A 57,091-nucleotide genomic window follows, 5' to 3' on the forward strand; every position below is an offset into this window, starting at 1 on the left:
TACGACCAGTGGATCGAAGACTGCTGGAACTGGTTCGTCGACCTCGGCATCAACCCCGACAACATGCGCAAATTCGACGTACCCGAAGACGACCGCGCCCACTACTCCGCAGGCACCATGGACCTCGAATACCGCTTCGGCTTCCAGGGCTCCGAATGGGGCGAACTCATGGGCGTCGCCAACCGCACCAACTACGACCTCGGCGTGCACAACGAACACTCCAACGCCAAGCTCGAATACTTCGACCAGGGCACCGGCGAACGCTACGTCCCCTACGTCATCGAACCCTCCTTCGGCCTGACCCGCTCCATGATGGCCTTCCTCGTCGACTCCTACGTCGAAGACGAAGCCCCCAACACCAAGGGCGGCGTCGACAAGCGCACCGTGCTCAAGCTAGACCCGCGCCTGGCCCCCGTCAAGGCAGCCGTCTTGCCCCTATCTAAGAAGGAAGACCTCGTCCCCACCGCCAAGAACCTGGCCGACGAACTCCGCCGCAACTGGAACATCGACTACGACGACGCCGGCGCCATCGGCCGCCGCTACCGCCGCCAGGACGAAATCGGCACCCCCTTCTGCATCACCGTCGACTTCGACACCCTCGAAGACCAGGCCGTCACCATCCGCGAACGCGACACCATGACCCAGGAACGCGTCTCACTCGACCAGGTCACCGCCTACCTGGCAGCCAAGCTGACTAAGTAGGTGTATCTATAGGTACATAAAAGGACGGACGCGCGTTCGCCTGCTGACCCTCTTGGGGCTCGCGCTGGGGCGCTCACCCCAATTCACGCCAGCCCCGAGCCAGCAGGCTCTCCGCACGTCCGTCCTTTTCCTATACCTCCAGCACCTTCGGCGCTAGATTTCTACCCTCTTCAAGTCGAGGGTCAGGTGGCCTGCCATCGAGCGGGCGGCCTCCCAGTCACTGCGTAACACCGCTTTCAGTACCGCGTCATGGTACTCGCCGTCAATCAGAAAAGCCTCGCGGCGGCGTCCTTCCGCTACAAAACCGCAGGAGGTATAAACATGCTTGGCGCGTTCGTTGAAATCCAGCACCTCCAGCTCAATGCGGTGCAGGCCCAGCGTCTCAAAACCGTAATCCACCATCATCTTCGTGGCCTCAGTGCCGTAGCCCTTATTCTGGCCAGCCCGCCCAATCGCAATCCGGTAATTCACCGAATTATTATCAGGGTCGTACTCATTGAAAACAACCTCACCGACATACTTCTGCTGGTCCAGGGCAAAAACGGCCAGGTCCAGACGGTTCTTCTTCTCATTGCGACGGGAATACCACTCGCGGGTCATCGCCTCCTCAAAAGGGTGAGACTCGGTTGAACGAGAATGAACAGTGCCGGTCTTAATCAGAACCTCCGGCTCCTGCAGAATACCAATCATGGCATCAATGGCCTCGGCGTCGAAGGGACGCAGCTCAATGCGGGAACCTACGAGGGTGGGCTTGTGGGCAAGGGGAGAAGTCATAACACCACGCTAAACAATAGAGTCAAATAAACTTTAAGCCCTTAAAGTCTAGCCGGTAACGGGCTGGTGAAATCAAGGTGCGGCCCGGGCGGTTCACGCTCAGCGTGCGCGCCTTTTACCCCGCGGACGCCCGCAACTTAGGCAGGGGCGCTAAAGTAGATGGGTACACCCCACCGGCTACCCGAAAGGCACCACCGTGAGCACTGCCGAGAATACCTACACCCTACGCCTCTGGCGAGAGGGCGACACCCTAGCCCTGCTCGAATACTGGCACGATGCCGAAAACCGGCAGGTAGCCGCCTTCCGCTCGTCCTTCGGGCCCGACTCAGACACCCGCTTCTCCCGCACCCTCGTCGCCGAGCACCAGGGCGTTCCCGTGGCCGCAGGTACCGTTTACGAGACCGACCTGCACCCCAACCGGCTCTGGTCCTACATCGAAGTAGCCCCCGAGCATCGCCGGGCAGGCCTGGGTAGCTTGCTCCTAGAGGCCTTGAAGGACGCCGCCGCCTCATCTTCTCGTGGCGTTTCGGCTTTTCGCGCCACCGTGGAACCAGAATCCACAGGCCTTACCTTTGCCTTAGCCCGTGGTTTCAAGGCTGCCCAGCGCTCGCGCATGGTGCGTATTGAAGCCGGGGCGGTGCCGTCCGTACCCCTGTGCCAGGATGACTCCGAACGCATCACCCAGGCCATCGAAGACCTGGCCACCGGGTCAGTGGAACTGACCCAGCGCTTCTGGGACTTCTACCGGGCCGTGCACACCTGGGACGAACCTGCCGACCTCCCCATAGGCCGCATTAACCGTCTCTTCCTCTCCGATGAGGCTGAAGCCCTAGGCGCCGTCGTGCTGCGCGACGATGTGCTGCGTGCCCAGGCCAACGGGAAGAAGGGCGACATTATCGCCTTTGCTGTGAGCTACCGCCCCATCGAGGTAGATGCTGGTCAGATGCCCGTCTCTGAAGATGATGCCACCGAAATTACCATTGGCTACCGGGTGGGGCACCCCGGCGCCCGCGAAGCTATTATGCAGCTGCTTTCGGTGCTGACTGGCTCCTACGCCGTGCAGATCGAGGTCGATGACTCCATGGAAGATTTGGCTGTGCTGATCGACCAGCTGGTGAAGATGGGCGCCGCCACCGTGACCAGCGAGTCCCTGGTACTGGTTGACGGTTAAAGGCCCGTGGACGATGCACGGGTAGAGAGAATCTTACGGGTGGCTGAGTGCGTTCCCGCCGGGCAGGTCGCTACCTACGGTGACGTCGGTGCGGTCGCTGGCGAATCGCCCCGGCTGGTGGGGCGCACCCTCGCGCTCTGGGGGTCGAGTGTGCCCTGGTGGCGCATCTGCAACGCCCGCGGTGAGATACCGGGGCACCTGGAGCAGGCACGCCCCCACTGGCAGAGCGAGGGTACCCCGCTTACCGGCGCGGGGCGGGTCGCTCTGGGTGCTGCCCGTATGGACGCGGACGTCCTTGCTCGTCTCTCTGCCCCGCGGTTAGCTGAGCTGGGGGAGGACTAGGCAGGAGCTAGACGCCGATGTCGCGGGCCCTGCGTCTCTGGGCTGATGCCTCTCGTGCACTGTAACTTGTACTGAGGTACCCAATGAGTGGCCAAGCAATAGCGTGTTGGACTTCCATATCCCACACGGTATTGAGAATCGCCCAAAAAACCCAGGTGAACGTTAGGGTCCCGGCAAACAGTCCAGGTCGCCATACCATCGTGCGGCTCCCCTTGGGGCGCAGGAACCACTGAGTAAGCACTGTTCCAACAGCCACGAGACCAACTGCCCAGAGGGCCAGGGCTAGTTCATGGCTGAGATACCAGGTGATACAACCGTGGAGACCCCACAGTCCCACCATGATGAGGGGTGCGTAGATGCTGTTACCAGGGGAGGGGCGTCGAGTCGTCATTGAAGATCACCAATCCTGTTACTTTGCGGGCTGAGTTGAAAGAGAGTTGGCCGACCGGCTCTCCATGTTCGTGGCGCAGCCGGTAGGTGAGAGTAAAGCCGGAGCCTGTCTGCTCCACTACCGTTTTCTTGACTTCGACAAAGGGGCCATCTGCCTCAAGTACCTGCTGCCAGGTTTTCAGAATCTTGCGTTTAGACAGTAACCGGGCGGTTGTGTAGGTCATGTGGCTGTGTACATGCTCAATGTCTTCGTGGGCAAGTGCGGTGAAGAGGGCCTCGGTGACTTGTTCCAGTTCCACCTGAATCTGTGAGAGAGACCGGGCGTTGTAGACAGTCTCTGAAAAGCGCTGGGCAGCAGCCTGTTTAGTCACGCCGATAGCCGAGCCGATGAGCTGCCAGGTGGCGCCGCCTGCGCGAGCCGCCTGCACGGCGTCCTCAAGCGCACGGGTTGCCTGGCTAACCTGCTCGTTAGCGGCGCGGACGGCGGTAATGCGCGGGTCGTTGGACTGCACGGGGCCTCCTTTCTTAGGCGCTTTCTTAGGTGCGTCAAGCAATCTTGACGTATCACAAGTATGTGATTGTTCTTGGGTGCCTGTCAAGAGGTTTTGACGATTCACCGATTGGGTTGGGGGTGCTGCCTATGCTGAGGGCGCGTATGTGGAAAATATTTACTTTAAAACTAACCCCCTGTTACTTTCTTCCTCCATCTGTCAAAAATGACATGACTAGGCATGTTATTGGTTGGCATGCCTAGTCATGCTCTGTTGTTCACCTCAGGGTGAAATATTGTCTTTTTTCTTAAAAAGTTCGCTTAGTAGTTGCTCAGCCTGCTGAAAGTATGTAAGGTTATTACCAGTTGCTCAGCCTACTGATAGCACTCATCGGGAGAGCTCGGCTGGCGCAACACCTCGTACTGAGAGTCGCAAAGAAAGGCAATAGCTCATGGCTACCAACGAAACCATCGAAACCCTGCGCAACAGCACCGTATTCGGCACCGACGGCGAAAAGATTGGCAAGGTAGGCGAGCTCTACCTCGATGCCCAGACCGGCGAACCCACCTTCGTCACCGTCAACACCGGTTTCTTCGGCACCAACGAATCCTTCATCCCCGTGGATAAGGCCCGCTACGCAGGCGAAGAAATCCACGTTCCCTACACCAAGGAATTCGTCAAGGACGCCCCCAACATCGCAGAAGACGGCGAACTTTCACCCGCTGAAGAGCAGCGCCTCTACGAGTACTACTCACTCACCGCGGGCACCGCAGCCGCTGGCACCGCAACTGCCGGTGTAGCTAACACCGAGCGTCCTGCCGCCGACGCCCACGCAGCTCAGGCCACCGCATCTGCCGAGAACGGCGACGTCGTTGCCCACGAAGAGCGCCTGAACGTTGGTACCGCCACCAGCGCAACCCAGACCGGCCAGGTCCGCCTGCGCAAGGTCGTCCGCACCGAAACCGAAACCGTTGAGGTGCCCGTCCGCAAGGAAGAAATCGTTGTTGAGCGCACCAACCTCAAGGACGGCGAAGTAGTCGAGAACTACGACTTTGACTCAGCTGAAGCTCAGGCAGACGTCACCGTCACTGCCCACGAAGAGCGCCCCGTTGTCTCCACCGAAACCGTAGCCACCGAGCGCGTCTCAGTTGGCAAGGAAGTACGCACCGACACCGAGCGCGTCTCAGCAGACGTCCGCAAGGAAGAAATCGTTGTTGACGGCGATGACACCCGCAAGAAGTTCTAGTAATTTCTAAAGCTGTGACTACCTCATAGCTACTGTGAGCCCCGCACTTGATACTTCAGAGTGCGGGGCTCATTTATTTACCACTCCATCAGAAAGTAATTTCATGTCTCATCTTGAAGACCCCCGCTCCAAATATCCAGTGATTAGCCCATCCGAGCAGACTCAGCCCGAGCCTGGCCTGGATCAGAAAATGGAGCCTCTCGCTGATTTGGGCGAGAAAACCTATAAGGGCAATGGCCGCCTTGCTGGGCGCAATGCTCTGATTACCGGTGGTGACTCAGACCTTGGCGCGACGGTTGCTATTGCTTACGCCCGCGAGGGCGCCAACGTGGCGATTTCTTACCTGCCAGAAGAAGAGCCTGATGCTGAACTCATTATTAAGGCGATTGAGAACGCCGGGGTGAAGGCGCTGGCGCTACCGGGGGACCTGCGTGAGCTGGAGCAGTGCCAGGCCATCGTTGAAAAGACCGTAGAGGCTTTTGGAGGTCTCGATATCGTGGTCAATAATGCTAGCCGTCAGGTGTGGCATGAAAAGATTGAGGACCTCAGTGACGAGGACTTTGACCACACCATGAAGGCCAATATTTACTCGTCCTACCGTGTGACCAAGGCGGCTGTGCCTCACCTTAAGCCCGGCTCTTCGATTATCTTTACCTTATAGATCCAGGCCTATGATCCCTCAGAGACTCTGCTGGACTATGCTCTCACCAAGGCTGCGCAGAATAATTTCAGCAAGGGTCTGGCGCAGGCGCTGGCTCCTCGCGGTATTCGTGTGAACGCTTGTGGCACTGGGACCCTTCTGGACCCCGTTGCAGCCCAGCTATGGCCAGCCGATGGAGAAGCTGACTCAGTTCGGTCAGGATACTCCTCTGGGGCGTGCTGGTCAGCCGGCTGAAATTGCGGGTGCCTACGTCTTCCTGGTATCGGATGAGGCTTCCTATGTTGCGGGCGAGACCCTAGGTCTTACCGGCGGGCGTCCTACCCCGTAGGTTGCAAAACAACAGTGCGAAACCTGCCCCTGGCTCAGAGGTCTCTAAGGTCTCTGAACCAGGGGCGGGCTTTTGGTGAAGGCTTATGCGGAGGGTTTCTACCAGGGCAATTCAGCTGAGTCATTCAAATAGATGAGGAAACCGATGACCTTCCTACTGGAATTGAAAGCAATCTGACCGACGGGTTTACCGTCTGTATGCTCTAGTGTGAAGTCTGCGATTGCGAAGATTGAGCTGTTCGGGATTTTGACGGTTGCCGAGAAAACTTTGAATTCGTGGGGGCTCGGGGCGTGTAGGTTGATGGAACCAACGCGCTGGAACTCGCCGCAGCCGTTCAACACTTCTTGCCAAACCTCGGCAAGCTTTTTCTTACCGAGACCTCGTTTGGCGGTGAAAGAGAAGTAGCTGTGCACCTTCTCCCAGTCTTGTTCTGAAACGCGATAAAGAACAGATTTTGCGGTGTTATTGAGGTGGGCCTGGGTTGCTTCTGAGAATTGCATGGGCGCGATCTCCTGAACTATTTTTGAGTATTTCTGAGCTGCTGCCTGGCGGCTAATCCCTAACGCTGAGCCAATCTCACCCCAGGAGTAACCATCCTTTTTAGCGACGGCAACACAGTGGTTGAGATAGTGTTCAGAGTCCTGAGCGGCCTCCTGGGCTAGAGCTATGTTCTCGAGTTGGGTTGGCAGATTTTCCATGGAGTCTCCTAGATGTGAAATCGTCAAGGTTTTATTTCGGTTCCACGTTTTAATGATACTCAGATTTGTGTGGGTATGTAAAGGTTTTATTTCGTTAGCACATAATGGCGGCTAGATGGAAGCTGTGGACGACGGAGTACGCCCCGAACAACCTTCTAACTCCAGCTTGGTGGGGGCGCGTCCTTTTCCTCCTTGCATCAAAGCTGGTACTGTGAGGTGCCCCGCTGACCGCGTCAGTTCAAGTGTGCGAAAATAGCTCAGTGACTCTTTCAACTGACACCCCCGCAGAAACCAGCGCCGCGCCGCAGCTTAAACTGCCGCCCCTGCAACTGGGCAAGCTGACCGTTGATACCCCCGTGGTGCTGGCGCCCATGGCAGGCGTAACCAATAAAGCCTTCCGCCGGCTCTGCCGCGACTACGGTGGCGGACTGTACGTGACCGAGATGGTCACAGCGCGGTCCCTGGTGGAGCGCAACCCCGAGTCCCTGCGCATTATTGACCATGACGGCGACGAAAAGATCCGCTCCATTCAGATTTACGGGGTGGACGCCGTCAACGTGGGTAAGGCAATCCGTATGGTGGTCGAAGAAGACCGCGCCGACCATATTGACCTGAACTTCGGTTGCCCCGTGCCCAAGGTGACTAAGCTGGGTGGCGGCTCAGCCCTGCCCTGGAAGACCGACCTCTTTACCGCTATCGTCCAGACCGCCGTGCGCGAGGCATCCCGCGGGGACGTGCCCCTGACTATCAAGATGCGTAAGGGCATTGACGAGGACCACCTGACCTACCTGGAATCAGCCAAAATCGCCCGCGACGCCGGGGTTGCAGCTATCGCCCTGCACGGCCGCACCGCCGCCCAACACTACTCGGGTAAGGCTGACTGGGACTCCATTGCCCGCCTGCGCGAAGCTATCCCCGACGTGCCAATTCTGGGCAACGGCGATATTTTCTCAGCCGAGGACGCTATCGCCATGGTTGAACAGACAGGGGTGGACGGCATTGTGGTCGGCCGCGGCTGCCAGGGCCGCCCCTGGCTCTTTGGCGACCTTCAGAACGCCTTTGAGGGCTCGGAAGAGCGCCACCGCCCCTCTGTTTCTGAGGTGGCGGATATGATTTATCGCCACGCGGAACTGCTAGTTGAGACCTTTGGCGATGAGACCCGCGGCCTGCGCGAGATCCGCAAGCACGTGGCCTGGTACTTCCACGGCTATCCGGTGGGCGGCAAACTGCGCGCCAAGATGTCTACCGTGCCCACCCTGGAAGCCTTCCGCGAGTACCTAGCGGAGCTGGATCACTCTATCGGCTACCCCGGTGCCGCTGTTGAGGGACCCCGTGGCCGAGCTGGCAACCCCAAGAAGCCCCACCTGCCCGACGGCTGGCTGAACTCCCGCGTCCTGGGAGACGCCGAGCGTCTGGGCCTGGTGGATGCTGAACTGGATATCAGCGGCGGCTAGGGGAGCGGACGGCCGGGCCCGCCTAGTCCATATCGGGCGGCGGTGGGTCGGTGGGAGTTTTACCCTTCCACAGGTTCATGTCCCACATGATGGAGAAGGAACTCACCATGTGGAGGCTATGAAAGACTGCTCCACACTCTTCACCGTAGATGTCGCTGGCTGGGTCTGATGCGGCGATGGCCCGTACCGCCGTGATATTGAGGCAGATAACAAGGAGCAGTAGGAGAAGCCCGAGTATCCACTCGTAGACGAGCAGAGAAGCTGTTGCCATGGTGAGCAGGAGTGTTGCCCAACCTCTGAGGCTATTGCCCAGGAAGAAGTCGTGGGTGCCGAGGTAGCCCTGCCAGCAGGCCATCTGGTAGGCCCTGGACTTGGTGCGGATCAGCCTTTCATAACGAAAACGCTCCAGATCACCGTAGTTGGGTACGTACTTCTCGCTCATAGAAGACAACTGTACCTTCCAGTAGGGGGCACAAACCATAGGTTACATTGAGTGCTTACCAGAATCGCGCAGGGCCCACAAGCGACGTGGGCGCTGCGCGATTCTTGTGGGCGCTAAGTGCCTGGCGGAGGGAACGGTATAACGTACACTCGCGGATGAAGAGATAGCCCTGGAGCTAAGAACACACTGGATAGAATCATGGTATGCAGATTGAACTGACCCGATTTCGGGTAAAACCAGGCAAGCGACATAAGGTCGATGAATGGATGCTTTTCCTCAATCAGAACATGGAGGCTGTCAAAGAAACACTAGAGCCTGAGCACATGTATGTTGAGACAATCTTTGCCGAAACAATCGACGGAACCGATTACCTGTACTGGTATTCGGTGCGTGGGGAGGCTGGCTTGGAACAGAAGGTTACTGAGTCTGAGCACTGGTTGGACGAAAAACACGTCGAGTACTGGCGTGAATGTATCGATCCTACGTACCCGCCCCAAGATCTGTCACCGCGCGTGCACATGCTGCCTGACCGCGTCCTGGCCTCCATGAAGCCGCTGCCCCAGTAAACAGTGCTTATCAGAATCGCGCAGGGTCCACGAGCGGCGTGGGCTCTGCGCGATTCTTGTGGGCACCGGGTTTGTGAAGGGTAAAGGTGGGCGGACGCTGCACCCCGTTTCCCTGCCTCTGGGCAGGAAGAGCGGGGGCGGCGTCCGCCCCACTGAGCTGGGTGCACCCTCTAGACTTAAAAACATGCACACCCACACCCTGAGCCCTGAAACCCCGGCCGATAGCGCAGAAATTCGTGACCTGCTCCTGGCTGCCTTTGAGACCAGCTACGAGGCCGACCTGGTCGATGCCCTGCGCAGCAATCCCAACGCCTGGGAACCGGGAATTTCCCTCACAGCCCGCGACACCGTCACCGGTGCTCTTATCGGCTACATTCTCATTAGCCGCTGCTGGGTGGGCTCCTGGCCTGCCTATGCGCTTGCGCCCCTGGCCGTCCACCCCGATTACCAGGGCAGGGGAGTGGGCACCGCCCTAGCCGGTGAAGCTCTAGCCCGTGCGGCGGCGTCCGCCCAGGTCAGCAATGCACCCACCAGCCTGCTGGTGCTCGGAGAGCCCGCCTACTACAGCCGTTTTGGGTTCGAGCCAGCAGCCCGCCACGGGGTACGCGCAGTCATCGACGGTATTGAGCCGGCTGCTCTGGCAGAAGCCCTGCAGCTCGTTAACCTCACCCCCGACTACCCGCCTATCTCAGGCGAGGTCACCTGGCCCGCCGAATACGGCCTCGACCAGGGCGATGACCTCTAAACTGGAATCCCAGGCCTAGATTGAACCGGTAGAGAAAAGACGAGATTCATGAGCAGCACCTTCACCCCCGAACAGGCCCCCACCCCCGGCTATAGCGCAGCGGACGCCGAACGCTGGGTTCCCGAACACCACAAGTTTGTCTACCGCTCGCCCTTTGAACGCGACCGAGCCCGTGTGTTGCATTCTGCGGCCCTGCGCCGTCTCGGCGCCAAAACCCAGGTGGTTGATCCCGATACCGACGACTTCGTGCGTACCCGCCTGACCCACTCCCTCGAAGTTGCCCAGATTGGCCGCGAGCTGGGGCGCATGCTGGGCTGCGACCCCGACGTGGTCGATACCGCCTGCCTCTCCCATGACCTCGGCCACCCGCCCTTTGGGCACAACGGTGAAACCGCCCTCGACCGGCTAGCGGCGGACGCCGGTGGGTTTGAGGGTAACGCCCAGACCCTGCGCCTGCTCACCCGCCTTGAACCCAAGGTGATTAGGCACGACGGTGGTTCTGCCGGGCTAAACCTGACCCGGGCGTCCTTGGACGCAACTTGCAAGTACCCCTGGACCCGCGCCAACGCCCCCGCCCGAACCGACGGCAAACCCAACCGCAAATTTGGCGTCTACACCGACGACCTGCCCGTCTTCGAATGGCTCCGCGCCGGGGCTACCGAAGCCGGGGCTGCCCCCACCCAAAAATGCCTAGAAGCCCAGGTCATGGACCTCGCCGACGATATCTCCTACTCCGTGCACGACGTTGAGGACGCCGTCTTCGGTGGGCACGTGCAGCTCGATGACCTGAAAAAGGCGGACGCCCGCCAGCAGGTTTTCGACAAAACCCGGCTCTGGTACCTGCCCGGGGTCGAGGACGCCACCCTCGACAAAGCCCTAACCCGCTTAGAGAACCTCAACCGCTGGGTGCCCAATATGACGGGGACCCGCTCGTCCATGGCGGCGTTCAAGGCCCTTACCTCTAAGCTCATTGGGCGTTTTGCTGCCAGCGCCATGCTGGCAACCCGCGACGTCTACGGGGATGAACCGCTCACCCGCTACCAGGCCCAGCTGGTGGTGCCCGAAGAAACCGAGCACGAAATCGCCGTGCTCAAGGGTATAGCCACGGCATTTGTGATGGCTCCCCGCGATGCGGCAGCCGCGCAGACAACCGAGGGGAACCAGCAGGAGATTCTTGAATTCCTGGTGCACGCCCTCTTTGATAACCCCAACTACCTCGACCCGGTCTTTGCCGCTGACCTGCAGGAGCTGGGGCGCAATGACGATACTGCCCGCCTGCGACTGGTGATTGACCAGGTCGCCTGCCTGACCGACCGCTCCGCGGTCGCCCTCTTCAAACGAATCACAGGAACCCACTGGGCGGTTGGCGACAAACCGCTGTGGTAAGCCAAAACCCACCGGCTTGACGGCCCAGACTAAAATTGAACCCGTGGCAGGCTTAATCAAACGAGAAGACATTGACGAGGTGCGTTCCCGCACCGACATCCGCGAAATCATCGAAGGGTACGTAACCCTCAAATCCGCCGGTATCGGCTCTTTCAAGGGCCTATGCCCCTTCCACGATGAACGCACCCCGAGCTTCCACGTGCGCCCCCAGATGGGCACCTACCATTGCTTCGGCTGTGGCGAATCGGGCGATGTGATCAGCTTCCTCATGGAAATGGACCACACCTCCTTCACCGAAACCGTTGAAAAACTCGCCGCCCGCATCGGTTACGAACTGCACTACGAGCAGGGTAGCGGCATGAGCCGCGAAGAGGTCGGACGCCGCCAGCGCCTCCTCGATGCCCACAAGATTGCAGCGGAGTTCTTTCAAAAAAACCTCTACACCCCTGCCGCCGTTGAAGCCCAAAAGTTTCTCGGCGCCCGCGGCTTCGACCCCGCAGCCACCCAAAAATTCGGGGTGGGCTTTGCCCCGCGCGGCTGGGACAACCTGCTCAAATACCTGATGAACAAGGGCTTCACCACCGAGGAGCTACGCGAGACCGGCATGTTCTCAGAAGGCCAGCGCGGCCTCTATGACCGCTTCCGCGGCCGCATCATCTGGCCCATTCGCAATATCACCGGCGAAACCATCGGCTTCGGCGCCCGCCGCCTCTTCGAGGACGACCAAGGCCCCAAATACCTCAACACCCCCGAAACCCCCCTCTATAAAAAATCACAGGTGCTCTACGGACTAGATCTGGCCAAGCGCCCCATCGCCAAAAAGAAGCAGATTGTGGTGGTTGAGGGCTACACCGACGTCATGGCCGCTCAGCTAGCTGGAATCGACACCGCCGTAGCCACCTGCGGCACCGCCTTCGGTACCGACCACATCAAAATCGTCCGCCGTCTTATCTCCGACGACGGCACCGGCGGCGAAGTTATCTTCACCTTCGACGGCGACGCCGCCGGTCAAAAAGCCGCCCTGGCTGCTTTCTCAGAAGACCAGAGGTTCGTCGCCCAAACCTTCGTCGCCGTCGCTAAAGACGGCATGGACCCCTGTGACCTGCGCCTAGCCCGCGGGGACGCCGCCGTGCGCTCCCTCATCGCCTCCCGGCGTCCGCTCTTCGAATTCGCTATCGACGCCACCCTCGCCAACTACGACCTCGGCACCCTCGAGGGGCGCGTGCGCGGCATGCGCGCCATCGCCCCCATCATCGCCGGAATCAAGGACGCCGCCCTGCGGCCAGCCTACGTACGGCAAGTTTCAGGGCAGTTAGGGCTAGACGCCGCCGAAGTGCAGCGAGCCGTCAGCGCAGCGGCAGCTAACCCGCAGGCGTCCGCCAGCCAGCGAGCCGAAGCGGCAGAAGCAGAGCGCGCCACCCGAATCGCAGCAGAAGAAGCCCCCGCCCCCGTAGAAGACCCCTACGAGCTGCCCGATTTGCGTGATCCTGCAGCCCGCACCGAGCGTGAAGCCCTCGAAATCGTGCTGCAATACCCCCAGTACCTCTCCCTCGAACAGTGGCAGGAATTAGCTACCGTGCACTACCGCTACCGGGCCCACAGCGGCATCGCCCAGGGCATTATTGGGGCAGCCTCCACCATCGCCCCCGAACCCGGAGCCACCTGGGTCAACACCGTGCGAGCTTATGCCCCCGAACCCGTCCACGCGCTCATCGCAGAACTCACCGTCGCCCCCATCCCCGCCCGCACCGACGACCAGCTCAATCGCTACTCCCGCGACATACTCAACCGCCTCTTCGAACAAGAAATCACCCGGCAAAAATCGGACCTACTGATGCAGCTTCAGCGCCTCTCGCCCCAGAACGATGCCGAGGCCTACCGGGATATCCAACAGCAACTCCTCACCCTCGAACTCCGCCGCCGCAGCAAAATGCAAGGCCAAGACTAAGGTGTGATGTAGTTAACTCAATCTCGATTTGCGCGGGGCAAAAACCCCGTGTAGAGTTATTACTCGTTGCAGCGATGGAAACACCGCAAACAACATTCCCCCGTAGCTCAATTGGCAGAGCATTCGACTGTTAATCGAAGGGTTACTGGTTCGAGTCCAGTCGGGGGAGCAAATAAACAGCCCGGTCTTGTGATCGGGCTTTTTTGTATGCTTACGCTCCCCATATGTGGCGCTGGTCCCCAAATGTTGCGGCGCCACTGCCACATCTGGGAAGCAGTGCCACATTTGCTTAAAGCCTTGTCTTGTATCAACTAAGGGTGGTGGCTTCGCGCGAAGAGGCGTAGCATGTGAACTGTCACATAGTTCATAGATGAAGGAATAGGAAATGTCTGACCAGCAACTTCTAAACGACCTCTACGCCACCGCCGCTCGAAACGAAAAAGACGTCATCACCTGGCGTCACCACCTTCACCAGCACCCCGAACTTTCAAACCGCGAGACAAAAACAGCGGCCTACATTGTTGAGCGCCTTAAAGATATGGGCTTCGCAGATACTGACATACAGCAAAACATCGGCGGAACCGGAATCATCGCCACCCTGCGAGGGGGTACCCCCTCAGAAAAGGCCGTTCTCTTACGGGCGGACATGGACGGCCTGCCCGTCAAAGAAGAAACCGACCTGCCCTATGCCTCTGAAGAAGTAGATGAAAACTACCCCGGTGGCCCTTTTCCTGTTGCCCACGCCTGTGGTCACGACTGCCACGTCGCCATGCTTTTGGGTGCAGCGCGTACCTTCGCAGAGCACCGAGAGGAACTTGCCGGAACCATCTACTTCGTCTTCCAGCCAGCAGAAGAGGGGGCCCCTGTGGAAGAAGAAGGCGGAGCTGCCCACATGTTGACTGACGCGGCCTTTGACTCACTTGACCCCCAGCCAACTCTGGCCTTTGGTATGCATGTGATTCCTGCACCAAGCGGCTATGTGGGGTGGGCCTCGGGCGTGCAGCACGCTTCATCTGAAATGGTCAAGATAACCGTGCGGGGTGAACAGGTGCACGGCTCATCGCCGTGGGCGGGGCGAGACCCGATGCCAGCGGCTGCAGACATCATCAGTGCCATGGGGCAAATCTACCGCCAGATAGATGCCAAAGATGCGTTTACTATTTCCATTGGTCATGTTGAAGACCAGGGGCGTTTTAACATCATCGGCGAAAAAGTCACCCTCTGGGGCACCGTACGCTGTCTCAAAGACGGACTGATGGACGCCGTCAACGCCAAGATAGCCCGTACCGCTACCCATATCGCAGAAGCCTACGACTGTACCGCTACCGTCGATTTCTTACAGCAAATTCCGGCTGTGGTTAACGCGCCTGAAACGGTCGAAGCCTTGCGCCCTGCTTTGGAAAGCGCAGCGGCAGACCCGGATCAGGTCTTTGCAGCACCAGCGTCGCTGGGGTATGACGACGTCTCTGAGTTCATTAACCGGTACACCGGTATGTATGCCCTGCTCGGTGTGCAGGACGTGAAGTTCGGCTCGGGTGCAATGCCAGAACCTGTTGACGGTGGACGCGGGTTTGCTCCCAATCACTCACCGCGTTTCTACGCTAACGACGAAGCCCTCATCACCGGCGTCCGAATGCATCTTGCCGTTGCGCTGGCCCATCTCGAAACAGCGCAAGACTAAGAACCAATAATCGCATCACAAATCGGGGCGCAGTCGCCACAAGCCCCTAAAAGCCGGTAAACTTACTATTTGGTACACGTAATACGCAAGCACGCTTATCGACACAGAGAGAGGTGGCACATGACCACTCCTAACGACCTGAACGGCTCACGCCGGGCCCAGGGTCTGCGCGCCGGCTTCAACAACATCAAAGCTAGCGTGACGAACGTGGCTGACGCGGGCAAGGTGCTCACCAACCTAGCCCCTAAGCAGCTCAAAGACGAAATCCAGATCGCCAAGATTGAGGTCAAAGAAAAGGGCATCGCCCTGGGCAAGGGCGCCGCGGTTGCCGCAGTAGCCCTGGTCTTCGCCCTCTTCATGGCTATCGCCCTGGTTATCCTGGCCTACGTTGGCCTGGCCTCCATCATGCCTAACTGGGCGGCAGCTCTGGTTCTATTCGTGCTCTTCCTGCTCCTTGCCGGCATTGCCGGTCTGGTCGGCTTCAAGATGATCAAGGCCCAGCTGCCCTTCAAGCCTGAATCAGCTATCTTTGGTCTGCTCTACGACCTGGGCGTGCTGAAGGAAGGCTCCGCCATGACCTCCAAGCGCCTCAAGCGCGAGCAGGCTGAGAAGGCAGAAGCCAAGAAGGCCGAGCAGAAGTCAGAGGAGAAGAAGGACGGCGGCGAGCAGCAGGCACCTGCTACCCCCGCCCCCAACAAGGAACAGCTCCTGCAGCGCACCAAGCAGCGCCGCGAGCACCTCAAGACCCTGCGCGACGACATCGAGACCTACTCACGCGACGTGCAGGCCGGTGCCCAGGGCCTGGTGCAGAACGCCAAGACCTCCGCAAAGAACGCTCCTGCTACCGCCGTTGACGGTGGTAAGAAGCTGGCCGCAAACGCCTCGAACCCCGAGACCCTGCAGGCCCACTGGAAGTCTTTTGCAACCCTGGCAGCTTCCCTGGGAGCCTTCTTCGTCTTCCTCGGCAAGCTCATTAGCCGCCGCAAGTAAGACCCTGCCCTGCCTCAGATGAGGCGGCACAAGCGTCCTTGCACCCAGGCCCGCCCCGGCAGAACCGCCGGAGCGGGCCTGGCTTTTTGGACCAGTAGGGGCGCGGACGCCTGTGAGCCCCGCCGAATCCGCCGCCGGGCTGATGCAGAGCTACCGAAAACCCTGTAAGGTCAGTGTGATACTGAACGAAGAGACCTCGAAAGGGCCCCTGCATGGCTGATCAGCCCCTGACCGTCCTCATTGGCGCCGATACCTACCCGCCCGACATCAACGGGGCTGCCCAGTTCTCATCCCGCCTTGCTCACGCCCTGGCTGACCGCGGCCATACCGTGCACGTGATGGCGCCCAAGCAGGAGAAGGGCGTTACTAGCCGTCATACGGTGGACGGCATCGTGGAGCACCGCATGCGCTCGCACAAGGTCGTGACCCACCCCTATATGCGCCTGAACTTCCCCTGGGAGATTTACGCCGAGGCTGATCGTCTGGTGCAGGAGATTCAGCCCGACGTTATTCATATTCAGTGCCATTACATCATTGGGCGGGTACTGGCCCGTGTTGGGGCTAAACGCGGAGTGCGCGTTGTAGCTACTAACCACGTGATGCCCGAAAATATCACCCCCTTCTTACCGTTCGGTAAGGCTGGTAATGAGCTGGTGGTTAAGGCTTCGTGGGTTGATATGCGCCGGGTGCTCAACCGGGCTGCTGTGGTGACTACTCCCACCCAAATCGGTGCTGACGCCATGGAAAGCGCCGGTAAGTTCCGCCGCCCCGTGATGCCGGTGTCTAACGGCATTCAGAGTTCTGACTATGAGCTTGCGCCGGGGGAGACTGTTGAGAAGTCTGCCGGTGAACTGACGATTTTCTTTGCCGGGCGCCTGGCCGTTGAGAAGAATATCGATGTGCTCATTGAGGGTTTTTCGCTTCTTCCTGCTGAGCTGCGGCAAAAAACTGTTTTGGAAGTGGCAGGCACCGGTGAGATCCTAGCTGACTTGCGGGTTAAGGCTGAAGAGTGTGGTGTAGCTGACCGGGTGCGCTTCCTAGGGTATGTGACTGATGAGGAACTTCGCGCCGGTTACTTACGAGCCGACGTATTCTGCCAGCCCGGTACGGCTGAGCTTCAGTCGCTCGTGACTCTAGAGGCTATGAGTGCTTCTAAGCCGGTGGTTCTTGCTAACGCTCTGGCTCTGCCGCACCTGGTAGACCCGGGTAAGAACGGTTACCTCTTTACACCGGGCGATACCTTTGAGTTGGCTGCTCGCCTTGCTGATGTCTTGAATTTGCCTGAAGAAGAGCGCAAAGCAATGGGGGAGTGCTCCCACCAGATGGTTACCCGCCATGCTGCCGAAAAAACTTGGGAGACCTTCGAATCCCTCTACCGCTCTAATGCGCTATATGACCGATTCCTAGTTGAGCGACAGGCACGCTAGGTGGGTATGGGCTCTGCCCGGTCCGCGCGGACGTCCGTGGTTTGGCTTCATCTGCCCTTTTGGGTATTCTTAGAGACAGTGTCAGTTCGCTAGAACCTGGTACTGTGGGGCCTTAGCTCAGCTGGTCAGAGCAGGGGACTCATAATCCCTTGGTCGCGGGTTCAAGCCCCGCAGGCCCTACCGGTAACGTCCTTTCCCTTTTTAGAAAAAGGGAAAGGACGTTTTTGTTTACCGGTTGCGGCAGCGTCTGCTGCTTGCGTACAGCGAGCATGGGTTTTACATCAACGTGTTTTGTGGTCTATTGCCCACGAGATAAACGACACGCCCTGTTTACCCGATATTCCCCCTGAGTTCCCACACCGGTGCAGGCTTGATGCTAGATTTGCTGAGGAAAGTTTTTACTTTCCATCACTCGCAACTCATCTACCGTAGAGGAAACTATGTCTTTCTCCTTCAAGCGTGCCGCTGCACCCGTCCTTGCCACCGGTATGCTGGCTAGCTCACTTCTGGTTGCTGGTGCCACCGGAGCCCAAGCAACCACCAACACCACCCAGTTCGCGACCTACACCTCAGAAGCTGGTGTGAGCTCCAACTACCACGTCTACGCAGAGAACATCGACTGGTCCCAGCCTGTTGGTGTTGTTTTCTTCCTTGACGGCGACTACTGGCACACTAGCCAGTCCCGGGTACACTTCCCTAATGAGTCTCAGATGCTTGGTATGGCTGAAGTAGCTAACGAGCGTAACATGATTTTCGTGCCCGTGGTTTCACCCGATAAGGACGCTACCGGTAACGGCATCACCTGGTGGCAGTCCATGGACGCCAACGGCGACTGGTTCCGCTCTTTTGCGAGCTCCTTCATCGCTGAAGCAGGTCTGGACTCCTCTAACGTCTGGACCATCGGCCACTCCGGCGGCGCAGAAATCACCGGTTTTGAGCTTCTTGCCGATAGCCAGGATTCCTGGCGTACTGGTGGCGGCTCTGTCATGGTGGGCGGCGGCAACAGCAACGGCATGCAGACCCTGCCCTCAGACACCGCTAAGGACTTCTCCCTGCAGTGGTACATCGGCTCTGAGGACGGTGTGGGCGCAACCTGGCCGATTGCCTGGTCAGCCTACGGGGCAGCAGAAAACGGCTACAACGTCTACGCAGCTGCCGGTTTCAACAACGTAGACTTCACCGTGCTACCTGGCATCCAGCACCACAACTACGACTTCCCCGTGATTCTGGAAGAGGCCCTCGACAAGGTTGAACCCAAGCTTATCGGTGGTATTGGCGCCTACTACTACGCTCAGGGTGGTGCCGAGACTTTTGGTGAACCTGTAGCTAATGAATACAGCATTGAAGGCGGTGCCCAGCAGCTCTTCCGTGCCGCTGACGGCACAGAGACCCTGCTGGTCTGGTCAGCTGAGACCGGCATTGTTACTCCGGTTAGCCTCTAAATAGGTTGTGCACCAGGCTCTAAACACCTATCACTAAGCCGAGAAATCATCGCCGATAGGCAAAAGTACACTGGGGCCTTCAAGCCCTAGAAGTAGCAGGGGGTTCGTGTAATCGAGCCCCCTGCGTGCTGTTTCAGAGCCAGGAGCTGGTTCTCGCACTCCCCAGTGCAGACAGAATCTGGGTGCACAGTGCTGAATATTTGAGTCCAGTTGTGCGATGACATCCCCCGCCTGCACGCGGGTACCCACGGGGAGCGGCTCGCTCACCGGCTCGAAGGACGACCTCCGCCCGTCCGGGTGCTCAAGGGTAAGCACCTGCCGGTCAACTACGGTTCCAGCAAAAACTACCTTCCCCTCATAAGGGGCAAGGACGCGCCCACCCGCTTCCAGCGCAAGGTCAACGCCGCGGTGCCCGGCAGCCCAGCGGGCAGCCGGTTTTTCAAAACCCCGAACCACGGTAAGCTGCCCCTCCACCGGGGCCTGCCAGGGTGGCGTCCGCCCCGCAAAAGCTAGCGGGGTTGCTGCCCCCACTAAAAGCAGGGCACAACAACAAACCCCTAGAAATCTCACAAGCCTTCTAGAGAGCAATACAAGAAAAGACACGACAAAACCCTTTCGGTCGGTGCCCGCCCCTTACCCCAGGTGGCGCCAACCGTAGGTTGCCTCCATATTTACCACTGGAAACCTGCCACCACAAGAGCCAAAACCCCGGTGATTAAAGCCCAATAATGCGGTATAGTTGTTGATTGCAGTTTGCCCCTGCGCCCTGCCCAAAAACAGGCAGCGCGAGGGCAAGGGGAATCCCTTTACATAGAGACCCCTCCTTGGCGAGCCGTTCACGCGAGCTTCACCCGGGATCTGACGTCGCGTAACGCGAAGCAACTAGCCTCTAGTTGATAAGGAACTTTCGGTCCGGCACAGGCCGGTGAAGGTCTGAGACAGCTTCGTCACTCCAACGAAAAAGTCTGAGCGTTACCAGGGGAGCGGGCCTTGTGCCCACACGCTCCACATGTAAACCGATAACTACTATGCGCGGAGCGGAGCTAGCCTGGAATCAGGGGCCCGCCCGGCACCCCTAATACATAAGGAGACGACATGCCCGTCGTAACTATGCGCCAGCTTCTCGATTCAGGTGTCCACTTCGGTCACCAGACCCGCCGCTGGAACCCCAAGATGAAGCGCTTCATCCTCACCGAGCGCAACGGCATCTACATCATCGACCTGCAGCAGTCACTGGCCTTCATCGACCAGGCTTACGAAGCTGTTAAGGCAACCGTTGCTCACGGCGGCACCGTTCTGTTCGTTGGTACCAAGAAGCAGGCTCAGGAAGCCATCGCTGAGCAGGCTACCCGCGTGAACATGCCCTACGTCAACCACCGCTGGCTCGGTGGTATGCTCACCAACTTCGCCACCGTTTCAAAGCGCATCGAGCGCATGAAGGAACTCGAGCAGATCGACTTCGACGACGTCGCAGGCTCACAGTTCACCAAGAAGGAACTGCTGCTTCTGCGTCGCGAGCACGAGAAGCTCGAGAAGACCCTCGGTGGTATCCGTAACCTCACCAAGGCTCCCTCACTGATTTGGGTTGTTGACACCAAGAAGGAACACCTGGCTGTTGACGAAGCTCAGAAGCTCGGCATCCCCGTAGTTGCTATCCTCGACACCAACTGCGACCCCGACGAAGTTTCCTTCCCCATCCCCGGCAACGACGACGCAATCCGCTCCGTCAACCTGCTCACCCGCGTCATCGCGGACGCAGTTGCCGAAGGTCTGCTGGAACGCGAAAACAAGAAGGCCGGCAAGTCAGCTAACGCTTCCGAAGAGCCCATGGCTGAATGGGAGCGCGAACTGCTCGAGCAGCACGAAGCTGCCAAGGCAGAAGCACCCGCTGAAGAAGCTAAGTAAAGCCTCATAAGAGAAACGGCACCCGCCCACATTCGGTGGGTGCCGTTCTCACCTCTTCTGCCGAAGATACCGGCAGGAACCCAATAGATTTCCCTAATCTGTTCAAAATATAAGGAGTTCACCATGGCGAACTACACCGCAGCCGACATCAAGGCTCTGCGCGAAAAGACCGGCGCAGGCATGCTCGACGTCAAGAAGGCCCTCGACGAGGCCAACGGCGACCAGCAGAAGGCAATGGAAATCATCCGCGTTAAGGGCCTCAAGGGCGTCACCAAGCGCGAAGGACGTGCAACCGCAGAAGGTCTCGTTGCTGCCCGCGTAGAAAACGGCGTCGGCTTCATGATCGAAGTTAACTCAGAAACCGACTTCGTTGCTAAGTCCGAGCCCTTCATCAAGTTCGGTAACGACGTTCTCGAAGCAGCAGTTGCCGCTAACGCTTCCACCCTGGAAGAACTCAAGGCAGCTTCTTACGAAGGTAAGACCGTCGATGAGCTCACCACCGAAGCAGGCGCCCTGCTCGGCGAAAAGATCGTTGTTCGCCGCGTAGCTCGCGTTGAGGGCGAGAACGTTGCAGTTTACCTGCACAAGACCTCCAAGGACCTGCCCGCACAGGTTGGCGTTCTGCTCGCAGTAGCTGGCGAGAACACCGACGAAGTTGCTCACGACGTAGCCGTTCACATCGCTGCAATGAGCCCCAAGTACCTCAACTCAGACTCCATCTCAGCTGAGGACATCGAGGCCGAGAAGCGCGTTGCTGAAGAAACCGCACGCGGCGAAGGCAAGCCCGAGCAGATCATCCCCAAGATCGTTGAAGGTAAGCTCAAGGCTTTCTACAAGGAAAACACCCTGCTCGACCAGGACTTCGCTAAGGACTCCTCAAAGTCTGTAGCTGCAGTTCTCGAGGAGAACGGTGCAACCGCAACCGCTTTCGAGCGTTTCCGCGTCGGCGCCTAATACTCGTCAGGTGTGATTGAGCACCAAAAAAGCTCATAGCTCAGGGGAGCCCCGCACAGGGGCTCCCCTTTGCCGTATGCTAGAAACAAAGCGCGCAACGGATGCCGCAAAAAATTTTTGACCTTTTTCAGGAGGGCCACCATGGCAGAGTCAACCCGAACCATCCACCGCGACGACACCGGTCGTCGCCGCGTCCTACTCAAGCTCTCCGGCGAGGTCTTCGGTGGCGGCGAAGTCGGTATCTCCACCGAGGTCGTCCGCGGCATCGCAGAACAGATTGCCTCAACCATCGGCCAGGTCGAAGTCGCAGTCGTCGTTGGTGGCGGTAACTTCTTCCGCGGCGCAGAGCTCTCAGAAGCCGGCATGGACCGTTCCCGCGCCGATAACATCGGTATGCTCGGTACCGTCATGAACTCCCTCGCCCTGCAGGACTTCCTGGAACAGGCCGGTATCGACACCCGCGTCCAGTCAGCCATCTCCATGCAGCAGGTCGCTGAAAACTACATCCCCCGCCGCGCCATCCGCCACATGCAAAAAGACCGTGTGGTCATCTTCGGCGCAGGCGCAGGCCTGCCCTACTTCTCCACCGATACCGTCTCCGCCCAGCGCGCCCTCGAAATCCACGCCGACGAGGTCCTCGTCGCCAAGAACGGTGTTGACGGAATCTATACCGCAGACCCCAACAAGGACCCCAACGCTGAGCGCCTCTACAAGCTCACCTATGACGAAGCCCTAAAGCGCAACATCCGCGTTATGGATCAGACCGCCTTCTCCCTCTGCAAGGACAACAACGTCACCATGCGCGTCTTCGGCATGCAGGGAGAGGGAAATGTGGCTCGCGCAATTTTAGGTGAAGAGATCGGCACCTTGGTCACTGCCTAAACGCGCCACGACCACTAGACTAGATAAAGACTACCTACACCGCGCCCACTGACGGGCACAACCCTAAAGGACTAACAACAGATGGTTGAAGAAACCCTACTCGAAGCCGGCGAAAAGATGGACAAGTCTGTCGAGGCCCTCAAGAACGAATTTGCCTCAATCCGCACCGGACGCGCTAACCCCGCCCTCTTCGCAAACCTCACCGCAGACTACTACGGTGCACCCACCCCCCTGCAGCAGCTGGCGTCCTTCCAGACCCCCGAAGCTCGCACCGTCCTGATTACCCCCTACGACAAGAGCGCCCTCGGTGCCATCGAAAAGGCAATCCGCGACTCCGACCTCGGTGCTAACCCCGCTAACGACGGCAACGTTGTGCGCGTTGTCATGCCCGAAATGACCGAAGAGCGCCGCAAGGAATACATCAAGATGGCAGGCCACAAGGCTGAAGAAGGCCGCGTTGCTGTGCGCAACACCCGCCGCCACGCCAAGACTGCTCTCGACAAGCTGGTCAAGGACGGCGAAATCGGTGAGGACGAGGGCGCACGCGGCGAAAAGGAACTCGACGCCCTGACCAAGAAGCACATCGACACCGTTGATGCGCTGCTGAAGTCCAAGGAAGCTGAACTGCTCGAGGTCTAAATCCGAATGACTGTTCAATCTCAAGAACAGCCGCCCCAGGCCTCTAAAGCCGGCAGGAACCTACCCGCCGCCATCACCGTCGGCCTCGTGCTGGGCGCGTTGCTGGCGGTGGGTTTGTTTTTTGTTCCCCTCATTCTGGTGCTCCTGGCGGCTGCTGCCGTATCGGTGGGTACCTGGGAGGTCTGTCACGGGCTCAACCAGAAACGCGGCATGGGAATCCCCGTTATTCCTGCCGTTGCAACAGCCTTTGTCATGCCCTTTGCCGCCTACTACGGGGGCGGGTCCTGGCTAATTTTTACCGTGGTCGCCTCGATTTTGGTGCTAATTGGCTGGCGTATCGTGGGGCACCGAGACGGCATGATTATGTCGATTATGGGCTCCATCTTCGTGATGTCATGGGTACCCTTCATGATTTCCCTGGCCCTGTTGCTCTACCGCGAAGAATCGGGCCCCGGTAAGGTGCTCATGATTCTGCTCATGGCTATCGGCAACGACACCTGGGGCTACATCGCCGGCGTGAAATGGGGCAAGACCCCCATGGCCCCCAAAATCTCCCCCAAGAAAACCTGGGAGGGCTTTGCCGGGTCGATGGTGGGCTCGATTATCGTGGGCATCATCTGTTCGCTCTTCATCGGTGACCCCTGGTGGTACGGCCTGGTTGTGGCGATTTTCCTGGTCGTAGCTTCAACAGCGGGCGACCTGGGGGAGTCCATGGTCAAACGTGAAATCGGCATCAAAGATATGTCGAATATTCTGCCCGGCCACGGTGGCGTGATGGACCGCCTGGATTCCATCGTGTTCGCTATCGCCATCGGCTACGTGATTTTCTCGGTACTCTCAGCTCTCTTCTAAGAGGCAGAGGGCTGTCAGATATTTGGAGGCTCAATGAAACATCAGGCTGAATCTTCCGGTGAATTCCGCCGGGTTAGTTCCCACGAGAAGGGGTACTCGGTAGCTGCTGTAGATTCCTTCTTCACCCGCCTAGCCGACGACTATGAATTGATGCTTTCCGGCGCAGAGCTGGGCAAGGACATACATACCTCCCGGACGGTGCGTGAAGCCATCTTTGAGGGGGAGAGCGGGGGCTATGACCCGCAGGACGTCGATGCTGCCCTCGATAAGGTTGAAGACCGTTTCTGTGAGCTAGAGAAGCAACTGTATCTGCAGCGGTACGGGCAGCACACCTGGGATCAGGCGGTGCAAGAGCTACGGGAGCTCCTGCTTGGGCGTCTCGAGCGTCCTGCCGGCGAGCGCTTCCGCAGACCCGCTAAAAAGTTGACCAAGGGGTATTTCACGGCAGAAGTCGACGCTCTCTGTGACCGGCTTTTTGCTCACATGGAGGGGGCGGACGTCCTCGCCCCCGCTGATATCAGGGCGGCAGCTTTTAGCCCGGCAACGGGGGATATCTGCTACGAGGAAACCCAGGTCGATGCCTTCTTGGATCGAGCAATTGAGTACCTCAAAGACACTGCCCAGTAGGTCAATGAGAGCTGTCGAGTGCGGATCACCTGAAATATTTCAGGTGGTCCGCACTTTTTAGTCTAGATACTTGTATGTAACGTAGATAACACGCTAATGTGTGTTGAGTTACACAAAGGAGGTAGTGATGGCACACGCATCACCAGAATCTCACCAGCCTCTAATCGACGCTGAGCACGTTGATTTCAAGGCAGCTCAGAATAGCGGTGAGTTTAAAGAGCTTCGCGCAACCCACAGGTCTTTCGTCTTCCCCATGACCGTGGCCTTCTTGGTCTGGTACCTGCTGTATGTGATTCTGGCGGTGTATGCCCCCGGATTCATGGCAACCAAGGTGCTGGGCAATGTCAATATCGGCATCATCTTCGGTCTCTTGCAGTTCGTTACCACCTTCACTATCACTGGCTGGTATGTAGCTTTCGCTAACCGCAAGCTTGACCCCCGTGCAGCTAGCCTGCGCAGCGACATTGAATCCGGCAACTACGCCCACAAGGCTCACTAAGGGGTGAACTTTTCATGACGACTACAGGAACCCTCCTCGCGGCTGAAGCTAGCACCCAGAACGTGGGTACCCCCTGGGTAAACATGGCCGTATTCGGTGCCTTCGTGCTGGCCACCATGGTGGTGGTGCTTCGCGCCTCTAAGAACAACAAGACCGCAGCTGACTACTACGCCGGTGGGCGATCCTTTAGCGGTACCCAAAATGGTCTTGCTATCGCGGGTGACTACCTCTCGGCTGCCTCCTTCCTGGGTATTGTGGGTGCTATTGCCCTGCAGGGGTATGATGGCTTCCTCTACTCGATTGGCTTCCTGGTTGCCTGGCTGGTAGCGCTGCTGCTGGTAGCTGAGCCCCTACGTAACACCGGTAAGTTCACCATGGCGGATGTGCTCTCCTTCCGTCTGCGCCAGCGCCCCGTTCGAATTGCTGCCTGTATCTCAACTCTGGCAGTTACCCTCTTCTACCTGCTGGCTCAGATGGCCGGTGCGGGTGCCCTGGTCTCCCTGCTGATGGGTATTAGCTCCAAGGCTGGTCAGTCACTGGTCATCATTATCGTGGGCGTGCTCATGATTGTGTACGTGCTCATCGGCGGCATGAAGGGTACCACCTGGGTGCAGATTATCAAGGCTGTTCTGCTGGTTTCTGGCGTTGCTATTATGACCATCTGGATTCTGGCAATCTACGGCTTCAACTTCTCCGCTATGCTCGGTTCGGCGGTTGAAACCTCCGGTAACCCGGCTATTCTGGAGCCTGGCCTCAAATACGGTCTGAATGATCTGACCAAGCTGGACTTTATCTCTCTCTCCCTGGCTCTGGTTTTTGGTGCAGCTGGCCTGCCTCACGTTCTGATGCGCTTCTACACCGTTCCCACAGCTAAGGAGGCGCGTAAGTCGGTGGTCTGGGCTATCGTGCTGATTGGCCTCTTCTACCTCTTCACTCTGGTGCTGGGCTTCGGCGCTGCAGCTCTGGTGGGTGCGGATGCCATCAAGGCAGCTCCCGGCGGCGTCAACTCGGCAGCCCCCTTGCTGGCCTTCGAGCTGGGTGGTTCCCTGTTGATGGGTGTTATCGCGGCGGTTGCTTTCGCAACCATTCTGGCCGTGGTGGCGGGTCTGGCGATTACCGCGTCCGCCTCCTTCGCCCACGATATCTACACCAACGTTATCTGCAAGGGCAACGCTGACCCCGCCAAGGAAATCCGCGTAGCAAAAACCACCGTGGTTGTTATTGGCCTGCTGTCCATTGCAGGTGGTATCGGCGCTCAGGGGCAGAACGTAGCCTTCCTGGTGGCTCTGGCTTTCGCGGTAGCTGCCTCGGCTAACCTGCCCACCATCGTCTACTCCCTCTTCTGGAAGGGCTTCAAGACCCGCGGTGCCCTCTGGTCTATGTACGGTGGTCTGGGCATCTCGGTGATCCTGATTATCTTCTCCCCGGTGATGTCCGGTGCTGAGACCTCTATGATTCCCGGTGCTGACTTTGCCTGGTTCCCCCTGGCTAACCCCGGTATCGTAGCGATTCCTGCAGCCTTCCTGCTGGGCTTCCTGGGCTCACTCGGTGGCGATAAGGAAGATGAGATCAAGCAGGCTGAGATGGAAGTTCGCTCTCTTACCGGTGTTGGAGCCGAAGGAGCTATCGACCACTAAGAGCCGGTAGGCTCGCGCCCGCTGTAAACCCCCATTGCTGGCAACCCATGGCAGGGTTCGTCGGTGGTGGGGGTTTCTGTGTGAGGTCGAGGGTATAACGCGGGGAAATGGTAAGCCAACACACTTGTAGCTTGCTTAGCTTTATCTTGGAATTTGATATAAACTAGAAGCACGCTGAATAATTCGGGCTCATCCCCGTAACCCTATGAAAGAAGGAAAACATGTCAATTTTCGGTTGGATTATCATTGGTCTTCTCGCAGGTGCTATCGCAAAGCTGATTATGCCCGGTAAGCAGGGCGGCGGCATCCTGGTTACCATGGTGCTCGGTATCGTAGGTGCTATGCTCGGTGGCTGGCTCGGTTCCTTCCTGCCCTTCCTCTCAGATGGTATGAGCGGCGGTGTCGGTATTGGTACCCTCTTCACCGCCGTCATAGGCTCACTGCTGGTCCTCTGGATCTACGGTGCCATCACCAAGAACAAGGCCTAAGCCCTAGCGGCCTAGCCCTTTAGTCTCTAAGCCCCGGCGGGCGTCCGTCCTTACCCAAGGACAAGACGCCCACCGGGGCTTTGTGTTACCCGCGTGGGCAAAAGAACACTGCTCCCTCAACCAGGTGGGCGGACGCCGGCGGTAGGGTAGTGGGGCACCACAAGAACACCGGCAGGTAGGGATTTTCATGAAAAGTATCGCCAGAATCGTTAGAGCTACTCAAGAGCTGTGGCCCTACTTCGTAGGAATCATCATCTGTGCGGTGCTTACCAGCGCAACCTCCCTGCTGGCCCCCTTCATTATTTCAGGGGCAACCGATGCCGTCGTGGGGCACCTGAACGGTTCAGCCCCCACCACCGGCACAGCCATCGCCTGGTTCGCGGTTGCCTACCTGGCAGCTCAGCTGGTGAGTGTGCTGACCACCAACATCGGCGGCTATATCGGTGATGTGATGAGCCAGCGCATGCGCACCATCCTGTCGGTGCGCTACTACGAGAAACTGCTCTCCCTGCCCCTGTCCTACTTCGATACCGAGCTGACCGGCACCATTATCGCCCGCCTCAACCGCTCCATCACCGAAGTCACCAACTTCGTGAAGACCATGAGCAACACCTTCATCTCCCTGGTGCTCACCACGGTCTCGGTGATTGTGATTAGCTCCATCTACTACTGGCCCCTGGGGTTGCTGCTCATTATTATCTTCCCGGTCTACTTCTGGCTCACCAGCAAAACCAGCGAAAAATGGCAGGTCTGGGAAGGCGAGAAGAACGAGAATATCGACATTGCGTCCGGCCGCTTTGCTGAAGTTATCGGGCAGATTCGCGTAGTAAAGTCCTTCGGCCGCGAGCGCCGAGAACTCACTGATTTCGGTGGCCGTTTCGAAAAGACCATCGGGCTCACCCGCGCCCAGTCTAAGTTCTGGCACACTATGGACGTTGCCCGCCTGTCCTTCCTCAACCTCATCTTCTTCGCCCTCTACCTGCTGATTTTCCTGCGCACCCTGGCCGGGGACTTCACCATCGGCGACATGGTGCTGCTCATTCAGCTTCTGGCCATGGCGGTAGCTCCCATCAATTCGCTCTCCTGGATTGTCGACACCGCCCAGCGCGCTATTGCCGGTTCTAAGGACTACTTCGAGGTCATGGAACGGCAGTCAGACGCCCGAGCCCTGGCCATTACCGCCGGGGCTGCCGGGGTGCGTCCGGACTCCGCTACAAAAACCGCTACTGACGCCGCTGCCGCCAGCCTCACCGCTGAACCCGGGGCCGAACTCGTCCGCTTTGAGGGCGTGACCTTTGGCTATGAGGGCGAAGCAGATGTGCTGCACGGGATTAATCTGGCGGTGAATCGCGGTGAGCGTATTGCCTTTGTGGGGGAGTCCGGCGGGGGGAAATCAACCCTCATGGCCCTACTCGAAGGTCTCTATGACCCGCGCGAGGGCCGGGTACTGGTTGATGGTATGGACATTGCCGGCAGCGACCTGGCGCAGGTGCGCTCGCTGATTGGCATGGTCTTCCAGGACGCTTCGCTTTTCTCGGGTACCATTGCCGAGAATATTGCCTACGGCCGCCCCGACGCTACCCGGGAGCAAATCATCGAGGCCGCCACTAAGGCGAACGCCCACGATTTCATCTCGAAGTTTGCGGACGGCTACGAGTCGCTCATCGGCGAGCGCGGCCTGAAGCTCTCAGGCGGCCAGAAGCAGCGTATTGCTATTGCCCGGGCCATGCTCAAGGACGCTCCGATTCTAATTCTTGACGAGGCTACCAGCGCCCTGGACACTAAGGCCGAGCGGGCTGTACAGAAGGGACTGGAAGAGCTGATGGAGGGCCGAACCTCCCTCATCATTGCCCACCGTCTCTCGACCATCGCAACGGTGGACCGTATCGTCACCCTCAAGGAGGGGCGGATTGACGAGGTGGGCAGCCCTGCTGAGCTGGCGGCCTCCGGCGGTATCTACGCCGAACTGCTGGGCTTGCAGAACAGCGGCGGTAAGGCTAGCAAGAAGAAGCTGCAGAGCTTCGACATCGTCGGCTAAGGGGGTAGGTACCCTCTAGGTCAGAAATGACCATCAACTAGGTGGGTTTTTCTGACCTAGATGGTACCTACCGGGGTGTAAAACTTAAGGTATGAAGAAAACCACCCTCACCACCTTAGCCGGTGGGCTGGCCCTTGCCACCGCCGGGCACTTCGCCTTTTGGGGCTACCGCTACCTGACAACCGATCCCGCCCGTCGCTCCTGGACGATTTTGCTAGGACCGGCCCGACACCTTACCGGAAAATAGAATCATGCGATTTGGCTCAACTCAGCGCTTCGGCGCCTCCCGCGAAACCCTCACTGACCAGCTAGCAGACTTCCTGCACGGCGGGCGGACGGTCACCCTGCTCGGCTCTACCGGGTCCATCGGCACCCAGGGTGTGCAGGTTATCGACCACCTCAACTCCTTGGCAGGAACCTCCACCGGCAGCGATGATGCTCCCGTGCGCGTCACCGCCCTCTCAGCCGGCTCCCGCTCCCTGCCCCTGCTGGCAGAGCAGGCCGCCCGCCTGCGTCCGCACCTGGTCGCTACCAGCGGCACCGAAGCGGACGCCGCCACCCTGCGCTCGCTGCTGGCTGAGCTGGCACCGGGCTACAGCCCCCAGATTGAGTGGGGGGCGGACGCCGCGACCGCAGCTGCCCGGGCTGGGGCGGACGTCGTCCTCAACGGCATCACCGGCTCCATCGGCCTGGAACCCACCCTGGCTGCCCTGCACACAGGTTCCCAGGTGGCACTGGCGAACAAGGAATCCCTCATTGCCGGTGGTGAGCTGGTCAAGGCTGCCGTGGACGCCTCTGCCTTGGAGCAGCCCATGATCCCGGTGGATTCTGAGCACTCGGCCCTGGCCCAGGCCCTGGCCTCGGGCACCGACCGAGAGATTGACCGGCTGGTGCTCACTGCCTCGGGCGGTCCCTTTAGGGGTATGACCTATGAGCAGCTGCGGGAGGTCACCCCGGCCCAAGCCCTGGCTCACCCCACCTGGGATATGGGCCTGGTGGTGACCACTAACTCGGCTTCTATGGTCAATAAGGCCCTGGAGGTGCTGGAGGCCCACCACCTCTTCGGCATTGATTTGGACCGTATCGACGTCACTGTCCACCGCCAGTCGGTGGTTCATTCTATGGTGCAGTTTGTGGACGGCTCCACCCTGGCCCAGGCATCCCCGCCTACCATGTTGCTGCCCATTGCCTTAGGGCTAACCTGGCCCCACCGGATTCCGGGGATTGCGCAGCCCTGTGACTGGTCGCAGGCCAGCGAGTGGACCTTCGAGCCCCTGGATAACAAGGCCTTCCCGGCGGTGGAGATGATTAAGCGGGCGGGCCAGCGGGGCGGTACCTTCCCGGCGGTCTTTAACGCTGCTAATGAGGAGGCGGTGGCGGCCTTCCACGCCGGTGCTATTCGTTTTACCGACATGATTGAGACAACCGGGCGGGTGCTCGATGAGCACGCGAGTTCTTCGGCCCTGGCCGAGTCAGGTTCTCTGACTCTGGAAGCGGTGCTTGAGGCAGAAGCCTGGGCCCGCACCCGTGCCAACGAGATTCTGGGGCAGGCATAGACCTACCCCTGCGTAGGCGTATCTAAAGAGATGACCCCCTTGTTTCTCTCTTCACCCTGAGATAATCCATGGGGTGAAGAGAGAAGCGAGGGGGTCATCGTTTGATGTATGGAGTCTAGAAGACGGTGAGGCCGCGGGCGCGGAAGATGTCGCGGGCGGCTTCGGTGGCTTCTTTGCTGGGCGGGTGGACGTCCTTGAGCTTGTAGTCGTAGCCCAGGGACTCCCACTTGTCGGTGCCCATCTGGTGGAAGGGGAGTACCTCCACCCTCTCAACCACATTCCGCCAGCGGCAGACGATGTCGGCTACCTTCTCAATGTTGTCGGGGGCGTCAGTGTAGCCGGGCACCAGCACAAAGCGGATCCAGATTTTCTTGCCGAGGGCTGAGAGCCTGTCCCCAAAATCAATCGTGGGTTGCAGGGCCCGGCCGGTGAGCGCCTGATACACCTCTTCAGAGCCCGATTTAACATCGAGTAGCACCAGGTCTACATTATCGAGAAACTCATCTGAGGCGTGGGCCCCCAGGAAACCCGAGGTGTCAATACAGGTATGGATCCCCAGGGACTTGGCACTGATGAGGATATTCTCAGCGAAAGCCCGCTGCATGAGCACCTCGCCACCGGAGATGGTGATACCGCCGCCGGTGGCTTTGAAGACCTTGCGCATGCGCTTGATTTTTTTGATGAGGTCGGCAGCCATGACGGGTTTACCGTCCTTCATGTTGAAGGTGTCGGGGTTGTGGCAGTAGAGGCAGCGCAGGGGGCAGCCGTTCATGAAGATGGTCATGCGGGTGCCGGGCCCATCAACGGCGGTGACCAGTTCCCAGGAGTGGACGGAGCCGAGTTGCCCTTCGCGCATGAGTTTGAGTTGGGCGGAGCGTTCGAGTTCGGTGAGTTCGCCGAGGCCCCAGGTGCCTGCCCCGGAATGCCGGTCCGCCGGCGGAGCAAATGCTAGCTCGCCGGCGGTATCGGTTATCTCGTGAGAGATATCAAGTGACATGAAGAATCACTAGGCTCCGTGGTGGAAGGTGCGTGAGAGTACGTCCAGCTGCTGCTCGCGGGTGAGGCGTACGAAGTTGACGGCGTAGCCCGAGACGCGGACGGTCAGGTTGGGGTACTTGTCGGGGTTCTCCATGGCGTCCTCGAGGGTTTCGCGGTTGAGGACGTTGATGTTGGCGTGGTAGAGGCCCTTGGGGGCGGTCTTGTTGGCGCGGTTTGCCTTCATGGAAGCGAGGCGCTCTTCGTAGGTCTTGACGGCCATGATGTTCTCCTTTGAGAGTGATGTGGTTGGGATATGGAGGCGACCCAGGTTCGCAGCGAAGCTGCTGGCTCGGCGGCTGGCGTGAATCGCCTTGTGAGCGAAGCGAACCAGGCGAGAGGGTCGGCAGCGAGCGCGAACCTGGGGAGCCGTTCTGTAGTTTTAGTCCTCTTCAGGAATAAATCCTGCGTCCAAGATACCGACCAGGTTGGTGACCTGTTCTTCCTTGGTGCGGCCGAGGGCGGTGGGGGTGATGGTGTTGGTCAGGGAGATGCCGTCGAGGGCGTCTTCGTAGTCCAGCTTGCCGACTGAGAGCATGGAGGCGACCATGCCGTGGGTGTCCATGCCGTTTTCGGGGTTGGCGCCGGGGGAGAAGGGGGTGCCTGCGCGGTGGCCGGAGGGGAAGTTACCGGTTGCCTTGCCGTAGACCACGTTGGAGGTGATGGTCAGCACGGACTGGGTGGGGATGGCGTCGCGGTAGAGGGGGATGGCCTTGATTTTCTCCATGACGGTGTGGACGATGGTGGCGGCGATGTCGTCGGCACGGTCGTCGTCGTTGCCGTAGGCGGGGAAGTCGCCTTCGGTGATGTAGTCGACGATGAGGCCAGTTTCGTCGCGGACGGGGGTTACCTTGGCGTACTTGATGGCTGAGAGGGAGTCAGCGACGATGGAGAGGCCGGCGATGCCGCAGCCCATGGCTCGGATGATGTCTGAGTCGTGCAGGGCCATTTCGATGGACTCGTAGGCGTACTTGTCGTGGCTGTAGTGGATGATGTTGAGGGCTTCAACGTAGGTGGCGATGACCCAGTCGAGCATTTCTTCGTACTTGAGCCAGACTTCGTCGAAGTCGAGGGGGCCGTCGCCCTTGATGGGTTCGTAGCCTTCGACGATGAGTTTGCCGGTCATTTCGTCGCGTCCGCCGTTGATGGCGTAGAGCAGGGCTTTGGCTGCGTTGACGCGGGCACCGAAGAACTGCATCTGCTTGCCGATTTTCATGGGAGAGACGCAGCAGGCGATGGCGACGTCGTCGCCCCACTGTTCACGAATCTGGGGGTCTGATTCGTATTGGATGGAGGAGGTTTCGATGGAGATGGCGGAGCAGAATTCCTTGTAGCCGGTGGGTAGGTTTTCGTCCCAGAAGATGGTGATGTTGGGTTCGGGGGCGGGGCCTAGGTTGCGGAGGGTCTGCAGGAGGCGGAAGGAGGTTTTGGTGACGAGGGTGCGGCCGTCGTCGGCGAAGCCGCCGTCTGACCAGGTGGCCCAGTAGGGGTCGCCTGAGAAGATCTGGTCGTAGTCGATGGTGCGTAGGAAGCGGACGATGCGGAGTTTGATGACGAGGGCGTCGATCATTTCCTGGGCGTCGGTTTCGGTGATGAGGCCGGCAGCGAGGTCGCGTTCGAAGTAGACGTCGAGGAAGCCTGAGAGGCGGCCGATGGACATGGCGGCGCCGTCCTGGGACTTGACGGAGGCCAGGTAGGCGAAGTAGGTCCACTGCACAGCTTCTTGGGCGGTGCGGGCGGGACCGGAGATATCGAAGCCGTAGAGGGCCGCCATCTTCTTAAGGCGCTTCAGAGCCTTGATCTGTTCGGAGTGCTCTTCGCGGTAGCGGGCCCAGTGCTCTGAGAAGCCTTGATCGGCAACGGCGTGCTTGGCGCGTTCTTTGTCGGCGATGAGGTTGTCGACGCCGTAGAGGGCTACGCGGCGGTAGTCGCCGATGATGCGGCCGCGGCCGTAGGCGTCGGGCAGGCCGGTGATGATGTGGGAGGAGCGGGCCGCGCGGATGCGGGGGGTGTAGATGTCGAAGACTGCGTCGTTGTGGGTCTTGCGGTATTCGGTGAAGATTTTCTTGATGTTTTCGTCGGGTTCTTTACCGGCTTCGCGGATTGCGGTTTCGACCATGCGCCAGCCGCCGTTGGGCATCATGGCGCGCTTGAGGGGTACGTCGGTTTGGAGGCCGACGATGACGTTGTCATCGTCTGAGATGTAGCCTGCGGGGAAGGCGTCGATTTCGGCGGGGGTGTGGGTGTCTACGTCGTAGACGCGGTTTTTGCGTTCGACGGAGAGGTAGTTCTTTTCGAGGGTGTCCCAGACTCGCAGGGTCTTGTCGGTGGGCCCGGCGAGGAAGGCGGCGTCGCCTTCGTAGGGGGTGTAGTTTGCAAGGACGAAGCCGCGCACGTCGATGCTGTCTTGCCAGGGGCCGGGGGTGAAGCCTTCCCAAGCGGCGGCGGATTGTTCGTTGACAAAGACTCCCGTAGTGGGGGCTTCAACCTGTGCAGTCATGATGAGTGCTCCTCGTGACGTGATGGGGTGGCGCCTTTGCTGAGGCGGCGCGCTTTCTTCTTTTATTCTGCCTAGTTTGCCCGGTAAAACAAAATAGGTATGGTAGATGCTTAAAAACACCGCGGTGTGCAATTAACTTGCATTTCTACTGGTCATCGCAGATATCGAGGGGTCTTTCCTGCTTTCTGAGCACCTACCGCGGCCTAGATTAGATCCCAGAAATCCCCTCTTTGACACTTTGTGACGTAAAGGCCTTTTTGACCCAAAAGTAAAGGTAAAAATCACCCCAAAGCCCTACTCGCCTTCCCTCTTTGTGGGCAAACTCCAAGGCTATCTAAGGCGACATCTTCCAGCCCCATGGCGTACTCTGGCAGATGACCTGCCCAACCACTACGGGCGCCGCATCTACAAGGAGCACCCTCGCGTGACCGTCCTACTTTTCATCGTCGGTGTAGTGCTGATGGCCCTGGCTATCGCCGCCTCTATCGCCCTGCACGAGCTGGGGCACCTGGTGCCCGCCAAACTCTTCGGCGTGCGCGTACCCCAGTACATGATTGGGTTCGGCAGGACCCTCTTCTCCTGGCGGCGCGGCGAAACCGAGTACGGCTTCAAGGCTCTGCCCTTAGGCGGCTACATCTCGATGATTGGCATGTACCCGCCCGGCAAAGACGGGGCGGACGGACGCGCCGGCGGCACCAGCCCCCTCCAGCAGCTAGCCCGCGAGGCAAGGGAAGCGGACGCCGAGCGTATCACCGAAGCCGACCAGGGCAGGCTTTTCTACCAGCTACCGGTCTATAAGCGCATCATCATTATGCTGGGCGGGCCTTTCATGAACCTGCTCATCGGTGTGGTGGCAACCGCGGTGCTCGTGACCGGCTTTGGCTCCTACCAGCCGACCACCAGCGTCCAGAGCGTTGCCCAGTGCGTACAAACCGTTGACTCCACCAACGCCGACACCGCTAACTCCACCGAGTGCGGGGCCGAAGACCCCCAATCTCCTGCCAATGCAGCAGGGTTGCAACCCGGGGACACCATTACCTCTTTCGCCGGGCAGGCCATCACCAGCTGGGACCAGCTCACCGAACTGATTCGTACCAACGCCGACACCGAGGTGCCTCTCACCGTTGAGCGCGCCGGGCAGAGCCTAGAGCTCACCATCACCCCCATGCTGACCGTACGCCCTATCTACGATGAACTCACCGGAACCTACCTCACCAACTCCGACGGAAGCTACCAGACCCAGGAAGTCGGCTTCATCGGCATCGGCCCCACCAGTGAACTAACCCCCGGAACCATTGGCGAGGTGCTACCGACAGTAGGGGAGTCCCTACAACGGATCGGGGCCACCCTCATCAAGCTACCCGCCCGCGTCTACGGGGTAGCCGTCACCCTGGTCACCAACGGCGAGCGCGACGCCAACAGCCCGGTCTCAGTTGTGGGTGTGGGGCGCATCGCCGGTGAAATTGCCGCCCACGACCAGATTATTCTGCGCGATAAGGCAGCCTCCCTGGTGTCCCTGGTTGCCCAGATGAACCTCATGCTCTTTGCCTTCAACCTCATCCCCCTACTGCCCCTCGACGGCGGGCACGTTCTGGGCGCCCTCTGGGAGGGCTTCCGCCGCAAGACCGCCAAACTGCTCGGACGCCGCGACCCCGGTCCCTTCGACCCCGTCAAGCTGCTACCCCTGACCTACATGGTAGCCGGTGCCTTCCTGCTGATGACCGTGATTTTGGTAGCCGCCGATATCTTCAAGCCGGTGAGTATTTTGTAGGGGATAGAACGGACGAGGCGGGGACGCCCTCTAGCCGACTAACCTTCTTGAGCTCGCGCCGGGGCGCTCGCTCAATTCATGCCAGACCCAGCCAGTCGGCTGCGAGGGCGTCCCCTCCCCCTCCTCGCTCATCCATTCCAATCAGCTGCGAGGGCGTCCTACCTGCCCTTGTGTGCTTTAGCTCAACCGCTCTTTGAGCTGAAGCGTGGCACAATAGATAGTTGAACAGGTGCGCAAGACCGCACCGCCAAAGAACCTTTGGAGGAAGATTTGACCTCGGTCGCCCTTGGAATGCCCGCTGCTCCGCCGCCCGTTTTGGCTCCGCGCCGTAAAACCCGCCAGTTTAAGGTCGGTAGCGTAGGCGTTGGCTCAGAATCTCCTATCTCGGTGCAGTCCATGACCACCACCAAAACCCACGACATTGGCGCGACCCTGCAGCAGATTGCTGAGCTGACGGCTGCCGGTTGCGATATCGTGCGCGTTGCCTGCCCCACCGATAAGGACGCAGAAGCCCTGCCCATTATCGCTAAGCAGTCCCAGATTCCCGTTATCGCTGATATTCACTTCCAGCCCAAGTACGTCTTCGCCGCTATCGAAGCCGGCTGCGGTGCTGTGCGTGTGAACCCCGGTAACATCCGTAAGTTCGATGACCAGGTTAAGGAAATCGCTGCAGCCGCTAAGGACCATGGCACCTCGATCCGTATCGGTGTGAACGCCGGTTCGCTCGATAAGCGCCTGCTGGAAAAGTACGGTAAGGCGACCCCCGAGGCGCTCGTCGAATCAGCGGTGTGGGAGGCTTCCCTCTTTGAGGAGCATGGCTTCCAGGACTTCAAGATTTCGGTTAAGCACAACGACCCCGTCATTATGGTTGAGGCCTACCGTCAGCTAGCTGCTGCCGGTGACTGGCCCCTGCACCTGGGCGTAACCGAAGCAGGCCCTGCCTTCCAGGGAACCATCAAGTCTGCGACCGCCTTCGGCGCCCTGCTGTCTGAGGGTATTGGCGATACTATCCGTGTCTCCCTCTCAGCACCCCCTGTGGAAGAGGTCAAGGTCGGCTCCCAGATTCTTGAGTCCCTGAACCTGCGCCCCCGCAAGCTCGATATTGTTTCCTGCCCCTCCTGCGGCCGCGCCCAGGTGAACGTGTGGGAACTGGCTGAAAACGTCACCAAGGGTCTTGAAGGCATGAAGGTGCCCCTGCGCGTGGCCGTCATGGGCTGCGTCGTCAACGGCCCCGGCGAAGCCCGCGAGGCCGACCTGGGCGTAGCTTCTGGCAACGGCAAGGGTCAGATCTTCGTCAAGGGTGAGGTTATTAAGACCGTGCCCGAAGAAGACATCGTGCAGACCCTGATCGAAGAGGCCAACCGCATCGCCCGCGAGATGGAAGAACGCGGCGAAATTGACCTTTCAGGCGAACCCACCGTCTCAGTCTCCTAAGCAGCTGAAGAAAAGCCCACCGTGACCGTCTTTTCACGTTTCTCCCGCGGGGCAGAAGATGCCCTGATCCGCCCTCTCACCATCGATGACCGGGCGGAACTTGAAACCATGATTGAGTCGGACCCGGTGGGCTTTCTCTTTGCCGCCGAGCACCTGCACCACTTCGGCCTACCAGCCCCTAGTGCCCTGACGTCACTGAAAACTCCCCACGGTTTCATGGGCGTCTTTGTGCCCCGCGAAGTCCCCGGAGAGATGGGACCAAAGGACGCCCCCGCCGGGTCGGCTGCGCACCTCACCGAAACCGTGGGGGAGCGCCTGCCTGCCCGTGTGCGGTCCACCCTTGAGGGACTGTTTGCGAAGGCAACCGCCAGGGTCGGCACCTCAGCTGGAGCCCACTTTGCCGAAGAGGCAGCTGCTCCGCGCACCGCCATGCCCGGTCTGGCAGAGACTCTAGTTCCGGCGTCCGCGCGTACCCCGGCGGTTGTCGAACCCCGCTACTGCCTGGTGGGGGCCTTCTGGCTGGGAGCTAACTGCGTTCCGCTCACCCTGCCCGAGGCCCACTACCGCCAGGTCGCGGCCTATATTTGGCGGCACAACCGGCGCATCGGCTCTATCTTTGGCCACCGCGAGCCGGTCATGGGAATCTGGTCGCACCTCGCTTCGCGCATGCCCACCCCCTTTGACGTACGTGAAAACCAACCCCTTCTCGAGCTGCCCGTGACCGCTGACCTGAGCGAGCTCGTCCGCGCGCCCCTGGCCCGCCCCTCCCTCGGGGCTCCCGCCATCACAGAGCCGGTGCGCTGGGCCCGAACCGACGACAGACCCAGCCTGCTGCGGGCGTCCGTCGCTATGTTCACCGAAGAAGTCGGCTACGACCCCATGACGCGTGACCCCGCAGGCTACACCCGCCGTATCGACGAACTTACCCGTACCGGCCGCACCCTGGTGGCCGTCAATAGCGAGAACGTGGTCATTTTTAAAACTGATCTGGGCCTTGCCCACGACTCCACCTGCCAGCTTCAAGGGGTTTGGTTGCACCCCGCCTACAGAGGCCACCGCCTGGCCCCGGTACTCCTGGCTCAAGCCTGCCACCTGATTCGCCAGCGCTTCCCCCACCTATCCCTCTACGTCAATGACTACAACGCCCCAGCCCGCGCCCTCTACGAGGCAACAGGCTGGCAACAGCGCTCAACCTTTGCCACGGTGTTGTTTTAGGTCAGAGCTGTTCCCTCGGCACTGTTTGTGCCGCGCTGTTATTAGCAGACATATCCCCCAGTGGGACCACACTTGTCCCCTAAATGGTCGGTTTCTTCCCTGTGCGTAAGCTGGTAGTTTTGAGGGTGCACACTTTTTACTCTGCATCGCAGGTCTGAAGCCCCACCCACCTCTTTCAGGCGCAGAGCACTTAAATCACCACGAACTTTTAGGGAAAGCATTGAAGAGCCTCCGTACACCTCTTGGCGTATCCACCCTCCTCGGCCTTTCGCTGACCATGGCCCCCGGCGCCTTTGCCGCAGATGCCGTGACAGTGGATACCACCACCCCCATCGGCGCTTACTGGGAAAAGAATAAGGACGCCCTCGGCGCAGCAACCGGCGCCCAGCAGACCTTCGCCAACGGCGCTACCCAGCAGACCTTCGAAAACGGTGTTGTCACCCAGGGCAAGTACGGCGGCGTGCAGGCAGTTACCGGCGCGGCCGGCGAAGCCTTCATGAAGGCCGGTGGTGCTGAGAAGTTCGGCAATGCTGAGTCAGCCCCCTGGAAGCACAGCCACTGCGGTCTCTCCATCACCACCCACGACGGCAAGACCCGCTGGCTCGTAGTACTGGATGAAAAGACCCAGGCAGGCTCCTACATCAACCTCAACTCGGCAGAAGCTAAGGCTTGGCAGGCAGAGCGCTCCAAGACCCGCGCTTGCTTCACCAACAACGCTGTTGTCGAAACCACTCCCGTGCTGCCCGAAACTCCTGCTGAGCCGGTAGCTCCTAAGACTCCGGCTGAACCCGAAACTCCGGTAGCCCCTGTTGAACCGGTAGCACCTGAGACCCCGGTTGTTCCTGAAACCCCTGCCGAGCCTGTGGCACCTGAGACCCCGGCTGAACCCGAAACTCCGGTAGTCCCTGAGACTCCTGCCGAGCCTGTAGCTCCTGAGACTCCCGCTGAGCCCGAGACTCCCGCCGACACCAACTTCGGCGATGCCGCCAACAAGATTGCTGACGCCCGCGCGGTCGCTGCCGCTAACGGCGTAGCTGTTGCCGAAACCGGTGGCGAGCTGACCAAGGCAACCGCTGACCTGGTAACCCAGGACTTCGGCGGCAACGTCTCTGCTATCTACTCCGTTGCCCAGGACCGTGCGCTCATGATCAATACCGATGCGCTCGCAGCCTACCTGGCTCAGCCCGCTGAGTACGGTACCTACCTCTATCAGAACGAGTACACCAAGCACTGGAAGACCGGTGCCCTAGAACTGCGTGCCCTCTTCTACAACACCACCGCTGAGCAGTGCTCCACCCCCGTTACCTGGGATGACCACGGCTACGCCCTGTACTCCACCGGTACCGCTGTTATCTCTCACTACTTCATCCAGTACGACGACTACGGTACCTGCATCAACTGGGACAATCAGACCACCGCATCTCCCGTTACCTGGGGTGCTGGTCTGATGGACCGCACCGCAACTGGCACCGAGATCGATGCCACCTATGACTGGTCAGCAGCTAAGTTCATTCCCCTGCAGCAGGTGCTTGAACTGCGCGTAGACGCTAACAAGGTGGTCTACATCAAGGCCGATGCCCAGGGTAAGCCCCTGGCTGGTGCCCAGCCCTTTGAGTCCTCCGCGTTGACCGAGGCTCTGAACCTGGATGACCGCGGTCGTTTCTCCTCCTACAACGACTGGGCAGCCGGCGGTAACTGGAACATCTGGAACGAGATGACCATGCTTGGTGCCCCCGTTGCTGAAGCAACCGAAGCAACCGCTAACGGCACCACCATTGTGACCCAGCAGTTCGAAGGTGGCACCCTGGTCTGGACTAAGGGCACCGCTTTCATGAACGCCGAGCTCAACGACCTGGGCCAGGCCAAGCTGGCTTGGTACACCGCCCTGGGGCTCTAAGCCCCTAGACTGAGCAGATTTTTCTGCGCGGACGCCGGCCCCCACCTCCTTGCCCATAGGCAGGGGAGTGGGGGCCGGCGTCCTGTCATAAGCCCCATCGGTGCAGTGGGTACACGTTCAGTCGGTTGGCGGTAAACTGGTAGATAAGTATGCCCGCCCCGGCCAGATCGCCGAGCAGAGTGGGCCCCGTACGAGAGAAGCGAGAAACCACTTGGTCCAGCGCCTGTCACACCTGTTCCTGCGCACCCTGCGCGAAGACCCCGTTGATGCCGAAGTTGCAAGCCACAAGCTGCTGGTACGTGCCGGTTACATCCGCCGTGCCGCCCCCGGTGTGTACACCTGGCTGCCCCTGGGCCTGAAGGTGCTGGGCAAAATTGAAAACATCGTGCGTGAGGAAATGAACGCCATCGGTGCCCAGGAAGTCCACTTCCCGGCCCTGCTACCCCGCGAACCCTACGAGGCCACCAACCGCTGGGAAGAGTACGGCGATAACCTCTTCCGTCTGCAGGACCGCAAGGGCGCAGACATGCTGCTGGCTCCCACCCACGAGGAAATGTTTACCCTGCTGGTCAAGGACCTCTACACCTCCTACAAGGACCTGCCGGTTTACCTCTACCAGATTCAGACTAAGTACCGCGATGAGGCCCGCCCCCGTGCTGGCCTGCTGCGCGGCCGCGAGTTCATCATGAAGGACTCCTATTCCTTCAACGTGGATGACGAGGGCCTAGAAGAGGCCTACCAGGCCCACCGCGCCGCCTACATCAAGATTTTTGAGCGCCTGGGTCTTGAGATCGCTATCGTTCAGGCCCAGTCCGGTGCTATGGGTGGCTCCCGTTCCGAGGAGTTCCTGCACCCCACCCCGATTGGTGAAGACACCTTCGTGCGCTCCGAGGGCGGCTATGCGGCTAACGTTGAGGCCGTGACCACCGTGGTGCCCGAGCCCGTAGACGCGTCAGCCACCCCCGCTGCCCGCGTTGAGCTGACCCCCGACTCACCGACCATTGAAACCCTGGTTGACCAGTCCAATACCCTGCACCCGCGCGAGGGCGAGCCCTGGACCGCCGCCGACACCCTCAAGAACGTGGTGCTGGCTGTTATCCTGCCCGACGGCACCCGCCAGCTGGTTGCTATCGGCGTACCCGGCGACCGTGCCGTTGACCTGGGCCGCGTTGAGGTTAATGTTGGTGCCCTGCTGGGCGTTGGCGGCGAAGTTGAGGTTGAAGCTGCCAGCGAAGAGGACTTCAAGAAGTTCCCGCAGCTGGTCAAGGGCTACATTGGCCCCGGTCTGACCCTGAATGAGAAGCTGCTAGGCGTTGAGTCAGCCACCGGCATCCCCTACTTCGTTGATCCCCGCGTGGTCGAAGGCTCAGCCTGGATCACCGGCGCTAACGAGGACCAGAAGCACGTCTACGACCTGGTGCTGGGCCGTGACTTTGAAGCTGACGGCGTGATTGAGGCCTGCGAGGTGCGCGAGGGCGACCCCGCACCGGACGGCTCCGGCCCCCTGATTGCTGCCCGCGGTATCGAGATGGGCCACATCTTCGCCCTGGGCCGCAAGTACGCAGAAGCCCTAGGCCTGAAGGTACTGGACCAGAACGGCAAGCTGCAGACCGTCACCATGGGCTCCTACGGCGTGGGCGTCACCCGCGCCCTGGCTGCCATTGCCGAGGGCAACCACGACGAGAAGGGCCTGATCTGGCCCCGCAACCTGGCACCTGCCGACGTTCACGTGGTCATGACTGGTAAGGGCACCGAGGTCGCAGAAGGTGCAGAAAAGCTGGTTGCCGACCTTGAAGCAGCCGGTCTGGATGTCATGTTCGATGACCGCCCCAAGGTATCTCCCGGGGTTAAGTTTGGCGATGCTGAACTGCTGGGTGTACCTACTATCGTGGTGGTTGGTCGAGGCTTTGCCGAGGGCAAGGTCGAAATCAAGGACCGCCGCAGTGGCGAGGCCCGTGAGGTTGCTGTTGAGGATGCTGTAGCAGAGCTGCTGGCTGAGATCCAGCGCTAAGCACCCCAGGTAGGTACCATCTACGTCAGAAAAGACCACCAACGAGCTGGTCATTTCTGACTTAGATGGTACCTTGTGGTTTAACCGCACTCCCAGGAAAGGCAGAAGCGTGCTCGATACCCTCGGCTTTGACTCTCTCGGCCTTGAGCCGACCACGCTAGTTTTGTTGCTTCTGGCTGCCCTAGCCGCTGGCTGGGTGGACGCCGTCGTGGGCGGCGGCGGCATGATTCAGCTTCCCGCGGTTCTCATGGTTCCTGGGCTTTCACCGGTGCAAGCCCTCGCCGTGAACAAGCTGGGGTCTGTCTTCGGTACCCTCACCAGTGCCGCAACCTACCTGCGGCGCACCCCGGTTGATGTGCGCACCACCCTGCCTGCGGCGTCCTTGGCCTTTGTGACCAGCATGGGCGGGGCCCTGGTCGCCACCGCCCTCCCCGAAGAACTCTTCAAGCCCATCATCGTACTGGCTCTGCTACTGGTGCTGGTCTACACAGTGTTCAAGCCTTCACTCGGTGAACTGACCCAGCTAAAACACCGGGGGCTCAAGCACCTCATGGTGGGGCTGGGAATCGGCGCGATCATCGGTTTTTATGACGGGCTGCTGGGCCCTGGCACCGGCTCTTTTCTGATGATGGCCATGGTGTCGTTGATGGGCTACAGCTTCTTGCAGTCAACAGCCCAGACCAAGATTATTAATGCCGCTACTAACCTGGGAGCTCTGGTGCTGTTTGCGGTGGCAGGTCAGCAGGTGTGGGCTCTTGGCCTTTTGCTGGGAGCAGCGAATATGGTGGGTGGCTACCTGGGAGCGCGTACGGCGCTGGCCCGGGGGAGCCGCTTTATTCGCTGGATGATGATTGTGGTAGTCAGCGCCCTCATTATTAAGCTGGGCACCGATGTTCTGGGTACCCTTTAGGCAGCAAGCTCCTGGCTATCGAGGGCCAGAATGAGGGCGAGGGCTTCAATATCATCTGCTGACGTTGCGAGGGTCTGGTCGGCCAGGGCAGCGCGGGCGTTGGATTCAATAGCCGCGGTGAAGTCGGTGAGCTGCTGAGGGGCGTCCGCTGCGTCGGCGATGGGGTAGGACGCCGCGGGCGCCTCAAAGGCTCCATAGCAGGTCAGGACGGGGGCAGCTAGCTGCCCCATGCGGTCTGTAGCGGTTGCCAGCTGATCAGCCTGTTCTGCTACGGGTGCATAGCCCTGCTCCGCCCGGGCAAGATACACTTCGCTAACGTAGTTGAGCTGGTAGATGCTCTCTTGCAGGGGAATCAGCGAGGCAGGCTGGGCTACCTGCCCACCGGTAGAAGAATCAGTGACGCCCGCAGCAAGCTGCTCGTCGCCGCAGCTGTAGCTAGTCACCTGATCTAGCTCATCGGAGAGGGCCTCGGGGTAGGTCTGCTCGGTCAGCTCGTCCTGCTGGGCCGCGCCCCACACGTCAACAACGGCGGTGAGAGCCCGGGCCCGATCACCGGCGTCCTGGGTTGAAAAACCTACCTCAAGCAGGGCCGAAACCGTGCTCTGTAGCTGCTGCTCTACCGGCTCATAGTCCGTGACCATCACATCTTGAGCCGCAGGCGCAAGGGACTCAAGGGCGGCTTGCGCCGCCTGCCCCAACGCGTCCTGACCCGACTCATCAGCTGCCTGCTGCAGGGCGGTCAGCTGGGCAGCCATGGTGCTCTGATCGCTAAGGTCAGCGCGTATCTGTTCAGCCTGACGCTGTGAAAACCACCCGAGGGCAAGGAGCACCACCAGCAGGCCAGCTAATAGAGCGGCCACAAGTACCGGGGCTAGACGAACAGAGCGATTCATAGGGAGCAACCTTCCACACGATAGAGGCGGGCTAAAGCCCACCTCCCATTCTGCCAAAAAGTCCTCGCACCTGCCCGCCCTCAGCGAATTCCCGGCAACGGGGTTAGGTGCGAGTGATAGGCTTGAATGAATCTACTTGCCCCTCAACGTCAGGAGTTACGCGCGATGGCATCACCCAAAGCCAGCAAAAAGGACGCCCCCAACGCCCGCGAGCGCCGGGCCGCTGCCCGCGCTGAGCAGGGCATTACCCAAAAGGCTCCCGCAGGTAGCTTTGTGAGTGTTGAGGGTGTGCGCGAGGCCGTCACCCAGGTCGTGGAGCAGGAATTCAAACTGGTGCTGGAGAAACTGACCGCTAAGGGAAGCGGGGCTAACCGTACCCTGGAAATTGTGGTGGACTACCCCGAAGACCGCACCGACGCCCTGTCACTCGATACTATCGCTGAGGTGTCGCAAGCCCTATCGTCTGCCCTGGATGCGGCTGACGATGGCGAAGTGCCCTACTCATTAGAGGTTTCCTCCCGCGGTGTGACCAGCCCTCTTACTGAGACCCGCCACTGGAAGCGGTCTATCGACCGTCTCATCGAGATCACTGAGACCGGGGGAGAAAAGTACCTGGCCCGACTCGATTTTGTGACCGAGGAAGGCCCGGTCCTGCGCCGGAAGAAAGAAACCAAGAAGGGCCAGCCCGAGAGCTACCGCGATGCCGTCACTCTTCCCTGGGCTACAATTTCTGCCGCAAAGGTAGAAATTGAATTCAACCGCTAGCAAGTACTCGCTAGAATATAGAAACAAGACCACAACTCAATACTTTTGAGGCAGCGCGCTATAGGCGCGCGAACATACACCGCAAGCGGTGCCGGAGCATTTTGCCCCGGCACCGTGTTACACGGAAGGGCCAACCATGGACATTGATTTGAGCAACCTCCGCCTGCTCGAAAAAGAGCGCGACATCTCAATCGACACCCTGATCCCGATGATTGAGAGCGCCATCCTGCTGGCCTACCAGAAGCAGCCCGGTGCTATCCGCGGCTCACGTGCTGAGCTTGACCGCACCAGCGGTAAGGTCACTATCTGGGCTCCTGAGCTCGATGAGAATGATCAGCAAATCGGGGAGTTCGACGACACCCCCAATAACTTTGGCCGTATCGCAGCTTCAACTGCCCGCCAGGTCATCCAGCAGCGTCTGCGCGATGCCCAGGATTCAGCCGTGCTCGGTGAGTTCAAAGACCGCGAAGGTCAGCTGATTTCCGGCGTTATTCAGCAGGGCCCCAACCCCCGCATGATCCACGTCGACCTCGGCACCCTTGAAGCTGTTCTCCCTACCGCCGAGCAGGTACCCGGTGAGCGCTACGCCCACAACACCCGCATCCGCGCCTACGTACTAGAAGCCAGGCGTGGTCCCAAGGGTCCCTCCATCGTGCTTTCCCGCTCCCACCCCAACCTGGTGCGTCGCCTCTTTGAGCATGAGGTTCCCGAAATCGCCGATGGCTCAGTTGAAATCATGGCCATTGCCCGCGAAGCCGGCCACCGCACCAAGATTGCTGTACGCGCCACCAAGCCCGGTGTTAACCCCAAGGGCTCGTGCATCGGCGAAATGGGTGCCCGAGTTCGCGCGGTGATGGGTGAGCTCAACAACGAGAAGATTGATATCGTTGACCACTCCGAGAGCCCCGAAGAGTTCATTGCCGCAGCTCTCTCACCGGCTAAGGTCAGCGAAGTTACCGTCACTGAACGTAAGACCTTCTCTGCCCGTGCAATCGTGCCCGATGACCAGCTTTCCCTGGCCATCGGCAAGGAAGGGCAGAATGCCCGTCTGGCTGCTAAGCTCACCGGCTGGCGTATCGACATCATCTCAGCCTCCAAATACGAAGCCGCAATGGCAGCAGCCCGAGCAGCCCAGGAAGAAAGCGCTGAAGAAGCGCCCGAATCTGACGCTGAATAAGAGAGCTGACTAACATATTTGCCGTTAGCCCCCGCAAGGGGGCTAAACTGGTCTATAGAGGTCACATCACTATAGAGTGCTCATGACTGGTCAGCAGCCAGCCATGCCTGCCAGATCGCGCTAATGAGCTGGCAGTAAATAGGTCAACAACACGAAGGGAGCGCCCCAGCTGCACACCCCCGTCCGCACCTGCATCGGCTGTCGAACCACAGCACCCGCCCACGACCTCGTCCGTATAGCCCTGACCCAGACTGAACCACCGCGTGCAGTCTTTGACCGGGCCAAAAACCTCCCGGGGCGTGGAGCCTGGCTCCACCACACACCCGAATGCCTTGCCCAAGCGCTTAAGAAAAACGTGCTCGCCAGGGCCTTTAGAACCCGGGTCGAAGCCAAGGAACTGGTGATCCCAGCATAATGGGGCACCGGTTCAACCCCGCTAGGGGTGGCGAACCAACAATGTCAACGAGTTTGACGACTTACTGTGTACGAAAGCGAGTCAGAAAACTGATGGAAACCCGATGAGTGCCGCGCAATGAGTACTTTCCTGTGCTCGCCCACCGGCAAAAACCCAGCTACAACCCAGCTGACACCTCATACAAACTGAAGGTTCGCCCCTGTTCGGTGCGAACCAGAACAGGAGAAAAGTGGCTAAGCCCCGCGTTCACGAGATCGCTAAAGAACTCGGAATCCCCTCAAAAGAAGCTGTCGCAAAGCTTCAGGAACTTGGCGAGTTCGTCAAGGGTGCATCATCTACCCTTGAACCGCCCGTTGTAAAGAAACTCCGTGCCGCCTTCCCCAAGGCTGCCGCCTCTGCAGAGGCTCCCGCAGCCGAGAAGAAGGACGCCGCAGCCCCCAAGGCAGCAGCTCCCAAGCCCGGTGCATCCGCACCCAAGCCTGGCGCAGGTGCTCCTAAGCCCGGTGCCGCAGCTCCCAAGCCTGCCACCCCGGCAGCTCCCGCCGCCCCCAAGCCCGCAGCAGAGCCCGCCCCCGCCGCTGAGAAGAAGGAACCCGCCGCTAAGCCCGCTGGCCCCCGCCCCGGCAACAACCCCTTCTCCACCACCCAGGGCATGTCTGCGCCTAAGCCGGCAGCTCCCAAGCCCGCGGCCCCCAAGCCTGCTGGTGCTAAGCCCGGCCCCCGCCCCGGCAACAATCCCTTCGCCCCCTCACAGGGCATGGGCAAGCGCAACGACCGCAATGACCGCGGCGAGCGTTCAGGCGGTCCCCGCCCCGCAGGCGGCCGTAACGCCCGCGGTAATAACCCCGGCGGCCCCCGTCCTGCCGGTGCAGGTGCCGGTGGCCCCCGCCCCGCAGGCGGACGTAACAACGCACCTCGCCCCGCAGGCGCAGGCGCTGGCGGACCCCGTCCTGCTGGCGGCGCACCCCGCCCCGCACCCGCAGGTGGCGGCAACCGCCCCTCACCCAACATGATGCCCACCAAGATGAGCGGTAATGTCGGTGCCCGTGGCGGTGCCGGTGCTCCTGCTGGTGGCGGCCCCCGTCGTGGCTCAGGTGGTCCCGGCGGCGGTAACGGTGGCGGCGGCTTCAACCGCGGCCCCGGTCGCGGTGGCCCCGGTGGCGGTCGCGGCAACGCCCAGGGTGCTTTCGGTCGCGGTGGCGGCAAAAAGAAGAAGGGCAAGACTAAGTCAGCTCTGCGTCGTGAAGAGCAGCTGCGTCAGCCTACCATCGGTGGCGTAGCCGTACCCCACGGCGACGGTACCACCGAGATTCGTATGCGTCGCGGTGCCTCACTGATGGACTTCGCCGAGAAGATTGGCGCAAACGCCGCAGCCCTGGTGACCGTTCTGATTCACCTGGGTGAAATGGCGACCCAGACCCAGTCCCTGGACGAGGAAACCTTCGAACTGCTCGGTGCTGAACTGGGTTACGTCATCAAGATTGTTTCCCCCGAGGACGAAGAACGCGAGCTGCTCGAATCCTTCGACATCAACCTGGCTGCCGAAGCCGAGGCTGAGGACGACGAAGTACTTGAAGTACGCCCGCCCGTTGTCACCGTCATGGGTCACGTCGACCACGGTAAGACCCGTCTGCTCGACGCTATCCGCAACACCAACGTCATTGACGGTGAAGCCGGCGGCATTACCCAGCACATCGGTGCTTACCAGATCCACACCGAGGTCGATGGCGAAGAGCGCTACCTGACCTTCATCGATACCCCCGGTCACGAGGCCTTCACCGCCATGCGTGCCCGCGGTGCCAAGGTCACCGACATCGCGATCCTGGTTGTCGCAGCGGACGACGGCGTTATGCCCCAGACCGTTGAAGCCCTCAACCACGCCCAGGCCGCTAACGTTCCGATCGTCGTTGCCGTCAACAAGATCGATAAGGAAGGCGCTAACCCCGACAAGATTCGCGGTCAGCTCACCGAATACGGCCTGGTACCCGAAGAATACGGTGGCGATACCATGTTCGTAGAGGTCTCAGCCCGCCAGGGTAAGAACATCGACGAACTGCTGGCAGCTGTCACCCTGACCGCCGATGGCGCACTGGAACTGAAGGCTAACCCCAACAAGGAAGCCCGCGGCGTAGCCATCGAAGCTAACCTCGACAAGGGCCGCGGTGCCGTCACCACCGTCCTCGTCCAGTCCGGTACCCTGCGCGTTGGCGACGCCATCGTCGCAGGCTCCGCCTACGGCCGCGTTCGCGCCATGTTCGACGAAAACGGCAACAACGTCGAAGAAGCCGGCCCCTCACGCCCCGTGCAGGTACTCGGCCTCAACACCGTGCCCCGCGCAGGCGACACCTTCCTCTCCACCGAAGAAGAACGTACCGCCCGCCAGATCGCCGAAAAGCGTGAAGCAGCCGACCGCAACGCCCAGCTGGCCAAGCGCCGCAAGCGCGTCACCCTCGAATCCTTCGACGCCGCAGTGGCAGAAGGCAAGATGGACACCCTCAACCTCATCATCAAGGGCGACGTCTCCGGTGCTGTTGAAGCCCTGGAAGAATCCCTCATGAAGATCGAGGTAGGCGGCGACGAAGTTCAGCTGCGCGTCATCCACCGCGGTGTAGGTGCTATCACCCAGAACGACGTCAACCTGGCAACTGTCGATAACGCAATCATCATCGGCTTCAATGTGCGCCCCGCCGAACGCGTGGCAGAACTTGCCGACCGTGAAGGCGTAGAAATGAAGTTCTACTCCGTCATCTACCGCGCTATCGAAGAAGTCGAAGCAGCCGTCAAGGGCATGCTCAAGCCCGAATACGAAGAAGTCGAACTCGGCTCCGCCGAAATCCGCGAAGTCTTCCGCTCCTCCAAGTGGGGCAACATCGCAGGCTCCATCGTCAAGACCGGCATCATCAAGCGCAACTCCAAGGCCCGCCTGGTACGCGACGGTGCAGTTGTCGCCGACAACCTCACCATCGAATCCCTGCGCCGCTTCAAGGACGACGCCACCGAAGTCCGCGAAGGCTACGAGTGTGGTATCGGCCTGGGCTCCTTCAACGACATCAAGGAAGGCGATGTCATTGAAACCTGGGAGATGCAGGAAAAGCCCCGCGTCTAGGCTTCTACCTGGTTGATATTAAGAACGTCGGCGGGCGGGGCGCCCCACCCGCCGGCATCCCTTAACGCCAGACCCGGCCAGCCGGCTCTGGGGTATTCAGCCCCGTAGACCTACTGGGTAAGCAACCTAGCTCTTCAAAAGCACCCTAGGATTCGCGCCAGCCGCCAAGATAGCAGCTTCGCCGCGAACCCTAGGGTGCCTTTACACTTAAACATAGACACCTCTCTAGAGAAGGAGACCATCATGGCAGATCCGGCACGCGCCGCCCGCCTAGCCGACCGCATCAAGGTCATCGTTGCCCAGGCCCTCGAACGCCGAATCAAAGACCCCCGCCTCGGCTTCATCACCGTCACCGACGCCCGCGTCACCAACGACCTCCAGCACGCCACCATCTACTACACCGTCTTCGGCTCTGAAGAAGAACAGGCTTCCACCAAGGCTGCCCTCGAATCAGCCAAGGGCATCCTGCGCTCAGAGGTCGGCAAGAACATTACCGCGCGCCTGACCCCCACCCTCACCTTCGTCCCCGACGAAGTACCCGTCAACGCAGCCCACATCGAAGACCTGCTGCGCAAGACCAAGGAACGCGACGCCGAACTGGCCGCTGCTCGCGAAGGCGCCGAATACGCCGGTGGCGAGGACGCCTACAAGAGCACCGAAACCGAGGAAGACGAAGCCTAAACCGTGGCCAAGAAAGCACCCACCGGGCCCTCGGGCCTCATCGTCGTTGACAAACCCGCCGGACTCACCAGCCATGACGTGGTCTCCAAAATGCGGTGGATTGCCGGCACCCGCAAAGTCGGGCACGCCGGCACCCTCGACCCCATGGCCACGGGGGTGCTCATCCTTGGCGTCAACAAGGCAACCCGCCTACTCACCTGGGTCGTAGGGGAAACCAAGACCTACACCGCCACCATCCGCCTCGGCGTCTCAACCCTCACCGACGACGCGGACGGCGAAGCCACCGCCGTCGCTAACAACGGCGCGTTGGATAGTATCAGCGAGGACGCCATCAGGCAGCACATTGCGGACCTCACCGGCGACATCATGCAGGTACCCTCCGCCGTCTCAGCCATCAAAGTCAACGGGGTACGCTCCTACGCCCGCGTGCGCTCAGGGGAAGAAGTCGAACTCGAAGCCCGGCCCATCACCGTGCACTCCTTCGACCTGCACGAGGCTCGCCCCGCCACCGCCATTTATCAGCTAGGCGAAGAAGAGCTGAGCACCAGCGTCCTTGACCTCGACGTCACCGTCGTCTGCTCAGCAGGCACCTACATCCGCGCCCTAGCCCGCGACCTCGGTGCAGCCCTAGGAACCGGCGCCCACCTCACCGCCCTGCGCCGCACCGCCATCGGCGAAATCCGCGCCGAAGACGCCCACACCCTCGACGAACTCATCGCCGGGCGAGAAGCAGAACAGGCAGCCCCCCTGCTACCCATCGAAGAAGCAGCCCGCCGCCTCTTTGCCGTCCGCAACCTCACCGCAGCCGAAGCCACCGACCTCGCCAACGGCCGCCGCATCACCCCCACCGAAGGCAGCCCCGCCACCACCGCCCCCAAAACCGGCTCCACCGGCGGGCACGATAAACCCACCACCACCGGCCTCACCGCCGCCTTCGCCCCCAACGGCACCCTCGTCGCCATCATCGAAAACACCCGCTTCCGCCGCGAAAACGTAGCCGCCCCCGTGCTCGTCTTCGAAGCCGGAACAAGCTTCAAGGAAAACTAACCCGTCATGATGATCGCCGGACTCGACCTCTGGTTCTGGGCCATAACCGCGCTCGGCCTAGCCTCCTTCCTCATCTGCCTCACCCGCTTCCTGCGCGGAGCAGCCCCCGACGACTGGTCCCAAGGCTCCGTTATTCTCCTTGAAGCCTTCCTCATCGTCTACCTGGTCGGCTCCATCATCATGCAGGTCACAACGGACGGCCCTAGCGGCGACTGGCTCGAATACTACGGATATCTGCTCACCGCCATGATTATCCCCGTCGGCACCTTCATCTGGTCACTCTCCGAACGAACCCGCTGGTCAACCCTGGTACTGGGGCTAACCGGGCCGGTACTGATCATTATGGTGCACCGCATGAATATGCTCTGGTACTACTATTAGGTCGATGCACTGGGGTGCGGTAGAAAGTGAGCGCAGGGCGTGCGCTCTCGCCGACTAACCTTCTTGGGCTCGCGCTGGGGCGCTCACCCAATTCATGCCAGCCCCAGCCAGTCGGCTACAAGCGCACGCCCTGCGCTCAAGGCCAGAAACGCCCGTAAGAGCAGCATCAACATTGCATGGGAGATGGAAGAAGACAATGAATCAAACACAGAACAAAGCCTCCGCTACAAAAAATAGCGGTTTTGGCCGCCTGCTCGTGGTCATCTACGGCGTCTTTACCCTGTCGGCCGGGGCCCGGGCCCTCTACCAGGTTATCCGCAAGTTCGATGAAGCCCCACTGTCTATCAGTCTCTCAGCGCTCTCAGCCCTCATCTATCTGGTTGCCACCATCGCTTTGGCTAAGAAGGGGGAGGGGGCCTGGAAAATCTCCCTGGCCGCCGTCAGCATCGAAATGGCCGGCGTGCTCCTCATCGGCGTCTTCTCCTACCTACAACCCCAGCACTTTGAACTGGCCTCTGTCTGGTCCCACTTCGGTTCCGGCTACGGCTACATCCCCCTGATTCTGCCCATGGTAGGCCTCTGGTGGCTCAACAAAACCCGCCCCAGCCGCACCCGCTAACCACCGGCGTCCGCCTGGCCTCAGCAGAAGGCCCCAAATACGCGTAGTATAGACACGAAGCAACCCAACCGAGGAGCACAGTGAAGCGCTTTACCGATCTCGCCCAGATCCCCGCCGACTTCGGCCCCACCGTGGTCACCATTGGCAACTTCGATGGCGTGCACATCGGCCACCAAAAAGTGCTCTCCACCCTGGTCAACACCGCTAAAGTGCACGGCCTTTCCTCTGTCGCCGTCTCCTTCGACCCCCACCCCGCCCGCGTCCACGGCCCTTCCGGGGTGCACATCGAAATCATGGGGCAGGACGGCCGCCAAAAAATCCTCGCTGACCTCGGCGTCGACTACTACCTGCTGCTGCACTACAACCTTGCCTTCGCCGCCCAAACCCCCGAAGAATTCGTCAAACGAACCTTCGTCGATGCCCTCAACGCCAAATTCGTGGTCATAGGCGACGACGTGCGCTTCGGCACCAACAACTCCGGCGACCTCAACACCATGAAGGAACTCGGCCAAAAATACGGCTTTGAGGTACTCGTCGTTGAAGACCTGCTCGCCCACGACGACCGCCGCTGCTCATCAACTTCCATCCGGCAGCTGCTCGCCGAAGGGCGGGTGCGCGACGCCGCCTCTATTCTGGGCCGTAACCACTACATGAGCGGTGAAGTGGTGCACGGAGCTGCCCGCGGCCGCGAACTGGGCTTCCCTACCGCCAATATGGATGTTGACTCGGTCGGCCTGGTTCCCGGCGACGGAGTGTATGCAGGCTGGCTGATTGACGAGGCGGGCACCCGCCACCCCGTAGCTGTCTCGGTAGGTACTAACCCCACCTTCGAAGGCATCACCACCCGCCAGGTCGAAGCCCACGTGATCGGCCGCCCCGAAGAAAAGGTGGAAGACTTCAACCTCTACGGGCAACACGTCACCCTCGAATTCGTCGACTACCTGCGCGGCATGGTCGCCTACACCGGCGTCGAAGCCCTCATTGAGCAGATGCACGCCGACGTTGATAAGGCCAAAACAATCCTTGGCATCAGCTAGAGCACAGAGAAAAGTTCCCGGAATAAGACCTCTTATTCCGGGAACTTTTCTATGAGAGATGATGGGTGCGGCAGGCTCATACTCACTTACCTTGCTGGGCTAAGAGGAGGGTGCTCGGCAGGCTCACGCTCGCTGCCGACCCTCTCGCCGGTTCGCTAGCTGGCTCGCAAGCTCGCCAGATTCGCACCGAGATTTATTTTCCTCACGCGCTCGGAATCTCGGTGCTCATCACCGGCGATTCACGCCAGCCCCGAGCCAGCAGCTTCGCTGTGAGCCTGCCGCGCCTAAATACTACATCTCTTCGTGAGTATTCGGGTCAAACCCGCGGCCTACGCCAGCTTCGAGTGCGTCGATGCGGGCAATCTGGTCGTCGGTGAGTTCCCAGTCGAAGACTGCCATGTTTTCTTCCATGCGCAGGGCGTTGGAGCTCTTGGGCAGGGGCACCAGGTTCTTCTGGACCTCCCAGCGCAGTATCACCTGGGCTACGGTTTTACCGGTCTCGGCGGCGATGGTTTCTAGGGCGGCGTCCTTGAGCAGGTCGGTTTTGCGGCCCAGGGGTGACCAGCACTGGGTGAGAATGGCGTGGTCGAGGTTGTAGGCTGCCCAGTCCTGTTTCTGGGAGTAGGGGTGCAGCTCGATCTGGTTGATGGCGGGGGTTACGCCGGTTTCTTCAATCAGACGGTCGATGTGCTCGGGCAGGAAGTTAGAGACGCCGATGGACTTGACCAGCCCTTCTTCCTGGGCTTTGATGAGAGCCCGCCAGGTGTCGACATAGAGGCCCTGGGAGGGGTTAGGCCAGTGGATTAGGTAGGCGTCGAGGTAGTCAAAACCCATACGGCTCAGGGTACCTTCGAGAGAACGGAGAGCTGGCTCGTAGCCGTGGTCGCGCCCCGGCAGCTTGGACTGCACGAAGATTTCATCGCGTGCAGTGCCTGAACGCAGGACGCCGCGGGCAACACCCACCTCGTTCTCATAGTTCACCGCGGTGTCAATGAGGCGGTAGCCGCGGGCGATGGCCTCAGAGACGGCGACCTCGGCGTCTACGTTGTTGAGCGGGTAGGTGCCTAAGCCCAGGGGAGGGATTGAGGTGCCGTCGCGCAGGGTATGGTTTTGCATTGGTTTTCCTCTCGGGTGGAGCGGGGCGGACGCGGGCTAGCGGCTGAGCAGGTCAAGCACCAGGGTGGCGCTTCGTTCGGCCACGATGGGGGCATCCATGTGGAAGTCCTGGTCGGCTGCCGGGCCGCAGAGGTCAGAGATACCGCGTACCGCGATGAAGGGTAGGGAACGACTGGAGCTAACCTGGGCCAGGGCGGTGGTTTCCATGTCGGTAGAAAGTGCCTGGGGGAAGAGCTGACGGGTGTCTTTGACGTTGTGGGCGGTAACAAAAGACCCACCGGCCAGCATCTGCCCAAAGAGGGCGCTACCTTCACCGGCGTAGGCCGCTGCGGCAGCGCGGGCCTTCTCAACCAGCACCGGGTCGGTGGCGTAGGTTGCGGGCATGCCGGGAACCTGCCCGAACTCGTAGCCGAAGGCGGTGGCGTCCGCGTCCGTGTAGGTGTAGTCGGTGCCGATAGCCAGGTCGCCCACATTCACGTCGGCGCGCAGGCCGCCGGCGGTACCGGCAGATACAATGACGCGCGGGGTAGGCACCAGAGCCAGAGCAACAGACAGGGCCGTGGCGGCATTGACCAGGCCAATCTTCGAGCACACCAGCAGAATCTTTAGCTCATCAGTACCGGTGGCAAGCACCCGGGGGTAGAAGATGGCCTCACCCAGGGCGTAGGCCTCACCGACCGGCTCGGTCTTAGCGAGGAAGGGGGCAGCCTCTTCGTCCATGGCTACCTGCACGATAGCGGCATTCTCAAAGCCAGAAGGGAGCGCAAAAGCCGACATTAGGCCATCACCTGCTCCCACTCGTCCTTCTTCTCCACAAAAGCACGAACCGCCGCCTGGGCCTCTTCCAAGGAGTGGTTAGCGCCCCAGCCGCACTGCACCTCGTTCGCTGCCGGAACCTCATCGGCCTCCAGAAGGTCATTCATGGTCGCTTCAAGAACCTGCATGAAATCGGCAGGCTCAAGGCCCAGGGTCAGGGCGTAGAAGCCGGTCTGGCAACCCATGGGGGAGAAGTCAATCAGAGCGTCGGTGTGATTGCGCATGTGGTGGGCGGTCATGTGCTCAATCGAGTGAACCGCCTTCATGCCCAGGTGCCCCTTGTTCGGCTGGGTGAAACGCACATCGTACTTAATCAGGACGTCCCCACCCGGCAGGGTCTTGCGGTCAGCTACGCGCACGTAGGGGGCTGCCACAGCGGTATGATCCAGGTCGAAAGACTCAACATTAGTCTTCTGCTTCTCAAAATTCTCAGTGATTTGCATGCTTACTATTCTCCCAGGCTCAGGGCACAAGCGCTAGCTGCGGAGTAATCTACTCACTGTAGGCATATTCGGCAGGTCATGCAGGCTCGTGCACCGCAGGTTGCACAGGCTCACGCTCACTGTCGACCCTCTCGTCTGGTTCGCTAGCGCTCACGAGACGATTCACGCCAGCCCCGAGCCAACAGCTTCGCTGTGAGCCTGCTTCACCTGCTCAAGAAACCCAAGAAGATTGTGGAGTGTAAACCATGAACGTACTGATTCCCACAGCTGCTGCCTCAGCCGGCCTCATGGGCGGCTACAAGGTTGCCCGTGTTACTAACGTCCGCGCCCTGGGCGGAGTAGCCCTAGCCGCCGGCGGTGCCGCAGCCTTTGCCGGTTGGCAGAAGAATGCCGGAACCGGCACCGCTGCCGCCCTTACCGCCGTCTACCTGGGAGCCTTCGGCTACTCCCACGCCCTGCACAAGAAAATTGGCCCCTGGCCCGCCGTCTGCGCTGTCACCGGCGCTACCGCGCTCGCTTCCCTGGCCTTCGGCCGCGAAAAGAAGTAGCACGGGGAGCTCTCTCTGCTGGCTTGACCAAGTTTGTACCACGCCCTGCCCACAAACGGTACTAAAAATGGGCCGTGCCTGGTACAAACTGGTGTTGCGGGCATGGCCAATAGAGCGGAGCAGGTGAGCAAGCTACCACCGGGGCATCTCTTCCCGGTGGCTGGCTTGTGCTGTAGAGTTGACTATGCATGTGACTGCAGTCCGTGGCAGTTACCTGCAGCGGGAAAGCCGCCCACCGGCGTCCTAGCCCCTCAACCCGGCAGCAAAAATGTTGACCGGGCCGCACACGGCACTAACTCTAGGAGTTAACCCA

General features: G+C 60.1%; 54 protein-coding genes, 2 tRNA genes and 1 pseudogene (2 of these 57 only partly in view). 45 read left to right on the plus strand and 12 right to left on the minus strand.

Annotated features, from left to right (window positions below; genetic code table 11):
* On the plus strand, window positions 1–702 hold the 3' portion of the coding sequence (locus L6758_RS06915; RefSeq protein WP_237218624.1) for a glycine--tRNA ligase. The gene continues 681 nt to the left of window position 1, outside the view; 702 of the gene's 1,383 nt are visible here — the last part of the coding sequence; its start codon lies off the left edge, out of view; it ends in the stop codon at window positions 700–702.
* Between the two features lie 153 nt (window positions 703–855).
* Here the strand turns inward: L6758_RS06915 and L6758_RS06920 are convergent, their stop codons facing one another.
* Window positions 856–1,476, minus strand: coding sequence for a GNAT family N-acetyltransferase (locus tag L6758_RS06920; protein ID WP_237198630.1), 621 nt, complete (start codon window positions 1,474–1,476; stop codon window positions 856–858).
* 196 nt (window positions 1,477–1,672) lie between these two features.
* Here L6758_RS06920 and L6758_RS06925 point away from each other — a divergent pair, with 196 nt between their 5' ends.
* Both L6758_RS06925 and L6758_RS06930 read left to right on the plus strand, forming a co-directional pair.
* A complete protein-coding gene (locus L6758_RS06925) occupies window positions 1,673–2,647 on the plus strand; it encodes a GNAT family N-acetyltransferase (protein ID WP_237218625.1) in 975 nt (324 codons plus the stop codon).
* A gap of 6 nt (window positions 2,648–2,653) precedes the next feature.
* Window positions 2,654–2,989, plus strand: a complete 336-nt coding sequence (locus tag L6758_RS06930) for an MGMT family protein (protein WP_272879119.1) — start codon at window positions 2,654–2,656, stop codon at window positions 2,987–2,989.
* 362 nt (window positions 2,990–3,351) lie between these two features.
* Here L6758_RS06930 and L6758_RS06935 read toward each other — a convergent pair whose 3' ends face one another.
* Window positions 3,352–3,891, minus strand: coding sequence for a DUF3887 domain-containing protein (locus L6758_RS06935; protein ID WP_237218627.1), 540 nt, complete (start codon window positions 3,889–3,891; stop codon window positions 3,352–3,354).
* 430 nt (window positions 3,892–4,321) lie between these two features.
* On the opposite strand from L6758_RS06935, the gene L6758_RS06940 reads away from it, so the two are divergent.
* Both L6758_RS06940 and L6758_RS06945 read left to right on the plus strand, forming a co-directional pair.
* Window positions 4,322–5,116, plus strand: coding sequence for a DUF2382 domain-containing protein (locus L6758_RS06940; protein WP_237218628.1), 795 nt, complete (start codon window positions 4,322–4,324; stop codon window positions 5,114–5,116).
* 103 nt (window positions 5,117–5,219) lie between these two features.
* Window positions 5,220–6,105 (plus strand): annotated as a pseudogene (locus L6758_RS06945) (SDR family oxidoreductase).
* 98 nt (window positions 6,106–6,203) lie between these two features.
* Here the strand turns inward: L6758_RS06945 and L6758_RS06950 are convergent.
* On the minus strand, window positions 6,204–6,803 hold the full coding sequence (locus tag L6758_RS06950) for a DUF3887 domain-containing protein (RefSeq protein ID WP_237218629.1): 600 nt from the start codon (window positions 6,801–6,803) through the stop codon (window positions 6,204–6,206).
* Between the two features lie 260 nt (window positions 6,804–7,063).
* On the opposite strand from L6758_RS06950, the gene dusB reads away from it, so the two are divergent.
* Window positions 7,064–8,257, plus strand: coding sequence for a tRNA dihydrouridine synthase DusB (gene dusB / locus L6758_RS06955; RefSeq protein WP_237218630.1), 1,194 nt, complete (start codon window positions 7,064–7,066; stop codon window positions 8,255–8,257).
* 22 nt (window positions 8,258–8,279) lie between these two features.
* On the opposite strand, the gene L6758_RS06960 is transcribed toward dusB, so the two are convergent.
* On the minus strand, window positions 8,280–8,699 hold the full coding sequence (locus L6758_RS06960) for a hypothetical protein (RefSeq protein WP_237218631.1): 420 nt from the start codon (window positions 8,697–8,699) through the stop codon (window positions 8,280–8,282).
* A 203-nt stretch (window positions 8,700–8,902) separates the two neighbouring features.
* Between L6758_RS06960 and L6758_RS06965 the strand changes: the two genes are divergently transcribed.
* The 10 genes from L6758_RS06965 (at window position 8,903) to L6758_RS07010 (ending at window position 18,884) form a co-directional block, all read left to right on the plus strand.
* Window positions 8,903–9,265, plus strand: a complete 363-nt coding sequence (locus tag L6758_RS06965) for a DUF6176 family protein (protein ID WP_237206742.1) — start codon at window positions 8,903–8,905, stop codon at window positions 9,263–9,265.
* Window positions 9,266–9,449: 184 nt separating this feature from the next.
* Window positions 9,450–10,010: a GNAT family N-acetyltransferase gene (locus tag L6758_RS06970; RefSeq protein ID WP_237218632.1), complete on the plus strand. Its 561-nt coding sequence runs from the start codon at window positions 9,450–9,452 to the stop codon at window positions 10,008–10,010.
* A 48-nt stretch (window positions 10,011–10,058) separates the two neighbouring features.
* Entirely contained in the window at window positions 10,059–11,396 is a 1,338-nt protein-coding gene (locus L6758_RS06975) for a deoxyguanosinetriphosphate triphosphohydrolase (RefSeq protein WP_237218633.1), read from the plus strand.
* Window positions 11,397–11,439: 43 nt separating this feature from the next.
* Window positions 11,440–13,344 carry a DNA primase gene (gene dnaG / locus L6758_RS06980; RefSeq protein WP_237218634.1) on the plus strand — a complete coding sequence of 635 codons (1,905 nt, stop codon included), beginning with the start codon at window positions 11,440–11,442 and terminating at the stop codon, window positions 13,342–13,344.
* 96 nt (window positions 13,345–13,440) lie between these two features.
* A tRNA-Asn gene (locus L6758_RS06985) sits at window positions 13,441–13,513 on the plus strand.
* Between the two features lie 216 nt (window positions 13,514–13,729).
* Window positions 13,730–15,025 carry a M20 metallopeptidase family protein gene (locus L6758_RS06990; protein ID WP_237218635.1) on the plus strand — a complete coding sequence of 432 codons (1,296 nt, stop codon included), beginning with the start codon at window positions 13,730–13,732 and terminating at the stop codon, window positions 15,023–15,025.
* 120 nt (window positions 15,026–15,145) lie between these two features.
* On the plus strand, window positions 15,146–16,015 hold the full coding sequence (locus L6758_RS06995; RefSeq protein WP_237218636.1) for a phage holin family protein: 870 nt from the start codon (window positions 15,146–15,148) through the stop codon (window positions 16,013–16,015).
* Window positions 16,016–16,227: 212 nt separating this feature from the next.
* Window positions 16,228–17,442 carry a glycosyltransferase gene (locus L6758_RS07000; protein ID WP_237218637.1) on the plus strand — a complete coding sequence of 405 codons (1,215 nt, stop codon included), beginning with the start codon at window positions 16,228–16,230 and terminating at the stop codon, window positions 17,440–17,442.
* 106 nt (window positions 17,443–17,548) lie between these two features.
* Window positions 17,549–17,622, plus strand: a tRNA-Ile gene (locus tag L6758_RS07005).
* Between the two features lie 260 nt (window positions 17,623–17,882).
* Complete coding sequence (locus tag L6758_RS07010) at window positions 17,883–18,884, plus strand: hypothetical protein (RefSeq protein WP_237205490.1); 1,002 nt, start codon at window positions 17,883–17,885, stop codon at window positions 18,882–18,884.
* 33 nt (window positions 18,885–18,917) lie between these two features.
* Here the strand turns inward: L6758_RS07010 and L6758_RS07015 are convergent, their stop codons facing one another.
* Window positions 18,918–19,487, minus strand: a complete 570-nt coding sequence (locus L6758_RS07015) for a M23 family metallopeptidase (RefSeq protein WP_336603553.1) — start codon at window positions 19,485–19,487, stop codon at window positions 18,918–18,920.
* 492 nt (window positions 19,488–19,979) lie between these two features.
* Here L6758_RS07015 and rpsB point away from each other — a divergent pair, with 492 nt between their 5' ends.
* From rpsB to dxr, 12 genes are all read left to right on the plus strand, one after another.
* Window positions 19,980–20,789, plus strand: a complete 810-nt coding sequence (rpsB, locus tag L6758_RS07020; protein WP_185173307.1) for a 30S ribosomal protein S2 — start codon at window positions 19,980–19,982, stop codon at window positions 20,787–20,789.
* Between the two features lie 123 nt (window positions 20,790–20,912).
* Window positions 20,913–21,743 carry a translation elongation factor Ts gene (gene tsf, locus L6758_RS07025; RefSeq protein ID WP_237186889.1) on the plus strand — a complete coding sequence of 277 codons (831 nt, stop codon included), beginning with the start codon at window positions 20,913–20,915 and terminating at the stop codon, window positions 21,741–21,743.
* A gap of 141 nt (window positions 21,744–21,884) precedes the next feature.
* Entirely contained in the window at window positions 21,885–22,625 is a 741-nt protein-coding gene (pyrH, locus tag L6758_RS07030) for a UMP kinase (RefSeq protein WP_135012806.1), read from the plus strand.
* Window positions 22,626–22,706: 81 nt separating this feature from the next.
* Entirely contained in the window at window positions 22,707–23,264 is a 558-nt protein-coding gene (frr, locus tag L6758_RS07035; protein ID WP_185173305.1) for a ribosome recycling factor, read from the plus strand.
* A gap of 6 nt (window positions 23,265–23,270) precedes the next feature.
* Window positions 23,271–24,116, plus strand: coding sequence for a phosphatidate cytidylyltransferase (locus tag L6758_RS07040; RefSeq protein ID WP_237205492.1), 846 nt, complete (start codon window positions 23,271–23,273; stop codon window positions 24,114–24,116).
* 33 nt (window positions 24,117–24,149) lie between these two features.
* Window positions 24,150–24,743 carry a DivIVA domain-containing protein gene (locus tag L6758_RS07045; RefSeq protein ID WP_237198474.1) on the plus strand — a complete coding sequence of 198 codons (594 nt, stop codon included), beginning with the start codon at window positions 24,150–24,152 and terminating at the stop codon, window positions 24,741–24,743.
* Window positions 24,744–24,870: 127 nt separating this feature from the next.
* Entirely contained in the window at window positions 24,871–25,242 is a 372-nt protein-coding gene (locus L6758_RS07050; protein ID WP_237205493.1) for a DUF485 domain-containing protein, read from the plus strand.
* Between the two features lie 14 nt (window positions 25,243–25,256).
* Entirely contained in the window at window positions 25,257–26,879 is a 1,623-nt protein-coding gene (locus tag L6758_RS07055; protein ID WP_237205494.1) for a solute symporter family protein, read from the plus strand.
* Window positions 26,880–27,100: 221 nt separating this feature from the next.
* Entirely contained in the window at window positions 27,101–27,367 is a 267-nt protein-coding gene (locus L6758_RS07060) for a GlsB/YeaQ/YmgE family stress response membrane protein (protein ID WP_237205495.1), read from the plus strand.
* 187 nt (window positions 27,368–27,554) lie between these two features.
* A complete protein-coding gene (locus L6758_RS07065) occupies window positions 27,555–29,405 on the plus strand; it encodes an ABC transporter ATP-binding protein (protein ID WP_237197286.1) in 1,851 nt (616 codons plus the stop codon).
* A 91-nt stretch (window positions 29,406–29,496) separates the two neighbouring features.
* Window positions 29,497–29,652: a hypothetical protein gene (locus L6758_RS07070; protein ID WP_237197284.1), complete on the plus strand. Its 156-nt coding sequence runs from the start codon at window positions 29,497–29,499 to the stop codon at window positions 29,650–29,652.
* A gap of 4 nt (window positions 29,653–29,656) precedes the next feature.
* On the plus strand, window positions 29,657–30,961 hold the full coding sequence (gene dxr / locus L6758_RS07075; protein ID WP_237205496.1) for a 1-deoxy-D-xylulose-5-phosphate reductoisomerase: 1,305 nt from the start codon (window positions 29,657–29,659) through the stop codon (window positions 30,959–30,961).
* Window positions 30,962–31,076: 115 nt separating this feature from the next.
* On the opposite strand, the gene pflA is transcribed toward dxr, so the two are convergent.
* The 3 genes from pflA to L6758_RS07090 form a co-directional block, all read right to left on the minus strand.
* Complete coding sequence (gene pflA / locus L6758_RS07080) at window positions 31,077–31,958, minus strand: pyruvate formate-lyase-activating protein (protein WP_237205497.1); 882 nt, start codon at window positions 31,956–31,958, stop codon at window positions 31,077–31,079.
* Between the two features lie 9 nt (window positions 31,959–31,967).
* Window positions 31,968–32,219 (minus strand): autonomous glycyl radical cofactor GrcA2, encoded by a 252-nt coding sequence (gene grcA2, locus L6758_RS07085; RefSeq protein WP_083093496.1) that lies wholly within the window; start codon window positions 32,217–32,219, stop codon window positions 31,968–31,970.
* 159 nt (window positions 32,220–32,378) lie between these two features.
* Window positions 32,379–34,496, minus strand: coding sequence for a pyruvate formate lyase family protein (locus tag L6758_RS07090; RefSeq protein ID WP_237205498.1), 2,118 nt, complete (start codon window positions 34,494–34,496; stop codon window positions 32,379–32,381).
* A 424-nt stretch (window positions 34,497–34,920) separates the two neighbouring features.
* Here L6758_RS07090 and L6758_RS07095 point away from each other — a divergent pair, with 424 nt between their 5' ends.
* The 6 genes from L6758_RS07095 to L6758_RS07120 all read left to right on the plus strand — a co-directional run bounded on the left by L6758_RS07095 (window position 34,921) and on the right by L6758_RS07120 (window position 43,734).
* Window positions 34,921–36,267, plus strand: coding sequence for a M50 family metallopeptidase (locus tag L6758_RS07095; RefSeq protein ID WP_237205499.1), 1,347 nt, complete (start codon window positions 34,921–34,923; stop codon window positions 36,265–36,267).
* Window positions 36,268–36,537: 270 nt separating this feature from the next.
* Entirely contained in the window at window positions 36,538–37,701 is a 1,164-nt protein-coding gene (gene ispG, locus L6758_RS07100; RefSeq protein WP_185173294.1) for a flavodoxin-dependent (E)-4-hydroxy-3-methylbut-2-enyl-diphosphate synthase, read from the plus strand.
* Window positions 37,702–37,722: 21 nt separating this feature from the next.
* A complete protein-coding gene (locus L6758_RS07105) occupies window positions 37,723–38,916 on the plus strand; it encodes a GNAT family N-acetyltransferase (RefSeq protein ID WP_237205500.1) in 1,194 nt (397 codons plus the stop codon).
* Window positions 38,917–39,136: 220 nt separating this feature from the next.
* A complete protein-coding gene (locus L6758_RS07110) occupies window positions 39,137–40,813 on the plus strand; it encodes a hypothetical protein (RefSeq protein WP_237205501.1) in 1,677 nt (558 codons plus the stop codon).
* A 211-nt stretch (window positions 40,814–41,024) separates the two neighbouring features.
* Complete coding sequence (locus L6758_RS07115; protein WP_237205502.1) at window positions 41,025–42,824, plus strand: proline--tRNA ligase; 1,800 nt, start codon at window positions 41,025–41,027, stop codon at window positions 42,822–42,824.
* A gap of 109 nt (window positions 42,825–42,933) precedes the next feature.
* Window positions 42,934–43,734 carry a TSUP family transporter gene (locus L6758_RS07120; RefSeq protein WP_237205503.1) on the plus strand — a complete coding sequence of 267 codons (801 nt, stop codon included), beginning with the start codon at window positions 42,934–42,936 and terminating at the stop codon, window positions 43,732–43,734.
* Here L6758_RS07120 and L6758_RS07125 read toward each other — a convergent pair.
* Entirely contained in the window at window positions 43,731–44,627 is an 897-nt protein-coding gene (locus tag L6758_RS07125; RefSeq protein WP_237205504.1) for a hypothetical protein, read from the minus strand. The two genes, L6758_RS07120 and L6758_RS07125, sit on opposite strands and share 4 nt — an antisense overlap.
* 165 nt (window positions 44,628–44,792) lie before the next feature.
* On the opposite strand from L6758_RS07125, the gene rimP reads away from it, so the two are divergent.
* The 9 genes from rimP to L6758_RS07170 all read left to right on the plus strand — a co-directional run bounded on the left by rimP (window position 44,793) and on the right by L6758_RS07170 (window position 53,855).
* The gene (rimP, locus tag L6758_RS07130) at window positions 44,793–45,392 is read left to right on the plus strand and encodes a ribosome maturation factor RimP (RefSeq protein ID WP_237205505.1); all 600 of its coding nucleotides are present in this window, start codon (window positions 44,793–44,795) and stop codon (window positions 45,390–45,392) included.
* Window positions 45,393–45,528: 136 nt separating this feature from the next.
* Window positions 45,529–46,569, plus strand: coding sequence for a transcription termination factor NusA (nusA, locus tag L6758_RS07135; RefSeq protein WP_237205506.1), 1,041 nt, complete (start codon window positions 45,529–45,531; stop codon window positions 46,567–46,569).
* A 193-nt stretch (window positions 46,570–46,762) separates the two neighbouring features.
* A complete protein-coding gene (locus L6758_RS07140) occupies window positions 46,763–46,984 on the plus strand; it encodes a YlxR family protein (RefSeq protein ID WP_272878599.1) in 222 nt (73 codons plus the stop codon).
* A gap of 229 nt (window positions 46,985–47,213) precedes the next feature.
* The gene (infB, locus tag L6758_RS07145) at window positions 47,214–50,090 is read left to right on the plus strand and encodes a translation initiation factor IF-2 (RefSeq protein WP_237205507.1); all 2,877 of its coding nucleotides are present in this window, start codon (window positions 47,214–47,216) and stop codon (window positions 50,088–50,090) included.
* Window positions 50,091–50,333: 243 nt separating this feature from the next.
* On the plus strand, window positions 50,334–50,771 hold the full coding sequence (rbfA, locus tag L6758_RS07150) for a 30S ribosome-binding factor RbfA (protein WP_185173286.1): 438 nt from the start codon (window positions 50,334–50,336) through the stop codon (window positions 50,769–50,771).
* Window positions 50,772–50,774: 3 nt separating this feature from the next.
* Window positions 50,775–51,818 (plus strand): tRNA pseudouridine(55) synthase TruB, encoded by a 1,044-nt coding sequence (truB, locus tag L6758_RS07155; RefSeq protein WP_237205508.1) that lies wholly within the window; start codon window positions 50,775–50,777, stop codon window positions 51,816–51,818.
* A 6-nt stretch (window positions 51,819–51,824) separates the two neighbouring features.
* Window positions 51,825–52,199: a hypothetical protein gene (locus L6758_RS07160; protein ID WP_237197258.1), complete on the plus strand. Its 375-nt coding sequence runs from the start codon at window positions 51,825–51,827 to the stop codon at window positions 52,197–52,199.
* 196 nt (window positions 52,200–52,395) lie between these two features.
* The gene (locus L6758_RS07165; RefSeq protein ID WP_237198492.1) at window positions 52,396–52,818 is read left to right on the plus strand and encodes a hypothetical protein; all 423 of its coding nucleotides are present in this window, start codon (window positions 52,396–52,398) and stop codon (window positions 52,816–52,818) included.
* 80 nt (window positions 52,819–52,898) lie between these two features.
* Window positions 52,899–53,855 (plus strand): bifunctional riboflavin kinase/FAD synthetase, encoded by a 957-nt coding sequence (locus L6758_RS07170; RefSeq protein ID WP_237205509.1) that lies wholly within the window; start codon window positions 52,899–52,901, stop codon window positions 53,853–53,855.
* A 291-nt stretch (window positions 53,856–54,146) separates the two neighbouring features.
* On the opposite strand, the gene L6758_RS07175 is transcribed toward L6758_RS07170, so the two are convergent.
* From L6758_RS07175 to L6758_RS07185, 3 genes are read right to left on the minus strand one after another with little or no spacing between them, the layout of a single operon-like run.
* The gene (locus L6758_RS07175) at window positions 54,147–54,971 is read right to left on the minus strand and encodes an aldo/keto reductase (protein WP_237186863.1); all 825 of its coding nucleotides are present in this window, start codon (window positions 54,969–54,971) and stop codon (window positions 54,147–54,149) included.
* A 36-nt stretch (window positions 54,972–55,007) separates the two neighbouring features.
* Window positions 55,008–55,748 (minus strand): 5'-methylthioadenosine/S-adenosylhomocysteine nucleosidase, encoded by a 741-nt coding sequence (mtnN, locus tag L6758_RS07180; protein WP_237205510.1) that lies wholly within the window; start codon window positions 55,746–55,748, stop codon window positions 55,008–55,010.
* Window positions 55,748–56,230: an S-ribosylhomocysteine lyase gene (locus L6758_RS07185; RefSeq protein WP_237205511.1), complete on the minus strand. Its 483-nt coding sequence runs from the start codon at window positions 56,228–56,230 to the stop codon at window positions 55,748–55,750. Before L6758_RS07185 ends, mtnN begins: the two co-directional genes overlap by 1 nt.
* Window positions 56,231–56,475: 245 nt before the next feature.
* Between L6758_RS07185 and L6758_RS07190 the strand changes: the two genes are divergently transcribed.
* Together L6758_RS07190 and rpsO are read left to right on the plus strand one after the other, a co-directional pair.
* On the plus strand, window positions 56,476–56,778 hold the full coding sequence (locus L6758_RS07190) for a hypothetical protein (RefSeq protein WP_237197247.1): 303 nt from the start codon (window positions 56,476–56,478) through the stop codon (window positions 56,776–56,778).
* 312 nt (window positions 56,779–57,090) lie between these two features.
* Window position 57,091: a 1-nt sliver of a 30S ribosomal protein S15 gene (rpsO, locus tag L6758_RS07195; protein WP_135012745.1), read on the plus strand. It continues 269 nt past the right edge of the window; just 1 of its 270 coding nucleotides falls inside the window; only part of the start codon is in view: it crosses the right edge, with 1 base visible at window position 57,091; the stop codon falls past the right edge of the window.

The organism is Rothia nasimurium (assembly GCF_928382285.1).
Classification (GTDB): Bacteria; Actinomycetota; Actinomycetes; order Actinomycetales; family Micrococcaceae; genus Rothia; species Rothia nasimurium_E.

What these genes read in the sequence shown, in the direction of transcription:
- L6758_RS06920 (WP_237198630.1), bottom strand. Translation starts at nt 1,476, where the DNA reads ATGACTTCTCCCCTTGCCCACAAGCCCACCCTCGTAGGTTCCCGCATT.
- L6758_RS06940 (WP_237218628.1), top strand. Translation starts at nt 4,322, where the DNA reads ATGGCTACCAACGAAACCATCGAAACCCTGCGCAACAGCACCGTATTC.
- L6758_RS06950 (WP_237218629.1), bottom strand. Translation starts at nt 6,803, where the DNA reads ATGGAAAATCTGCCAACCCAACTCGAGAACATAGCTCTAGCCCAGGAG.
- L6758_RS06960 (WP_237218631.1), bottom strand. Translation starts at nt 8,699, where the DNA reads ATGAGCGAGAAGTACGTACCCAACTACGGTGATCTGGAGCGTTTTCGT.
- L6758_RS06965 (WP_237206742.1), top strand. Translation starts at nt 8,903, where the DNA reads ATGCAGATTGAACTGACCCGATTTCGGGTAAAACCAGGCAAGCGACAT.
- L6758_RS06970 (WP_237218632.1), top strand. Translation starts at nt 9,450, where the DNA reads ATGCACACCCACACCCTGAGCCCTGAAACCCCGGCCGATAGCGCAGAA.
- L6758_RS06975 (WP_237218633.1), top strand. Translation starts at nt 10,059, where the DNA reads ATGAGCAGCACCTTCACCCCCGAACAGGCCCCCACCCCCGGCTATAGC.
- L6758_RS06990 (WP_237218635.1), top strand. Translation starts at nt 13,730, where the DNA reads ATGTCTGACCAGCAACTTCTAAACGACCTCTACGCCACCGCCGCTCGA.
- L6758_RS06995 (WP_237218636.1), top strand. Translation starts at nt 15,146, where the DNA reads ATGACCACTCCTAACGACCTGAACGGCTCACGCCGGGCCCAGGGTCTG.
- L6758_RS07000 (WP_237218637.1), top strand. Translation starts at nt 16,228, where the DNA reads ATGGCTGATCAGCCCCTGACCGTCCTCATTGGCGCCGATACCTACCCG.
- L6758_RS07010 (WP_237205490.1), top strand. Translation starts at nt 17,883, where the DNA reads ATGTCTTTCTCCTTCAAGCGTGCCGCTGCACCCGTCCTTGCCACCGGT.
- rpsB (WP_185173307.1), top strand. Translation starts at nt 19,980, where the DNA reads ATGCCCGTCGTAACTATGCGCCAGCTTCTCGATTCAGGTGTCCACTTC.
- tsf (WP_237186889.1), top strand. Translation starts at nt 20,913, where the DNA reads ATGGCGAACTACACCGCAGCCGACATCAAGGCTCTGCGCGAAAAGACC.
- pyrH (WP_135012806.1), top strand. Translation starts at nt 21,885, where the DNA reads ATGGCAGAGTCAACCCGAACCATCCACCGCGACGACACCGGTCGTCGC.
- frr (WP_185173305.1), top strand. Translation starts at nt 22,707, where the DNA reads ATGGTTGAAGAAACCCTACTCGAAGCCGGCGAAAAGATGGACAAGTCT.
- L6758_RS07040 (WP_237205492.1), top strand. Translation starts at nt 23,271, where the DNA reads ATGACTGTTCAATCTCAAGAACAGCCGCCCCAGGCCTCTAAAGCCGGC.
- L6758_RS07045 (WP_237198474.1), top strand. Translation starts at nt 24,150, where the DNA reads ATGAAACATCAGGCTGAATCTTCCGGTGAATTCCGCCGGGTTAGTTCC.
- L6758_RS07050 (WP_237205493.1), top strand. Translation starts at nt 24,871, where the DNA reads ATGGCACACGCATCACCAGAATCTCACCAGCCTCTAATCGACGCTGAG.
- L6758_RS07055 (WP_237205494.1), top strand. Translation starts at nt 25,257, where the DNA reads ATGACGACTACAGGAACCCTCCTCGCGGCTGAAGCTAGCACCCAGAAC.
- L6758_RS07060 (WP_237205495.1), top strand. Translation starts at nt 27,101, where the DNA reads ATGTCAATTTTCGGTTGGATTATCATTGGTCTTCTCGCAGGTGCTATC.
- L6758_RS07065 (WP_237197286.1), top strand. Translation starts at nt 27,555, where the DNA reads ATGAAAAGTATCGCCAGAATCGTTAGAGCTACTCAAGAGCTGTGGCCC.
- L6758_RS07070 (WP_237197284.1), top strand. Translation starts at nt 29,497, where the DNA reads ATGAAGAAAACCACCCTCACCACCTTAGCCGGTGGGCTGGCCCTTGCC.
- dxr (WP_237205496.1), top strand. Translation starts at nt 29,657, where the DNA reads ATGCGATTTGGCTCAACTCAGCGCTTCGGCGCCTCCCGCGAAACCCTC.
- pflA (WP_237205497.1), bottom strand. Translation starts at nt 31,958, where the DNA reads ATGTCACTTGATATCTCTCACGAGATAACCGATACCGCCGGCGAGCTA.
- grcA2 (WP_083093496.1), bottom strand. Translation starts at nt 32,219, where the DNA reads ATGGCCGTCAAGACCTACGAAGAGCGCCTCGCTTCCATGAAGGCAAAC.
- L6758_RS07090 (WP_237205498.1), bottom strand. Translation starts at nt 34,496, where the DNA reads ATGACTGCACAGGTTGAAGCCCCCACTACGGGAGTCTTTGTCAACGAA.
- L6758_RS07125 (WP_237205504.1), bottom strand. Translation starts at nt 44,627, where the DNA reads ATGAATCGCTCTGTTCGTCTAGCCCCGGTACTTGTGGCCGCTCTATTA.
- rimP (WP_237205505.1), top strand. Translation starts at nt 44,793, where the DNA reads ATGGCATCACCCAAAGCCAGCAAAAAGGACGCCCCCAACGCCCGCGAG.
- nusA (WP_237205506.1), top strand. Translation starts at nt 45,529, where the DNA reads ATGGACATTGATTTGAGCAACCTCCGCCTGCTCGAAAAAGAGCGCGAC.
- rbfA (WP_185173286.1), top strand. Translation starts at nt 50,334, where the DNA reads ATGGCAGATCCGGCACGCGCCGCCCGCCTAGCCGACCGCATCAAGGTC.
- L6758_RS07160 (WP_237197258.1), top strand. Translation starts at nt 51,825, where the DNA reads ATGATGATCGCCGGACTCGACCTCTGGTTCTGGGCCATAACCGCGCTC.
- L6758_RS07165 (WP_237198492.1), top strand. Translation starts at nt 52,396, where the DNA reads ATGAATCAAACACAGAACAAAGCCTCCGCTACAAAAAATAGCGGTTTT.
- L6758_RS07175 (WP_237186863.1), bottom strand. Translation starts at nt 54,971, where the DNA reads ATGCAAAACCATACCCTGCGCGACGGCACCTCAATCCCTCCCCTGGGC.
- mtnN (WP_237205510.1), bottom strand. Translation starts at nt 55,748, where the DNA reads ATGTCGGCTTTTGCGCTCCCTTCTGGCTTTGAGAATGCCGCTATCGTG.
- L6758_RS07185 (WP_237205511.1), bottom strand. Translation starts at nt 56,230, where the DNA reads ATGCAAATCACTGAGAATTTTGAGAAGCAGAAGACTAATGTTGAGTCT.
- L6758_RS07190 (WP_237197247.1), top strand. Translation starts at nt 56,476, where the DNA reads ATGAACGTACTGATTCCCACAGCTGCTGCCTCAGCCGGCCTCATGGGC.